This is a genomic window from Methanobrevibacter sp. (assembly GCF_045603845.1).
Lineage (GTDB): Archaea > Methanobacteriota > Methanobacteria > Methanobacteriales > Methanobacteriaceae > Methanocatella.
Map to the genome: position 1 here is coordinate 1 of NZ_JAZUMY010000108.1, position 44,277 is coordinate 44,277.

The 44,277-nt window shown below is 34.4% G+C and carries 41 protein-coding genes; 12 read left to right on the forward strand and 29 right to left on the reverse strand.

Going from position 1 to position 44,277, the window contains the following annotated elements:
* Positions 1 to 192: 192 nt before the first annotated feature.
* The 5 genes from truA to ACKI2W_RS10860 all read right to left on the reverse strand — a co-directional run bounded on the left by truA (position 193) and on the right by ACKI2W_RS10860 (position 5,173).
* Entirely contained in the window at positions 193 to 1,056 is an 864-nt protein-coding gene (gene truA / locus ACKI2W_RS10840) for a tRNA pseudouridine(38-40) synthase TruA (protein WP_407381976.1), read from the reverse strand.
* Positions 1,057 to 1,109: 53 nt separating this feature from the next.
* A complete protein-coding gene (locus ACKI2W_RS10845) occupies positions 1,110 to 1,613 on the reverse strand; it encodes a GNAT family N-acetyltransferase (RefSeq protein WP_407381977.1) in 504 nt (167 codons plus the stop codon).
* Positions 1,614 to 1,672: 59 nt separating this feature from the next.
* Positions 1,673 to 2,527: an ABC transporter permease gene (locus tag ACKI2W_RS10850; RefSeq protein ID WP_407381978.1), complete on the reverse strand. Its 855-nt coding sequence runs from the start codon at positions 2,525 to 2,527 to the stop codon at positions 1,673 to 1,675.
* Complete coding sequence (locus ACKI2W_RS10855; protein WP_407382013.1) at positions 2,520 to 3,449, reverse strand: ABC transporter permease; 930 nt, start codon at positions 3,447 to 3,449, stop codon at positions 2,520 to 2,522. The genes ACKI2W_RS10850 and ACKI2W_RS10855 overlap by 8 nt, the downstream gene beginning before the upstream one ends.
* 110 nt (positions 3,450 to 3,559) lie before the next feature.
* Entirely contained in the window at positions 3,560 to 5,173 is a 1,614-nt protein-coding gene (locus ACKI2W_RS10860; protein WP_407381979.1) for an ABC transporter substrate-binding protein, read from the reverse strand.
* A gap of 347 nt (positions 5,174 to 5,520) precedes the next feature.
* On the opposite strand from ACKI2W_RS10860, the gene ACKI2W_RS10865 reads away from it, so the two are divergent.
* Positions 5,521 to 6,213: a 4Fe-4S double cluster binding domain-containing protein gene (locus ACKI2W_RS10865; RefSeq protein WP_407381980.1), complete on the forward strand. Its 693-nt coding sequence runs from the start codon at positions 5,521 to 5,523 to the stop codon at positions 6,211 to 6,213.
* On the opposite strand, the gene ACKI2W_RS10870 is transcribed toward ACKI2W_RS10865, so the two are convergent.
* On the reverse strand, positions 6,208 to 6,771 hold the full coding sequence (locus ACKI2W_RS10870; protein WP_407381981.1) for a GNAT family N-acetyltransferase: 564 nt from the start codon (positions 6,769 to 6,771) through the stop codon (positions 6,208 to 6,210). The two genes, ACKI2W_RS10865 and ACKI2W_RS10870, sit on opposite strands and share 6 nt — an antisense overlap.
* Before the next feature lie 147 nt (positions 6,772 to 6,918).
* On the opposite strand from ACKI2W_RS10870, the gene ACKI2W_RS10875 reads away from it, so the two are divergent.
* Both ACKI2W_RS10875 and ACKI2W_RS10880 read left to right on the forward strand, forming a co-directional pair.
* Entirely contained in the window at positions 6,919 to 7,878 is a 960-nt protein-coding gene (locus ACKI2W_RS10875; protein ID WP_407381982.1) for an ABC transporter ATP-binding protein, read from the forward strand.
* A complete protein-coding gene (locus ACKI2W_RS10880; RefSeq protein ID WP_407381983.1) occupies positions 7,868 to 8,482 on the forward strand; it encodes an ABC transporter ATP-binding protein in 615 nt (204 codons plus the stop codon). Before ACKI2W_RS10875 ends, ACKI2W_RS10880 begins: the two co-directional genes overlap by 11 nt.
* A gap of 68 nt (positions 8,483 to 8,550) precedes the next feature.
* On the opposite strand, the gene ACKI2W_RS10885 is transcribed toward ACKI2W_RS10880, so the two are convergent.
* The 20 genes from ACKI2W_RS10885 to ACKI2W_RS10980 all read right to left on the reverse strand — a co-directional run bounded on the left by ACKI2W_RS10885 (position 8,551) and on the right by ACKI2W_RS10980 (position 33,689).
* On the reverse strand, positions 8,551 to 9,162 hold the full coding sequence (locus ACKI2W_RS10885) for an ABC transporter ATP-binding protein (RefSeq protein WP_407381984.1): 612 nt from the start codon (positions 9,160 to 9,162) through the stop codon (positions 8,551 to 8,553).
* Positions 9,152 to 10,099, reverse strand: a complete 948-nt coding sequence (locus tag ACKI2W_RS10890; protein ID WP_407381985.1) for an oligopeptide/dipeptide ABC transporter ATP-binding protein — start codon at positions 10,097 to 10,099, stop codon at positions 9,152 to 9,154. The genes ACKI2W_RS10885 and ACKI2W_RS10890 overlap by 11 nt, the downstream gene beginning before the upstream one ends.
* Positions 10,100 to 10,114: 15 nt before the next feature.
* Complete coding sequence (locus ACKI2W_RS10895; RefSeq protein ID WP_407381986.1) at positions 10,115 to 10,969, reverse strand: ABC transporter permease; 855 nt, start codon at positions 10,967 to 10,969, stop codon at positions 10,115 to 10,117.
* On the reverse strand, positions 10,959 to 11,954 hold the full coding sequence (locus tag ACKI2W_RS10900) for an ABC transporter permease (RefSeq protein ID WP_407381987.1): 996 nt from the start codon (positions 11,952 to 11,954) through the stop codon (positions 10,959 to 10,961). The genes ACKI2W_RS10895 and ACKI2W_RS10900 overlap by 11 nt, the downstream gene beginning before the upstream one ends.
* A 62-nt stretch (positions 11,955 to 12,016) precedes the next feature.
* Positions 12,017 to 13,627, reverse strand: a complete 1,611-nt coding sequence (locus tag ACKI2W_RS10905; RefSeq protein WP_407381988.1) for an ABC transporter substrate-binding protein — start codon at positions 13,625 to 13,627, stop codon at positions 12,017 to 12,019.
* Positions 13,628 to 13,841: 214 nt separating this feature from the next.
* The gene (locus ACKI2W_RS10910) at positions 13,842 to 15,191 is read right to left on the reverse strand and encodes an MATE family efflux transporter (RefSeq protein WP_407381989.1); all 1,350 of its coding nucleotides are present in this window, start codon (positions 15,189 to 15,191) and stop codon (positions 13,842 to 13,844) included.
* Between the two features lie 64 nt (positions 15,192 to 15,255).
* Positions 15,256 to 15,525 (reverse strand): DUF6110 family protein, encoded by a 270-nt coding sequence (locus ACKI2W_RS10915; protein WP_407381990.1) that lies wholly within the window; start codon positions 15,523 to 15,525, stop codon positions 15,256 to 15,258.
* A 203-nt stretch (positions 15,526 to 15,728) separates the two neighbouring features.
* Positions 15,729 to 18,404 carry a heavy metal translocating P-type ATPase gene (locus ACKI2W_RS10920; RefSeq protein ID WP_407381991.1) on the reverse strand — a complete coding sequence of 892 codons (2,676 nt, stop codon included), beginning with the start codon at positions 18,402 to 18,404 and terminating at the stop codon, positions 15,729 to 15,731.
* A gap of 17 nt (positions 18,405 to 18,421) precedes the next feature.
* On the reverse strand, positions 18,422 to 18,799 hold the full coding sequence (locus tag ACKI2W_RS10925) for a helix-turn-helix transcriptional regulator (RefSeq protein ID WP_292797554.1): 378 nt from the start codon (positions 18,797 to 18,799) through the stop codon (positions 18,422 to 18,424).
* Positions 18,800 to 18,903: 104 nt separating this feature from the next.
* A complete protein-coding gene (locus ACKI2W_RS10930; RefSeq protein ID WP_407381992.1) occupies positions 18,904 to 19,254 on the reverse strand; it encodes a hypothetical protein in 351 nt (116 codons plus the stop codon).
* A gap of 182 nt (positions 19,255 to 19,436) precedes the next feature.
* Entirely contained in the window at positions 19,437 to 21,695 is a 2,259-nt protein-coding gene (locus tag ACKI2W_RS10935; RefSeq protein WP_407381993.1) for an ABC transporter permease, read from the reverse strand.
* A 54-nt stretch (positions 21,696 to 21,749) separates the two neighbouring features.
* The gene (locus tag ACKI2W_RS10940) at positions 21,750 to 21,977 is read right to left on the reverse strand and encodes a hypothetical protein (RefSeq protein WP_407381994.1); all 228 of its coding nucleotides are present in this window, start codon (positions 21,975 to 21,977) and stop codon (positions 21,750 to 21,752) included.
* A gap of 2 nt (positions 21,978 to 21,979) precedes the next feature.
* A complete protein-coding gene (locus tag ACKI2W_RS10945) occupies positions 21,980 to 22,330 on the reverse strand; it encodes a hypothetical protein (protein ID WP_292797559.1) in 351 nt (116 codons plus the stop codon).
* Between the two features lie 413 nt (positions 22,331 to 22,743).
* Complete coding sequence (locus tag ACKI2W_RS10950) at positions 22,744 to 23,502, reverse strand: hypothetical protein (protein ID WP_407381995.1); 759 nt, start codon at positions 23,500 to 23,502, stop codon at positions 22,744 to 22,746.
* Positions 23,503 to 23,617: 115 nt separating this feature from the next.
* Positions 23,618 to 25,882: an ABC transporter permease gene (locus ACKI2W_RS10955; protein WP_407381996.1), complete on the reverse strand. Its 2,265-nt coding sequence runs from the start codon at positions 25,880 to 25,882 to the stop codon at positions 23,618 to 23,620.
* A gap of 1 nt (position 25,883) precedes the next feature.
* On the reverse strand, positions 25,884 to 28,088 hold the full coding sequence (locus tag ACKI2W_RS10960; protein ID WP_407381997.1) for an ABC transporter permease: 2,205 nt from the start codon (positions 28,086 to 28,088) through the stop codon (positions 25,884 to 25,886).
* A 70-nt stretch (positions 28,089 to 28,158) separates the two neighbouring features.
* Positions 28,159 to 28,863, reverse strand: coding sequence for an ABC transporter ATP-binding protein (locus ACKI2W_RS10965; protein ID WP_407381998.1), 705 nt, complete (start codon positions 28,861 to 28,863; stop codon positions 28,159 to 28,161).
* A gap of 128 nt (positions 28,864 to 28,991) precedes the next feature.
* Positions 28,992 to 30,737: an ABC transporter ATP-binding protein gene (locus tag ACKI2W_RS10970; RefSeq protein ID WP_407381999.1), complete on the reverse strand. Its 1,746-nt coding sequence runs from the start codon at positions 30,735 to 30,737 to the stop codon at positions 28,992 to 28,994.
* Complete coding sequence (locus ACKI2W_RS10975) at positions 30,737 to 32,527, reverse strand: ABC transporter ATP-binding protein (protein WP_407382000.1); 1,791 nt, start codon at positions 32,525 to 32,527, stop codon at positions 30,737 to 30,739. The genes ACKI2W_RS10970 and ACKI2W_RS10975 overlap by 1 nt, the downstream gene beginning before the upstream one ends.
* Positions 32,528 to 32,747: 220 nt before the next feature.
* The gene (locus tag ACKI2W_RS10980) at positions 32,748 to 33,689 is read right to left on the reverse strand and encodes a helix-turn-helix domain-containing protein (RefSeq protein WP_407382001.1); all 942 of its coding nucleotides are present in this window, start codon (positions 33,687 to 33,689) and stop codon (positions 32,748 to 32,750) included.
* Positions 33,690 to 33,772: 83 nt separating this feature from the next.
* On the opposite strand from ACKI2W_RS10980, the gene hisA reads away from it, so the two are divergent.
* Genes hisA through pyrI form a run of 5 tightly spaced genes read left to right on the forward strand, consistent with a single transcriptional unit; the run spans position 33,773 to position 36,983 of the window.
* On the forward strand, positions 33,773 to 34,510 hold the full coding sequence (hisA, locus tag ACKI2W_RS10985; protein ID WP_407382002.1) for a 1-(5-phosphoribosyl)-5-[(5-phosphoribosylamino)methylideneamino]imidazole-4-carboxamide isomerase: 738 nt from the start codon (positions 33,773 to 33,775) through the stop codon (positions 34,508 to 34,510).
* 6 nt (positions 34,511 to 34,516) lie between these two features.
* Positions 34,517 to 34,978: an FAD synthase gene (locus ACKI2W_RS10990; RefSeq protein ID WP_292796574.1), complete on the forward strand. Its 462-nt coding sequence runs from the start codon at positions 34,517 to 34,519 to the stop codon at positions 34,976 to 34,978.
* A 12-nt stretch (positions 34,979 to 34,990) separates the two neighbouring features.
* Positions 34,991 to 36,004 (forward strand): N-acetyl-gamma-glutamyl-phosphate reductase, encoded by a 1,014-nt coding sequence (gene argC, locus ACKI2W_RS10995; protein ID WP_407382003.1) that lies wholly within the window; start codon positions 34,991 to 34,993, stop codon positions 36,002 to 36,004.
* Between the two features lie 15 nt (positions 36,005 to 36,019).
* A complete protein-coding gene (locus ACKI2W_RS11000; RefSeq protein WP_407382004.1) occupies positions 36,020 to 36,514 on the forward strand; it encodes a flavodoxin family protein in 495 nt (164 codons plus the stop codon).
* 1 nt (position 36,515) lies between these two features.
* Positions 36,516 to 36,983, forward strand: coding sequence for an aspartate carbamoyltransferase regulatory subunit (gene pyrI, locus ACKI2W_RS11005; protein WP_407382005.1), 468 nt, complete (start codon positions 36,516 to 36,518; stop codon positions 36,981 to 36,983).
* 6 nt (positions 36,984 to 36,989) lie between these two features.
* On the opposite strand, the gene ACKI2W_RS11010 is transcribed toward pyrI, so the two are convergent.
* Positions 36,990 to 38,195 carry a GMC family oxidoreductase N-terminal domain-containing protein gene (locus ACKI2W_RS11010; RefSeq protein WP_407382006.1) on the reverse strand — a complete coding sequence of 402 codons (1,206 nt, stop codon included), beginning with the start codon at positions 38,193 to 38,195 and terminating at the stop codon, positions 36,990 to 36,992.
* A 107-nt stretch (positions 38,196 to 38,302) separates the two neighbouring features.
* Here ACKI2W_RS11010 and ACKI2W_RS11015 point away from each other — a divergent pair, with 107 nt between their 5' ends.
* Complete coding sequence (locus ACKI2W_RS11015; protein WP_407382007.1) at positions 38,303 to 39,673, forward strand: TldD/PmbA family protein; 1,371 nt, start codon at positions 38,303 to 38,305, stop codon at positions 39,671 to 39,673.
* 8 nt (positions 39,674 to 39,681) lie between these two features.
* Entirely contained in the window at positions 39,682 to 40,239 is a 558-nt protein-coding gene (locus tag ACKI2W_RS11020) for a TIGR00296 family protein (protein WP_407382008.1), read from the forward strand.
* A gap of 200 nt (positions 40,240 to 40,439) precedes the next feature.
* On the opposite strand, the gene ACKI2W_RS11025 is transcribed toward ACKI2W_RS11020, so the two are convergent.
* Together ACKI2W_RS11025 and ACKI2W_RS11030 are read right to left on the reverse strand one after the other, a co-directional pair.
* Positions 40,440 to 40,808: a HEPN domain-containing protein gene (locus ACKI2W_RS11025; RefSeq protein WP_407382009.1), complete on the reverse strand. Its 369-nt coding sequence runs from the start codon at positions 40,806 to 40,808 to the stop codon at positions 40,440 to 40,442.
* Positions 40,801 to 41,106, reverse strand: a complete 306-nt coding sequence (locus ACKI2W_RS11030) for a nucleotidyltransferase domain-containing protein (protein WP_407382010.1) — start codon at positions 41,104 to 41,106, stop codon at positions 40,801 to 40,803. The genes ACKI2W_RS11025 and ACKI2W_RS11030 overlap by 8 nt, the downstream gene beginning before the upstream one ends.
* Before the next feature lie 346 nt (positions 41,107 to 41,452).
* Between ACKI2W_RS11030 and ACKI2W_RS11035 the strand changes: the two genes are divergently transcribed.
* Both ACKI2W_RS11035 and ACKI2W_RS11040 read left to right on the forward strand, forming a co-directional pair.
* Positions 41,453 to 42,124 carry a hypothetical protein gene (locus tag ACKI2W_RS11035; protein ID WP_407382011.1) on the forward strand — a complete coding sequence of 224 codons (672 nt, stop codon included), beginning with the start codon at positions 41,453 to 41,455 and terminating at the stop codon, positions 42,122 to 42,124.
* Between the two features lie 270 nt (positions 42,125 to 42,394).
* Complete coding sequence (locus ACKI2W_RS11040; RefSeq protein ID WP_407382012.1) at positions 42,395 to 43,510, forward strand: tyrosine-type recombinase/integrase; 1,116 nt, start codon at positions 42,395 to 42,397, stop codon at positions 43,508 to 43,510.
* Positions 43,511 to 44,277 lie beyond the last annotated feature (767 nt).

A 44,277-nucleotide genomic window follows, 5' to 3' on the forward strand; every position in this document is an offset into this window, starting at 1 on the left:
ATTAAATCTTTAGCCATATTAACAACCCAAATTATAAAGTTTTTATTTTATTTTATACTATTAATATGATATAAATATTTCTAGTATACTATGATAAATTTAAAAAAAATAGAAAACTATCCTAGTATAATCTAAAAAAATAGAAAAATAAAAAAACTATCCTAGTATACTCGATAGTCTATAAAAAACAAGTTAATCCAATAAATCATTCAAACTGAATATCATCGATTCTCTAATAGCATATTTTTTCTGCAAATTATCCAAAGAATCAACCAAGTTTCTTTTAAACCTTTCACAGGCATATTCATCATATTTAAATTTGATACCGTCATACTGGATATCCATTAAAATCAGATAATCAGGTTCCATTACCTTAATGCTTGCTCTTAGTGAATTTTCAGGAGGATTCAATAGATTATGAACATCATCCAAAGTCATTTTATCATGTGCAACATCAACAAAAACGCGCATCATTTTTCTGACCATATTCCATAAAAAGGACTCGCCGTAAATATCAACGAATATTGGGGATAATGTATCATGCAAGTTAGGAAATTCCCTTTTGTGATAGTCATCCAATCCCACTTTAGATATTTTGATGTCATCTATTGTTCTTGTGGTGGTTTTCTGATATCTTTTTGTAAAATTAGTGAAGTTATGAGTTCCCTTAAAAACTTCAGCAACTTCATTTAGCTTATCTATGTCAAGATCCTGAAACAACAGATATCGGTATTGCCTCATCTGAGCATATCTTGGCTTAAATGCATAGCGAACAGGAGCTTTTGCAAGAATTTGGATATCATCAGGAAGACTGTTATTGATTTCATTTACCCGAACTTCCTTTTCGGACTGAAAACTGATAACATTGCCCAAACTATGGACACCAGCATCGGTTCTTCCGGCAATTCTGAATCTGGACTTTTTTAAATCATCAATATATCCCAATTTACGTAGATGATAAATCAGTTCCTCTTCAACAGTCCTTAAATCAGGTTGTCTTTGAAAACCATGAAAATTAGTTCCTATATATCCAATTTTTAGTGCTGTTCTTTTCATTAATAATAATTTTAACTTCAATATAAAAAAATATATCTATCAAAAGAAGGAGATTACAAATTTTTTACCATATGGCTTGTTTCATCATAGTCATCTTCTTCGACAGTTATTTCATATCCTAAAGATTTCCAAAATGGCAAAGCTGCATCAAGATATCTATGTGTATGAAGATACATTTTATCATATGATTGAGACCTTGCAAAATCTTCCATCCTGCTTACAATATTTCGTGCAAGGCCAAGCCTTCTATAATTTTCATCGACCATCAACCTCCATATGCTTGCAGTGTTTTCTTTTGAATAAACGTCTCTAAACATTTTATAATCTTTATCATAGGCTCTCACAGCACCAGTTGCAACTATCTTATTCCCATCCCAGGCTATAAAGAAGTTATTTCTTTCAGGTGAGATATAATACTCACCAATTCCATCGATATCATAATGAAACTTGGGAGTCGGACCGATTCCATATTCTTTCATAATCTGATCATATAAAAAGTCCTGAACAAGACGAATTTCATTATCATTATCATTAATTTCTCTAATTTCAATATTCATAGTATCCCATTATTTAAAAAAAGATTTAAAGAGAAATAAAAAATTTCTCTTAGATTTTTTTATTCCTGTGCAGTTTCAGGATTAAGTAATTTTTCAACATTTTCTCCAATTAAATCGAACAATAAAACCACTATCAGCAAGGACATACCAGGATAGAATGCTAACCACCAATATCCTGATGATAAATAATTCATTGATTCAGACAATATTACTCCAATTGCCGGTTCATGAGGAGGCAAACCAAATCCTAAGAAAGTAATTGCTGCTTCATGCATAATCGCATGCGGAAACATCAAAATTACACCAACAATGATTTGAGATACGATTAATGGGAAAATGTGTTTAAGAGCAATCCAAACTCTGCTCCTACCCAGATTTTCAGCTAAAGAAATATATTCCTTGGTTTTAATTTCCTTTACTTCAGATCTAAGAACTCTTGCAAGTGGTGTCCAGTGCGTTAAACCTACACCCATAATAACACCATATACACCCCCACCGAACATTATTGAAACAATAATGATTAAAAGAATATGGGGAATAGAACCGAATAAATCAATAATTCCGGCAACACATTCATCAGCAAATTTGTTGAAACTAGAAAATAATCCCAAAACAATGGAAATACATGTACTAACCGCAGATGCGATGAAACCTACCATCAGACTTAATCCAAGACCTGCAATGGTACGCTGAAACATGTCTCTTCCCATCCAGTCAGTCCCGAAAAGATGTTCTAAAGAGGGCATCTGATTAGCATTTACAAAACTGGTTGGGATATCCCTTATAAAATAACCGGAAACAAAAATGCTTATGATAACCAATGCAGAAATACCAATAATTACAAAGGTCTTTGTCCTAAGATTTGCAGAGTATAAGAACCATTGCCTTTTATCATCAGTCTTTTTCTTAATCATTGAACTCATTCTCCTTAATTCTTGGATCTATGAAATAATATGAAATATCTGCAAGCAGGTTTCCAACAAATACAAATATTGCACTAATTACTACAATTCCTAAAAACAATGGCACATCATTTTGAAGACCCGCAGCTACTGCCGTTTGACCTATACCAGGATATGAAAATACCTGTTCTACCATAACTGCACCACCAAACAATTCACTGAATGACAAGAATTGTAATGTAATTGCAGGCAATAATATATTTCTTATTCCATGATTTTTAATTAAATCCCAGCCTTTTTCTCCCCTAGATTTTGCAAATAGCACATAATCAGAAGATAAAACCTGAACTAATTCATTACGCGTATACATTGCAATTGGTGCCAAACCAACCAAACTCAAAGTCAATGTAGGAAGAACCAGCCTTGAAGCCCATTCCATAAATGTCGCATCAGTACTTTTTACACCTATCGGAACTCCAAACCCTATTGGGAACCAACCTAAATAGACTGAAAATACCATTAAAACAAGCATTCCAACCCAAAAAGATGGAGCTGATTGAATTGCATAACAATATACTTTTATAGCCTTATCAATCCATGAACCTTTATTTTTACCAGCAACTACCCCAAATACAAAACCAAGAATTCCGCTTAATATCCATGAGATAGCCATTAAAACTACAGAAGCAGAAAACTTATCTATAATAACGTCCATGACAGGGGCACGATATATCAATGAAGTACCGAGATTGCCTTGAATTAAATCCAAAAGCCAATGATATATTTTTGTAGGCAATGGAACATTAGTACCAAAATACTGCTCTAAAATTTGACGTTGCGCTTCTGATACTGCAGCACCTTTCAAATAAGCATTAACCGGATCAATAGGGGATAAATCTAATAATACAAAACTAAAAATTGCAACAGCAATCATCAATATTATAAAACGAATTAATTTATAACCAAAATATTTAGCTATTTTTTGTTTATTCAATGAAATAAACCCCCTTGAAAAATTTTAAAAAAAAATAAAAAAGGAAATGATTAAGCTGTGGAATTGGTTCTAGTCCATTCACAGATATTAATCAAAACATCATTTCCTAAACCAGTAGGCTGGTTTCCAATATCAATACCATTTTTAATGAAATAGTTGTAGTCATAGTTTACAAGCCATGCAAATGGAGCATCACCAGCAGGACCCCATCCTCCACCGTTGACAAGAGCGGATTGTGCCCATAAGGTGTTGGAACTGTTTAAATCAGTAGAATGCATTGCATCTTCCATCAATTTATCAGCATCTGAGTTATTGTATAAGTTTGGATTCATATAGAAATCATCTGCTTCTTTACTGTGATACTGTTGATAAATTGATTTGTATGGGTCTGGAGAAGTCTGTTGCATTACTGCAGCTGAACTGTACATATTTGCATAAATGGTATCCCAGTCAGCACCTACGAGGTTTACTTCTATACCCAATTCTTTAGCTTGTTCAGCAAATACTGTTGCGAGAGATTGTCTGTCAAGATAATCTGGTGGGTAGTATAAATCAAATGATGCTTTTGTACCGTTTTTCTCCACGATTCCATCACCATCAGTATCTTCCCATCCGCCATCTTTCAAGATTTGTTTTGCCTGATCGACATTAGCATCTTGGACTTTAGCATCAGGATTTGCATAGTCTCTTGTATCTACACTTGTGAATTCAGGAGTAGCATGGCCTGAAAATATTTCATCACACATTTTTTGACGGTCAATACCAACATTTAATGCTTCCCTAATTGCTTTATCAGCAGTTACATTGTTACCTATTTTGGAACCTGCCGGACTAACAGCACCTGTATCTTCAAGGTATGGGAAGGATATACCCTGTGCTCTTCCTGCAGATACCTCATAGAATTGATAACCATCTACACTTTGATTTAATGCTGAAGTTGCAACAGGTACAACATCAACTTGACCTGATTTAGCTAGTTCTAACCAAGTAGCTTCATCAGGGAACAATAATGTAACTTGAGTAAAGTATGGTTTATCTCCATAATAATTATCATTTATTTTGAAGATTGCTTGTTGACCTTTATCCCAGTGATCTAAGACATATGGTCCGGTACCAATAGGATTTTGACCGTAAGTGGAATTATCATATTCTTCAGGTACAATACCTAGATATCTTAAATCATAAATAAATGTTGATCTTGGTTCTACTAATTGGAATTCAACACATGTGGCATTTTTAGCAACTGCTTTATCAAGATTAGTTAAATCCAAGTCTGATTCAGTTTCTTTTGCTTTGTTAAATGTGAATGCAACATCATTTGCGTCAAATGTTGAATTGTCTGAGAATTTAACATCATCTCTTACATTTACAGTCCATGTTAAACCATCTTCACTGATTGAATAATCAGTAGCTAAATCTGGAACAATAGTTCCATTTGCATCTGTTTTAAATAAACAGCTTTGTACTAATGGATTGTAGTTCTGGTGTCCACATCCCCAACCAGTAAGTGGGTCGAAACCTGATTCCGGTTCTTTAATATTACTGTGTGCTGCAACAGTTAAATGGGTAGGATCAGAGTCAGATGAACCTCCCATAAATAAAAATGCAGCCGCAATAATTGCCACAAGAACCACAGCTCCACCAATTAATATTTTTTTGTCCATAAATATTCTCCATAATATAATTGAAAAAATATATTAAAATCAAAGTATTACTTTTTATCGAAAAATTCTCTAAATAGTAATACTTTTTTTTATTATTTTAATATGTTTATTAGTATATAATGAAACTATATAAAAATATATTTATTACTATTAAACAAAATTTGACAGATAAACATTTGTTTAATTAATTAGTCCATTAAATAAACAATTTAGAAATTTTAAAATAACTAAAATATAATAAATTGACATTTTTATACTATGAAAATTGTACGAATTAAACATGACCAATCCAATGAAAAGTAATACAAAAATTAAATTTAAATAATATCACTTTTAAATATTCGCCCATGGAACTATCCTTCAAACTAAAAAAATTTCTAATTAATAATGGTGCAAGCGAAGTAGGTTTTGCAGACATCACCAATTTTACGCCAAAAAAAGGACTGGATATAGGAGTAGTTTTTTATATCACATATCCGAAAGAAATCATCAAAAACATGCAAAACGCCCCAACACCAGAATATCTTGAGGAATTAATAAGTTTAAATGCAAGATTAGATGCGCTTGGAATGAAATGTGAAGAGTTTCTTATTAATGAAGGGTTTGACGCTTATGCCCAAACAAAAAAAAGATTAGGGACAGATTTTGGTGAAAATAACGGGTTTGAATTACCCCATAAAACCATTGCAACACGTGCAGGTTTAGGCTGGATTGGGAAATCCGCATTATTTACCACATTACAATACGGATCTGCATTAAGATTATCCTCCGTATTAACAAACGCACCACTAAACATTGGAATCCCCATACTTAAATCAAAATGTGGAAAATGTATGGAATGCAGGGATGCCTGTGCTGGAGGAGCCATAAGCGGAAAAGAGTGGAATTATAAACTCAAAAGAAATGACTTTTATGACGATAAAAAATGCGAAAAATATGCCCTTATAGTTTCTAAAGAAAATTTAGGAAAAGCAGATACAGTATGTGGAAAATGCATCTTTGCATGCCCGCACACTCAAAAATACATTAAAAAATTATAATGTTACAGCATGTCTAAAATCGGTTACTTGAGGATTAATTTCCAATTCATGAATTTGCTTATCCATATGAACAGTCTGAAGTTCATCCTCTGAATCCAGTGCAACAACAAATCCCATTTTGGTCCAGAATTCAATAGCTCCATCTAAATTTTTATGAGTATGCAAATAAATATCTTTAAAACCCACTTCATTTGCAAATCTTTCAGCAATACAAAACATTTTAGAGGCCAAACCACAGCGCCTACATCTTCTGTCTACAAATAATCTCCATATGCTTGACGTTGTATCTTTAGAGTATAAATGCCTAAATTCAGGAAAATCCTTATCATAAGCCCGTATTCCGATTGTTGCTATTATTTCACCAGTTTCCTCAACATATGCTACAAAGAAATTATTTTTTTTAGAATTGATGTAAAATTCATCCATATGTACAATATCCTGATGCCATTCAGGAACATAATCATATCCAAACTCAAGCTTAATCATTTTAAACAAGAATTCCTGAACATCATGAATCTGTTTTGGATTATTGCATAATTCTTTAATTACAACATTCATCGTAACACCCAATTAAAAAATTATTACTTTATAGTTGAAAATTATGTTATAAGTAATACTTTTTTATTGATTTTGAATAACTTTAATATTGATAAAGTACAAAATAGTATTTAAAAGTTATCATTTATTTATCAAAAAGGTGATTTAATGGAAAAATTATTAGATGTTGAAAATGTTTCAATTTCATTCATCCAATATACCAAAGGATTAAATCAACGTGATTTAAAAGTTATTACTGATTTGACCTTAGATATATCTGAAGGAGAAATTTTGGCAGTATTGGGTTCAAGCGGTTCTGGAAAAAGCCTACTTGCACATGCAATATTTGGAATACTTCCAGAAAATGCAAATTTAAATGGGAAAATTAAATTTAAAGGAAAAGAATTATCACAAGAAGATAAAGAAGAAATAAGAGGTAAAGACATAGTTTTAGTACCTCAATCAGTAAACTTTTTAGACCCATTAATGAAAATTTCAGACCAAGCAATTGGACATACCGAAAGTGATGCTGAAAAAGCTGAAAAGAAAGTGAAACAAAGAGAAATCTTTGAACATTATAATTTAGGTCCCGAAGTAGATGATATGTACCCATTCCAATTATCCGGAGGAATGGCCAGAAGAGTACTAGTTTCAACTGCATTGCTGTCAGACCCGAAACTCGTTGTAGCAGATGAACCAACACCAGGACTTGATGAAAAAACTGTGGAAGAAACATTAAATCATTTTAAACATATGAAGGAAGATGGTATTGGAGTGCTTCTAATCACACACGATATCCACGCAGCTTTGGAAGTAGCTGACAGAATCGGAATATTCTATTCAGGATATGTGATAGAAATAGCTGAAACAAAAGACTTTTCCGGAGACGGAGAAAACTTACTTCATCCTTACACAAAATTACTATACAAAGCATTGCCTGCCAATGGATTTGAACTGACAAAAGGACACCAGCCATTGCATGGAGAAATACAGGAAGGCTGTCCTTTCTATGACAGATGTGAAATGAAATTTGACAGATGCAAAAACGAAAAACCAAAATTACTTGATTTTGGAGATAAAAAAGTCAGGTGCTTTAAATATGAAGAAGGTGAAATAAATGAAGCTTAAAGCAGAAAATATCTCATTTAAATATCCATCTGCTAAAAACTATTTATTAAAAGATGTCAATCTTGAATTAGACAACAAAAAAATTATTGGATTGATTGGAGATAGTGGTAGCGGAAAATCAACATTATGTAAAATTTTATCTGGTTATGTTACAAAATACGAAGGCAATGTAATATTCGATGACAAACCTCTCCCCAAAAATGGATTTAAACCTGTTCAGTTAATTTACCAACATCCTGAAAAAGTAATGAATCCAAAATGGAAAATGAAACAAGTTTTAGAGGAATCCTGGGATGTGCCTGACGATGTACTATCTGAATTTGGTATTCAGAAATCCTGGCTAACACGTTTCCCACAGGAACTGTCCGGAGGAGAACTACAAAGATTCTCTGTAGTACGGTCACTAAATCCCGAAACCAAATTCCTAATTGCAGATGAAATGACAACAATGCTTGATGCAATTACTCAAGTGCAAATCATTGATTCTGTTTTAAAAATAGTTAAAAAAAGAAATATGGGTTTTTTACTTGTAAGTCACGATATGCCTTTAGTTGAAACTATATGTGACGAAAAAATATATTTAAAAGATATTAATGGTGCTTAATCATTAATATACCATTTTATTATAAAATTATCACAGTAATTAAAAAAATAAAAAAAGAAAAAGTATTTTTAAAGATTGTTAATCTCATTGAAATACAAAATATCATCACAGATGACTTCAAGCAATTCTGGATCATGGCTAACGGCCAATATACCAATATGGTTAGCTTTAGCATGATTTATGAGTGCTTCCCATATCTGTACCTGTGTTACAGCATCAAGCATGGTACTAATCTCATCCGCAATGATGAATTTTGTTTTTGGATTAAGAGCTCTGATTATGCTGAAACGCTGCAATTCCCCTCCGGAAAGCTCGCTAGGCCAACGTGTTAACCATGAGTCTTTAAGACCAAAAGTGTCCTTTAATTCCTGGGTAGGAGTCCATGCTTCATTCAATACTTTTTCCATCTTCCATTTAGGATTCATTGTCTTTTCTGGATGCTGAAAAATTAATTGTACCGGATAATAATCCCTATCTGGAATTTCCTTACCATCCAAAGTAACATTACCAGAATAATGAGAAATGTATCCTGCCATAATCTTACATAATGTGGATTTACCACTACCACTATCCCCGATTAAACCAATAATCTGATTACTGTTGACAGACAATGAAACATCCTTTAATATTTGTCTTTTCTTATTATATGAAAATGAAATATTTTCTGCTTTAAGCTCCATTATTAACCTCCTTGAAATTGAAACATCTAATCATTACATTATCATGCTCTTCAAGTTCAGGAATGTTATTTTCACACTTATCCGAACGTATTGGGCAGTTTTCATAATAAGGACATCCTGTAACCTCACCTAATGGCTGGACACCTTCAGTTAATTTGAAACCGTTTCTTGGCAATGCATTAATTAAAGCTTTAGTATATGGATGCAACACATTATCTGCATCTTTAAAGTTTTCTACATCATTGATTTCAATCACATAACCTGAATAAAAAATTGCAATTCTATCTGCAGTTTTTAGGGCAACATCGATTTCATGAGTAATTAACAAAACACCTTTTCCATGTTCTTTTAAGCTTCTAATATCCTGTATTGTTTCTTCAACACTTTTAGCATCAAGCCCCGGTGTCGGTTCATCAGCAATTAACAAATCAGGATCCCCAATCAATGCAGTAGACAAGAGTACCTTTCTTGCCATACCACCAGACAATTCAAAAGGATATAAATCATCCACACTTTCATCCAAACCGTACTTAGCAAAAATTTCCCTTTGCCTTACTTTTTTCTCATCATGTTCCTTTTCGTCCTGACATTCACCAATGGCCTGTTCAGATACTTTCATTAAAGGATCAAGGTAATTTACAGATTGAGGAATTAAACAAATTTCTTTTCCTCTTAATTTCTCTTTTAATTCCTGGTCTAAAACATTACCTTCATATTTGAGTTCTCCAGTTACATTAGCATTATATGGCAGAATACCCAATATTGAATGAGCTAAAAGACTTTTACCAGAACCACTTGACCCCAATACTGCAACAATCTCACTTTCATTAATATCAATTGTTAAATCAGATATAACTTTAGTGTTATGCCTATTTAATCCTTGAACATATTGTGTAAAAGATATTGATAAATTATTTACTTCCAATAAATTTCCCATAATATCACCAAAATCCTAGTTATTCGCCTGTGAAGGATCAAATAATCGTTTTAGATTTTCTCCAATAATATCAAACAGCAATACAACTATCAGCAATGCTAAACCTGGGAAGAATGCTAACCACCAAGCACCCATAGCAAGATAAGTCATAGATTCAGATAAGATAATACCAATTGCCGGTTCGTGTGGTGATAAACCAAATCCTAAAAAGGTTACGCTTGATTCGTGCATAATAGCATGAGGAAATACCAATAATGTTCCTACAAAAATCTGGGACAATACCAAAGGCAAAATATGTTCTTTTGCAATCCATAATTTACTTTTACCAAATTTTTTGGATAAAGCCACATATTCAGACGTGTTAATTTGAAGTACTTCTGCTCTTAAAACCCTTGTTAAGTTAACCCAATGTGAAAATGCTACAGCCATTATTACACCAAATGCTCCTTTACCTAATCCAATAGATATCATCATAATTAATAATATATGAGGTATTGAAGCAAATAAATCGATTAACCAGGATACTAACTCATCACAGAACTTGTTAAAACTTGCAACAAAAGCCAAAATTGTAGCAATAATACTGGAAATTATTGAAGCTGCCAATCCAATCATGATGCTTAAGCTTAAACCTTTCAATGTTCTGATGAACATGTCTCTACCCATCCAATCAGTACCAAAAATATGTTCAAATGAAGGAGGTTTCATCTTCATAGCAAAATCAGTAGGCAAATTAGCATCAATCATCATTCCACTAATGAAAATGATTAATAAAAGCAAACCTGTGAGAGCTATTGTTAAAAGCGTTTTTTGTCTTAAATTAAGGGAGCTGAACAATCCTCTATTATACCATGGTAAATCACTCATCATCCTCACTCCTAATTCTTGGATCAACATATTCATAAATTATATCCGCTATGAAATTTCCTGTAAACACGAATATGGCTGATATAATAACAATACCCAACAATAATGGAACATCTGACCTTAAACCTGCAGCTACTGTTGCCTGGCCGATACCAGGATATGCAAATACCTGTTCTACAAGGATTGTTCCACCAAATAATTCATTAAATGATAAAAACTGAATTGTAATTGCTGGGAGCAATATGTTCCTTATTCCGTGATTTTTAATTATTCCCCAGAAACTTTCACCTCTAGCTTGCGCAAACAAGAAATAATCACTTTTTTTAACACTGATAAGTTTATCTCTTGTATACATGGTTAAAGAAGCAATTCCTACAATACTTAAAGTTATTGCAGGTAATATCAACCTATATAACCACTGCCAAAACGTGACAGTGTCAGATAATTGCCCAATTGGAACTGAAAGTCCTATAGGGAACCAGCCTAAGTATACTGAGAAAACCATTAAAAGTACTAACCCTATCCAAAATGTAGGAGTAGATTGTAATATGTAACAATAAGTTTTAATTGCTTTATCGATTAAAGTTCCTTCTTTTGCACCGGCAATTACGCCCAAGCCAAAACCCACAATAGCAGAAATTACCCATGAAACCACCATAAGAGTTAATGATGCTGTGAATTTTTGGACAATCACTTCAGTTACAGGTACTCTATATATTAATGAAAAACCCATACTTCCAGATGCTAAAGTTTGAAGCCAACCCAATACTCTTTCAGTTAACGATAAATTAGTTCCCCAATATTCACCTATAATAGCCAATTGTTCTTGGCTAATAATTCTTTGTCCGAGATAAGCTTTAACTGGATCAATTGGAGACAGTTGTATCATTATAAAACTGATTGCTGCAATAACAATTAATAAAATTAGTAATCTAATGGCCTTATATCCTAAAAATTTAACTAATTTTTTACTGTTAATTTTAACCATCTCGTATAAATTTACTTAAAAAAAAGAAAAAATAAATGATTTATAAAAATAAATCATTTTACTTATTTGTCAGTTGATGTTGTGTTAATACGTTTCCAATCGTAGATATTACCCCATATATCTCCACCGTGAGGATAAATAAGGTGTGTACCATTAGAAATGTCTAAGGAATCGCTGACAAAGTATGTGTAATCAACAGTTCCAATCCATAAGAATGGATAATTTGAGTTAGCTTGTTGAGCTGCTTGGCTCCAGGTAGCATATGAACTGTTTACATCTTGAGACATTGCTGAGTCGATTGATGAATCTACTGAAGAGTCGTTGAGCGCTTCAGGATTGTCATAACCTACACAAGCTACTCTTGAATCATATTGATGTTCAATTTCAAATGGATCTGCTGAACCGAATCCCCAAACTACACCCTGAGAGTATTTGTTAGGGTCAATATCATCCCAACTTCCACCGACAGGTGTAATTTCGATACCAATTTCTTTAGCTTGTTCTGCAACAGCTACTGCAATTGCTTGTCTTTCAGTTGCTTTTGAATTATAGTAAACGGAAAATTCGGCTTTGGTACCATTTTTCTCTACGATTCCATCGCCATCAGTATCATTCCATCCTGCTTCAGCAAGAACTGCTTTTGCTTGGTCTACATTACCATCTTCAAATGTGGAATCAAATGCCCAAGGTAATTGGCTTGCTACACCAGTGAATGATATGTTACCATATCCATTGAATGCACCATCCAATAACTCTTGTCTATTAATACCAATGTTCAATGCTTCCCTTATTGCAGGATCACCAGTTACATTATTACCAATAGTTATATTATCTTCACTCATTTTTCCTGTATCATTTTGGGTTGGTAAAGATATACCACGTACATCTATTGAATCGAAGTATTCTAAGTGGTAACCGTCTACTGTTTCATTTGCATATGCAAGCTGTACTTCTGCAATGTCTACATCACCATTTTTAACAGCTGCAAATGCTGCATCAGGGTCTAAGAACAAGTTAGTTATTTTTTCAAAGTATGGTTCCGGACCATAGTAATCAGGATTTTTTTCTAAGATAAATTGTTGTCCTTTATCCCATTGAGCTAATTTATAAGGTCCTGAACCGATTGGGTTTTGACCGTATGAATCTTCATTATATCCTGCTTCTGGAACAATTCCGACATCAGTCAATTTGTTAATAAATGTTGAATCTGATTTGTTTAAAGTGAATACTACTTTATTACCATCTGCCTTAGCTTCAAGCATAGAACTTAAATCTGCTCCTTCTCCTAATTCTTTAGCTTTATTATATGAGAATGCTACATCATTAGCAGTTAACTGAGAACCATCTGTGAATTTTACATCATCACGTATTTCTACAGTGTATGTTTTATAATCATCAGAAATGTTATAACTTGTTGCCAAATCATTTACGAAATTATTGTCTTTATCTCTTTTAAGAATTGTACTTTGTATGAGCGGTTCTGTTCCTGAATCGTGGTATCCCCAACCATGCATTGGGTCGAAACCAAATTCTGGTTCTTCACCGTGAGCAGCAACACAAGCTACTAACTCATTAGGAGCATGTTCAGTGCTTCCCCCACCCAAAGCGAATGCTGCTATACCAACTACAGCTAAAACAGCAATAACTGCACCAATAATAATCTTTTTATCCATTTTTATTCCTCTTTAAATAAATAATAATTTATTAAAGTAATATCTAGATAGTATTACATAATTATAAAAATATATTAAATAAGTAATACTTATATAAAAAATGATATTACTAATAGATAATTTAAATTTGAAAGTATTTAAAAATTACTATAAAATATTGATCAAAACATGTAATTGATGAATTATATAATACTAAAAAAAAGATTAAAAAAAATTATTTTAATAGGTGTTTAATTGTCAAATCAGCCCATATTAAAGTGATATTATTTGAAACAACCTCACCCAATACAATGCCCATCCAGGCACCCCAGACACCCCAGTTAAATACCAAAGTGAACAGTAAGGCAAAAGCCAATGTAAAACCTGTTTCCCGCAATATTGTCTGAAACATTGCAGTTATTCCACGACCAATTCCCTGGAAAACATAAGTTGAAGCCACACCAACTGCCATAGTCGGATAGTAAAGCACAATCCACATAAAAAAGCTGGTTAACTCGCCAGATATCCTTGCACTGCTTCCTGAAGAGAATACTGACGCAATTTGCGGAGCAAATATGATTGTTAAAATCATCACGAGAACTGCAAAAATCATTGATATTTTCATTGAATATCTGTGAGCAATCCCAATATTTTCGTAATTGCGGGCACCATAATTAGCAGCGATAACTGATATCAGAGCAGTTCCAATAGCCAAAATAGGAGTTGTTCCTATTGTAACAACCCTCCAGCCGGTTGAATATACAGCAACGGAATCAGTTGAGGATATGAATGCAAGAAGTGCTGAGAATACTGCCGCAAAAAATGCGTTGTTGAGAAGCTGCAGGCTTGCCGGAAGACCTACTTTTACGATATCGAATGTTATTTCCTTTTTGAACTTGAAATTAGCTAAATTTGGCTTTAAATAAGTGTCTTTTTTAATATAAAACCAGTAACTTAAGACAAGTATCACAAACAATGATGAAATCAGAGTTGCAAGAGCTGCACCGGTTACTCCTAGACCCAATGTGTAAATAAATATCGGATCCAATACCATATTCAAAATGGCTGATGCAATCATTGCATACATTGGCCTTGATGAGTCTCCTTCGCCCCTGAAAATCCCATAGAGCGCATTGGACAATATTACAAATACTGAACCTGTGGCAATAACAACACCATAATCCATTGCAAAGTCAACAGTCTGGCCGGCACCCATTAAAATCAGAATATCCTTTAAGAATATTAACAGAATAACAGTTAAAATAATGGAAATAACAATTGTAATTAATATCGAATGTATTGAACCGTTGTCGGCTTTCTGTTTGTTTTTTTCACCGATATATTTTGATAATGCAAAAGCGGAACCTGCACCAAGCCCGTTACCGAATCCTATTAAAATCATGAATATTGGAGTTACAAATCCGACGCCTGCAAGTGCATCTGCACCGAGTGAAGACACCCACATCGCATCAATTAGATTATATAAACTTGATATCAATAGTGATATAATTAAGGGTATTGACATGCTTAACAGTGCCTTTTTAGGGTTTCCGAGCAATACATCAACATTATTTTCACTAAACATCAATAATAATATGTTCAAAAAGTAAATAAAATTTTTTGATAATGGTTAAAAAAATGAAGAAAGATTATTCTTCTTCATCTTCAGTTACATAGATTTCTTTTTTGACTTCAGAGTTTGCATCGACAACAATGTCTTCAGCGTTTTCTCTCATGTCCTGGAATGCTTCTTCAGCGTCCTTTTTAGCAGCCATAACTGCAGCCATTCCTTTAGTGGTTGCATCTTTAACTGCTTCAGATTCCAGTACTTTTTTACCTACAATAGCTGTTGCAACACCCGCTGCAAAAATTAATGCATGCTTGTGTTTTAAAGCTTCATCAACATATCTTCTTACCATATTTTTCATCTCCCAAATGTCAAATTTTCAAATATAAAAATTAAGTAATATTACTTAAATATAGATTAGTACATTTTAGTATATAAATTATTCGATTATTAGAGCTTTTTTAGGTTAAACAAACAATAATATTTAGTTATATCAAAATTAGGCTCATCTAAATTATTTAAATTTTTAGTAATACCAAAAAATAAAAAGTGGAATTAGAATAGTGGATCTTTCACCATTCCAATTCTGAATGAATTCAGGATAACCAAGAGGGTTAATCCCAAGTCCCCGAAACCGACAGACATCATCAATGTGATTATTCCCAGGATAGCCAATACTACACAGAGTAACTTGACTGCAATAGCTACTGTGATGTTCTGTTTGATGATGCTCATTGTCTTATGGCTTAAAGAGAACAAATAAGGCAATTTGGATATATCATCCTGCATCAATGCAACATCAGCCGTTTCAATAGCAACGTCAGATCCTGCAGCACCCATGGCAATACCGATATTTGCCCTGGCCAGTGCCGGTGCATCGTTAATACCGTCACCAACCATAGCCACATCACCGAATTTATTTCTGATTGTATCCAGTATGTTTAACTTATCTTCAGGCATCAGATTGGAATAAACATATTTTATTCCTATTTCATCTGCAACCTTGTGGGCCGCAATCTTGTTATCACCAGTCAACATTACAGTCTGTACGCCCTGTTTGTTTAAATCAGCAATGACCTCTGAAGCGTTATCCCTGATTTTATCGGATACTGTAATTAATGCCAAAACATTTTGGGAGTTTCCGACAAATACCACAGTTTTACCTTCTGCAGAGTATTTGTTGACATCCTCATGTGATATTTCAAAGCTGCTGCCTTCAATCAGCGATTCATTGGCCGCATAATACTGCTCACCATCAATGAAACCGACAATTCCTTTTCCAGGAACGTTTTTGAAATCGTTTATCTCTTCAAATTCTATGTCATTCATTGTAGCATAATTTACAATAGCCTGTGCAATAGGGTGTGAAGATTGGTTTTCCAGAGAAGCCGCAATTTTAACAGCATCCTCTTTTGAGATTGAATCATCCAAAACTTCAATTTCGCTTAGCTCCAATTTACCTTCAGTCAATGTGCCTGTTTTATCAAATATTACTGCTTTTATGCCTTTCATTTCCTCAACATAGGTACTTCCCTTAATCAAAACACCGTTTCTTGTTGCGGATGTGATGGCAGACACCATACCAACAGGTGTTGAAATCAGGAAAGCGCAAGGACATGAAATTACCAGAAGTGAAAGAGCCTTATAAACCCAGTCAACCAGGTTCTGACCGAATAACAATGGTGGAATGAATGCAACACAAGCTGCGGCAACCATCATTACAGGAGTATAGTATTTAGCAACCTTTTCAACCAAAGACTCTGTTTCAGACCTGTTAAGCTGTGATCTTTTAACCAATGTTACAATCTTGGAAATCACAGAATCTTTTGCCCTTTTGGTTACAACCATTTCAAAGTATCCGTCTTCGTTAACAGTTCCTGAAAATACTTCATCTCCAACTTCCTTAAGGACTGGAACGCTTTCACCAGTAATGGAAGCCTGATTGACAGAAGATGAACCTGAAATAACATTACCGTCCAATGGGACTTTATCTCCCGGTTTGACGATTACAATATCGCCGATGTTTACATCATCAACATTTTTCAGCTCTTCGGAATCTCCAACTTTAACCCTGGCGGTTTCAGGAGCGATTTCAACTAAAGATTTGATTGAACGTTTTGCCCTGTGCTCAGCATAGTCTTCAAGGAATTCTGCAATATAGTAAAGGAATGTTACAGCAGCACCTTCTTCAGGGTGTCCGATAATGAATGAAGCAACACAAGCAATACACATAAGCATTGCCGGACCGACAGTGTGTCTTTTAACCAGTGACCTGTAAGCCATTCCTGCAATCTCATAACCTGCAATCACAGCGGCAATCATGAAAATGATTGTGACAACAGTTGAATTGAATGATAAGAATTCTAAAATGTGGCCTGCTGCAAACATAATTCCGCTTGCAACAATGATTTGGATAGGTCTGTTAGCAATCAAAGGTTTTCCTTCAGCTAAGAGTTCCTCTTCCCCATGCCCGTGGTCATGTCCGTGATCGTGGTCATGGTCATCATCTGCACAGTCAGGACAGCCACAAATGCTTATTTCGATATCATCGTCATCGCGGTCATGGTCATGACAGCCACAGTCCGGGTCGGAACAGGTGTCCTTTTCTTCATGCTCGTGATCATGGTCGTGATCATGACAATCACAATCAGGATCGCTGCAAGAATCCTTTTCTTCATGTTCATGGTCGTGATCATGCTCATCAGAACAACAATCATCATCACAACAAGAATCCTCATGCTCATGATGATGCTCATGCTCATCAGAACAACAATCATCATCACAACAAGAATCCTCATGTTCATGTTCATGTTCATGTTCATGTTCATGTTCATGTTCATGTTCATGTTCATGTTCATGTTCATGTTCATGTTCATGTTCATGTTCATGTTCATGTTCATGTTCATGATTGTGATCATGACAATCACAATCAGGATCGCTACAAGAATCCTCATGCTCGTGGTCGTGATCATGCTCGTGGTCATCTGCACAATCAGGACAGCCGCAAATGTTTATATCCACGTCTTCATCATAATCTATTTCTTCTCTGTGGTCATGGACACTTAAATCAGTATTTGCCTGATAGTCTTTTAATAATTGCTTATCAAAGTGCTGTCTATTTTCACAATGAATTTCTTCACAATTAGGATCAAAACAAATGAAATTGAAATGTTCAGGATTGTGACAGTCTTTTTCATCACAATCCGGTTCATAACATCTATTTTCTGTCATTTAAAACACCATTAAATTTATTCTAAAATGTGTTCCAAACCAACTTTATATATCATTTCGATGTGTAAATCTGTAAGTGAATATCTTGCCATTTTACCTTCTTTCTGATATTTTACAATATTATTTGCTCTTAATATTCTTAATTGATTTGAAACAGTAGTTTGATTTAAATTTAATGTTTCAGAAATATCACAAACACATAAATCTTCGATAGCCAGTAATGAAAGTATTTTTAATCTTGTAGGATTACCAAATATTTTAAAAAACTCAGCTAATTCAGAATATTGGTCTTCTTCAATCATACGATCCTTTACACGATCAACAACATCCTGATGCGTACATACTACTTCACATACATCATCATTGTTATTTTCAAGATTTTTATTGTCTGCCATTTTTAATCACATTAAATTATATCTACTTCATATTTTATAATGTTAATATATATAAATATTTTCATATCACAATATTATGATATGTTAATGTAAAAAAAATAAAATTAAAATAATCCCTCCAAACTACATTTATCTTCAATAATAGCTTCCAAATACCTGCTTTGTGAAATTTTAGTGACATCAAGCTCCAAAATATCTTCAGGATATAGCATTTGCTTAGTATTGTTAGCTAATTCAAATGTTATGCAGTCATCACTTGTATCCAAAATTATCGTGTCCACATAGAATTCGTCTTCAACTGCATAATCATCGCCTTGCAAAATAAAACGAATATCACACTTAACTGGAACCACACCAAACTCATTGAATGTTAAATATTCCCCATTTCCTTTTTCAAGGACATTAATAGTTGTGGATACAGCTTCAAATTTGTCTAAAATTGTTTGAGTTTTCATGACACATCCCCAAAATAAGTGTTATTATATTGTGTGCAAAAATATTTAAAGTTTTGCCCAATTTCAAAAAGCAATGTTTAATACTTCAAAAAACATAAGCAAAAAATATTAATTCTATTGATTTTAGGCAAAACAGCTTTGTAAGGAAATTAATCAGCATCAACGGACAGCCAGTTTAAAGATTATTCAACATCTTTGAGGGCTTCAACCATATTCAAATTTTTGATTTTACCTGAAAATAGCAGATTAACAACAATAGACACAGTAAATGTTATAACTGCGCTTAAAGCAATGTTTCCAAGAGTCAGAGAAGGAATATAATAGAGAGACTCTCCGGCAGCATCCATCATGAGCGTCATCAGATAGAATCCCAAAGGAATTCCCAATATGAATCCTATTGCTGTAACTACAAGGTTCTGCGTTAATAAAAGCTTTCTTAAATCACCAGTTTTAAAGCCCAACACTTTTAATGTAGCTATTTCACGTTCAATTTCAGTAAATGACAGTATACCCAAATTATAAAGCACCACAATAGCCAGAAGCACTGCAAAGAAAATTAGAATTGAAACCATCATCATTACAGAAGATGTCATCGTATCCCATGCATCAACCATTTCGTCAATTGAGCTGACGCTTTTTATTGAATCATAATCGCTATCCACTTTTTCGGAAGTTATGATGCTAGTCGGAGCAAAATCCAAATCCAAGTCATCCAATTCATCCATGGATAAAATGATTCCCTGACTTAACGGCTCGCCATGAATATTGGTTACTTTACAGGTTATCCAATCGTCAGAGCCTATGATGTGCCATTTTATAGTATCGCCGACACCAACATCAAGACTTTCTGCCATTTTTTGTGAAAGTGATATATCTGTAGCAGACAAATTAATAGGATTTTCATTCTTATCTGTCTGAGATATCAAATCCGTGTCATTTAATACAAGTAACATTGCAGTCTCCTCATTTCCTTGAGCCTTTATTTCAATAGCTTGCTCCATAATTTGACTGCCGTTGACTTCATCGGTTACGCTGTCAATATCTGCAAGTGAAGCGCCGCTGTCAATAATCAATTTGGATTCAAAATGTGAAATGTCATCATATTCCCATGTCTTTAAGTTATCCATCGAATCGCCCATACCGAATGCAGATACTAGAAGAGCTACACAGCCCATTACACCGACAATTGCCATCAATGCCCTGAACTTGTTTCTTTTTGCATCACGGTAATTCCAGCGAAGATTGAATGAAAGTTTTTTCCAGACCCCTGATTTTTCAAGAAATCCCGAAGAGGAAATGTTCGGAGCTTTAGGCCTCATGGTATTTGCAGGATTTTCCTTTGAAATGTTGCGGGCGGCAAAATAGGAAACCGCAAGTGAAGATATCACCATCAACGCAGCCACAATAACAAAACTGATGTCAAAGCCCGGATTCCATTCAGGAAGTGAATATCTGGCAGTCATGGTAGGATAAAACAGATCCGGAATAATCATAGGCCCCAAAATCAGACCTAAAACCGCACCGGCAAGCACCAGCCAGAATCCATAGGACATATAATGGAAAATGATTGTTCTGTTCTTATACCCAACAGCCTTTAAAACACCGATTTGAGTTCTTTGATGAGCAATTATACGAGTCATTGTTGTTAAAAGAGTAAGAAATGTGACAAGAATAAATACAATTGGAAAAACGTTACCTATCATTTTGTGCTGAGCCATTTCCTCATTGAACTGGGCAACGCTGACATGGTCATCACGCTTTGTAAATGAGAGATAATCCACAGAATCATCCAGAGATTGCTTGAAATCATCCGGTGTATCATTGAATTTAACCAGCAAAACATTATACTGAATATCAGTTGGAAATGCCTTATGAGACATGTAAGCAAAACCCATATCCTTAAAATCAGGAATTATTGAAGTTGGGGATGCTTCATAAACATATTCCGGAGAATAACCGATTCCTTTAATCTCTTTTTCTATTGAAATTCCATTAAAATCAAATGAAATGTTATCTCCAACAGTCAGATTCTGTGCATCGGCAAATCTTTTATCAAGCCATACACCAGAATTATCAGACAGATTAAAGTCCTCACCTTCAGACACATAAAATTTAGATATTTCATTATCCTCTACAAAATGCAGAGTGATGTCGGGATCATTTGAAAAGTTTCCCACAGACTGAACGACAAGCTGCTTTTCACTATCTGTTGTGAAATTGTTTATTTCATCCAAGGCATCATCTGTAATGGTAGTATTATAAATCCATCCATCAGCAAGATTAGTTTCACTGTAAAAATCTGAACTGGTCTGTTCAAGACCATAATACTCCCCACAAACCCCACAGAATGCAAAAATGCCCAGAAAAGCCATTAAAAATATTGAAATGAATTGTGTTTTATTGATTTTAATGTCTCTAAGCATCTTTTTAGATAATGACATAATATACTATAAGAAAAAAATAAGATTTAAATTTTAGTGAAAAAATTAGGGTTTTTAAAAGAATAATAATGATAAAAACCCTATGAAAATGAAAAAGAAATTCAATCCATATAAGGACAAAGCTCCTTTTAAAAATTTATCCTCTTTTGATTTTGTATAGAAATAATAAGTGACAATACAACCTATTATCAAAATAGGAAGCGTTATGAGAATACTTATATATCTTCTAAACATGAATATTGCTATTGGAATAATTATTGCTATAATTTGTTTTGCATCCATATTTAATCCCTCCAACTTTGCATCAATCCAGTAAAAGTAACTGTATCAAATTGATTAATTAACAATGAAAATACAACCAATATAAAACCAAGATAGATTATGAGTCCAATGAGTTCCCTATTGTCAAATGGCAGATATTTGTTAACCTTATCAGGAAATATAATCCACAAATAACTTAATGTTGTAATGATGAAAATAATGACTCCGCCAGCTATAGAAGAACAGTGAAATGCAGAATAATAACCCTGCAAAACAACAAACATTGCACACCAAAGAAAATATAAAGGTCTGTAGCCTATTACTTCTTTATCACCAATCCATCTGCTTTCATCACCAAATGCATTGAATCTCAAACTAACACCTAAAAAAGGCAACAGATAGATTAATGCATATAAAACTGATTTAAATATTCCAATATCATATAAAAAAAACAAAAATAAAAAAACAGCAATTGACGAACCATAAAATGAAATATAACCAAATGCCTCAGTCGTATAACTCTTAAAATATTCTCTTTTAAAATGAAATTTCTCATTTAATTCATTGTGAAAAAATGTATAGATAAAGCCGCCTAAAAATGTGAAAATCACAGATATTTCAAAAACAATTGAAAATAAATTTATTTTAAAAGAATAAAATATAACAACAGCAAAAAAGCTACACATGCCCACAAATATCAAAAGAGCATTTTTTTAGATATTGGTTCATTAAAATTAAACATAATTACTCGTCCTATCGGTTTTTGATATTTAGTTCACATCCTCATTCAATCTACAAATCCCATTAGTTTTACAAATGGAACAGTAGTGAATTGACTGAATAATATGAAAAATATAATCAATGCTATTGCTAAATATATTGCTTCTCCTTTTTTATTTCTATTTTCAAATGGTATATATTTATTGATTTTATCGGGAAATACCAGCCAAATGAAGCAGAATGATGATGAAATTATTAAAGCAATTATATTTGTTGATGAAGTTTCAAAAAATCCTTGAACATAACCCAAATAACAACAGATAGCTAAAACTGGACAATAATAATTAGGTTCATATCCTGCATCATATACTATTTTACCGTTTTCTTCCAGGCTAGCATCATTAAATGTTTTAAATCTCAAACCTATTGCCAAAAATGGCAATGAAAAGATGATAGATAGTAAAATTGATGTGTATACGTTAATATCCGCACATAAACATATTAAGAGCAAAGCTAATGCTGTTGTTGAAAAACCCAAAAGAGTAAATGCGCCAATTTGTCGTGAATATCCTCTAAAATTATTGAAATTATACAATCCATATTTTTTGTCCAATTCGTCACTATAATACTCTACAAGAAATATTCCACCTAAGGAAAATAAGAGCAGAAAGAAAAATAAAAAGCCCAATAAAGTAAAACTTGACATGGCTATTGCAATAATGAAAAATATTCCAAATATTTTCAGCGCACGTTTTTTCACAGTTTCCTTATCTGAAAAATATTTATCATTTCCATTAAAATCGAATAAACCAAATATATTCATCATTTCACCATTTAGCAAAGGAAAACTCCAAAATTAGAAAAATTTCCCAAAGCATCGATAATAATTATCAATATATTTATAAATATATATTATATATATAATTTTCTCTAAAAGATAATTATTCATTATCCTTTAGAGATTCAACCATGTTTAATTTTTTAATTTTACCTGAAAACATCAAATTAACAAGAATAGAAATTACATACGTAATCAAGAATGTTATTATCAATGTTTTAAGTGAAATGTGGGCATTCAGATAGAATGAGTCTCCCATTGTTCCCCAAAGGTACTGTAGGACTTCACGGCCCAACGGAACACCAATTACAAATCCTATTGTTGTAAACCACAGGTTCTGAGTCAGCAATAGCTTTCTCAATTGAGAGGATTTGAAACCTAAAACTTTTAATGTTGCAAATTCCCGTTTAATTTCAGTAAATGACAGCAATCCCAGGTTGTACAATACAATAACAGACAGCAATGATGCAAAACCTGCAAGCAGATATATGACTGTCATTGATGATTCCATCATATCATCCCAACTGTCAGTTAGAGAATCCATTGAAAATATTGTTTTTACTCCAGTGTAGTTTTCATGGACATCTTTTGAAGAGATTACGCTTGTTGTAGTGTAATTTAATCCCAAATCATCCAGTTTCTCTTTTGATATGATGATACCCTGTGAAGTCGGATCTGAATGAATCTTATCAACAGTGGTGTTAACCCATTTATCGGAGCCCATTATATGCCATTTTACAGTATCTCCCTCTTTGACATCCAATAGCTGTGCCATCTTTTTAGAGAGTGACACTTCACTGTCTGAAATTTCTATAGGATTTTTTTCATCATCTGTTGGAGTGTATAAATCGTTATCGTCAAGCACTGTGACAACACCCGATTTTTTAACGTCACCCGATTTGATTTCTATTGCGCTTTCCATCAGCTTCTCGCCACCGACATCATCGACAATGTAGTCAATCTGTGATGAGGTAGCATTATCTTCCAGAACCAGTTTTGAAGAATAGTGATTTATTTCTTCATATGACCATTCCTTCATCTCATCAAAGCCGTCCATACATCCAAATGATGCTACAATGATTAATGTGCATGCCAATACACCGAAAATACTCATCAGTGCTCTGAATTTATTTCTTTTTGCATCACGATAATTCCAGCGCACATTGAATGAAAACTTCTTCCACAATCCCAGTTTTTCCAGAAATCCCGAAGTGGATACCTTTGGAACCTTTGGCCTTATTGCACTTGATGGAGATTCGTTTACAATGTTTCTGCATGCGAAGTATGAAATCAATGCTGCCAGGACAACCATCAGAACAGTTACAATAATAAAACTGATATTGAATCCCGTAAGCCAATATGGAATTGAATACAGGTCCGCCATTTCATCAAACATTATCGGGGGCAATGTTAAAGGCCCTAAAATCAGCCCTAAAATGCTTCCAGCCAATACCATCCAGAATCCATAGGAAATATAATGAAACATTATTGTGCGATTTTTAAAACCTAAAGCCTTTAAAATACCAATTTGAGTTCTCTGATTGTTGATTATCCTAGTCATTGTTGTCAGTAATGTCAGCATAGCTATGACTATGAATATTACCGGAATGACATCAGTCATCATCTGATGCTGTTCAGTTTCATCCTGGAACTCTGCGTAACTTGGATGCTGAGCTCTAGGCATGAATGTGGAGTAATCCAGGTCATCATCCAGCTGTTTTTCATAAGCTGATGAGTTTCCATCATACTTAACAAGCAATACATTATATGGAACATCACTTAAAGGAAATGCCTTATATGACAAGTAAGCAAAGCCCATTTTAGTATAATCAGGTATCATTGATGAATCTGATGTCTGATACAGGTGTTCCGGCGAATAACCTAAACCTTTAATTTCCTTTTCCATTGTCACTCCTTCAAAGGTAAATGAAATATTATCGCCAACGCTTAAATTCTTTGCTTCAGCGAAACGGGTGTCAAGCCATACTCCATCACCGTCAGAAAGATTAAACTCTTCACCTTTAACCAGATAAAACTGGGATATGTCATCATCCTCCAGAAAATGCAGCGTGATGTCGGGGTCGTTGTCAAAATCGGCTATCGAATTTACAATAAGCTGGCGTTCTGAGTCTTTTGTGAGTGACAGATTATTTACCTTATCCACAAAATCATTATCCCGGTTAGAGGTGTAAATCCAGCCGTCAGCAAGATTTGTTTCACCATAATACTGATTGGCGGTTTCTTCAAAACCGAATGATTCGGCTCCAAAACCAACAAATACATAAACACCCAAAAAGGCCATTAGAAATATGGAGATAAATTGAATCTTATGATTCCTTATATCTCTTATCATTTTTTTGAATAACATTTTATTCAACACCTTTAAGTGATTCTACCATGTCTAACTTTTTGATTTTTCTTGAAAACATCAGGTTAACAAGTATTGATAATGCAAATGTTATCACGGCAGTTAGTATGAAATTTGAAAGTGATATTGAAGGCAATATGTAGAAAGAATCTCCTGAGGACTGCCACATTATATCTAAAATGTAATAACCAACTGGAAGACCTAAAATAAATCCAATAGCTGTAAACCATAGGTTTTGTGTTAATAGCAATCTTCTAAGAGCGCTTGTCTTAAAGCCCAATACTTTCAATGTTGCAATTTCACGCTCGATTTCTGTAAATGACAGCAATCCCAAATTATAAAGCACCACAATTGCCAAAAGACATGCGAAGAATATCAAAATATAAACCAGAAGCATCATTGATTCAGTCATTTCATCCCAGCTTGACGTCATGTCATCCATTGAATTGACAGCTTTGATATCTGAATAGTTCTTATCAACATGTTCGGATGTAACTATGCTTGTTGGAGTGTAGTTCAAGTCCAAATCTTCAAGTTTATCTGCAGACATTATAAATCCTTGTGAAATCGGATCTGCATGAATCTTATCTATTTTTGTGGATACCCATTTATCGGAACCCATGATATGCCATTTGACTGTATCGCCAACACCAACATCCAATAAGTCAGCCATCTTTTGTGAAATGGATACTTCATCATCGCCAATTTCAATCCTATTCCAGTCATAGTCTGTTGGAGTTACAAGGCTTGTGTCATTCAATACAAGTAGCGATCCGGACTTTTTGGCCGTGTCCGATTCGATTTCAATTGCGCCTTCCATCAGCTTGTCACCATTGACCTCATCTGCAATATCGTCAACACTTGATATGCTTGCTTCTTCATCAATGATTAATTTGGAGTCATAATGATTGATCTGTGAGTATTCCCATTCCTTCAAGTCATGCATTCCATCATACATTCCGAATGCGGATACTAGAAGTGCAGTACATCCTATTACGCCAATTATTGTCATTAATGCTCGAAACTTGTTTCTTTTGGCATCACGATAATTCCAGCGAATATTGAAACCCAGCTTATTCCAGAAGCCCAGTTTTTCCACAAATCCTGATGATGAAATCTTAGGGGCTTTTGGCCTTATGGTATCTGCAGGATTTTCCTTTGAAATGCTTCTTACAGCTAAAAATGAAACAGCTAAAGATGACAATACCATCAATACTGCAACATAAACAAAGTTCATGCTCCATGCCGGTTTCCATTCAGGCAAAATATATGTAGCACTCATTGACGGATAGAATAGATTTGGTAGTGTCAATGGTCCAATAATCAGTCCTAAAACAGCACCGGCCAAAACAAGCCAGAAACCATATGAAACATAATGGAAAATAATGCTTCTGTTAGTGTAACCGACTGATTTTAAAATTCCTATTTGTGTTCTTTGATGTGCGATGATACGAGTCATTGTTGTTAATAGAATCAATAAAGCAATTAAAATAAATACTACTGGGAAAATGTCTCCCATCATCTTGTGCTGATCAATTTCTTCTGAAAACTGTGAAACACTAGGATGTTCTGATTGCTCAACGAATGAATTGTAATCACCATCCAGCTTATCTGAAAGCAAATCATTATAATCGGCAGGATTCCCATCAAAGTCGACCAGTAAAACATTATATGGAACATCACTTAACGGAAATGCCTTATATGAAAGATAGGCAAAACCCATTTTATTGAAATCAGGAATGATTGATGAATCGGATGCGTGATATACATATTCCGGAGAATAGCCTAAACCCTTAATCTCCTTTTCAATTGTTACGCCATTGAAAGTAAAGGAAATATTGTCTCCAACTTTTAAATCCTTGGCATCTGCAAATTCCTTATCAAGCCAAACGCCATCTTCATCACTGACATTTACATCTTCGCCTTCAAGCAAGTAGAATTTGGAAATTGTATTGTTTTCTATAAAATGCAGCGTTATTTCAGGATCATTTGAAAAATCCCCTACCGAATCTAAAACCAGCTGTCTTTCACTATCTGTTGTGGGTGACAGATCATTTACATCATCAACAAAGTCATCATTCAAGTTTGCTGAATAAATCCAACCGTCTGCCAGGTTTGTTGCATCATAATAGTCATTGACACTAACTTCTAAACCGACGGATTCTCCTCCAACACCTGCGAATACAAAAACTCCTAAAAAAGCCATTAGAAAAATAGATAGGAATTGTGTTTTATGCTTCGCGATGTCTCTCAACATCTTTTTAAAAAGCATACGCTCACCATTCAAGTTCGTCTACTTTTTTAGGATTTTCATTTATTGTAATATCTTCAATTTGGCCATTTTTGATTCTGATTACCTTATCGGCAGCTTCAGCCAAAATCGCATTGTGAGTAACTATGATAACTGTGGTGTTTTTATTGTTACTCATATCCTGAAGCAAGTTTAAAATCAAAACCCCTGTTTTTGAATCAAGTGCACCTGTCGGCTCGTCACATAAAAGCATTGTAGGTTGTTTTGCAACAGCTCTTGCAATTGATACTCTTTGTTGTTCACCTCCGGACAATTGTGCAGGGAACTGATTGGCATGACCTGTTAAACCAACGGAATCCAGAACTGCATTTCCATCGATATTAACATCAACGATATCCTTCATTAACTCCACATTTTCAATTGCGGTCAAGTTAGGAATCAGATTATAAAACTGAAAAATAAAACCAACATTTTTAGCACGATATTTGGTTAATTCATTGTCATTAAAGTTTTCTACATGTTCACCATTTACAATAATCTGGCCGCTTGTTGTTGAATCTAGCCCTCCTAAAAGATTTAGAAGAGTTGATTTTCCTGCTCCTGACGGTCCGAGAATTACAACAAATTCTCCTTCATCTATTGTAAAGTTAACATTATCCATTGCTCGTAAGACATGGTCTCCGGATTTATATTCCTTCACCACATCTTTAAATTCTATTAATGTGCTCATTAAATTTTCTCCCGTATTAATCTATTTATTAATTTATAATATATAAAAAGTAATATATAATTTTTAGGTAAACCTAAATAAATATGAAATTGGATAAAAAATGGGAAAAAAACATTAATTATCCAAAGTTAAATTTGCCACTCTCCACTTAAATTTTGTAAATCGACCATCTTTTTAAACAGACCCTCATTAGCCATCAGCTCTTCAGGTGAACCCTGCTCTGCAATCCTACCATCATCCAAAACAACAATCTTATCTGCATTTGCTATTGTACGCATCCTATGGGCAATGATAATCACTGTCTTGTTTCTGATTAGTTCAGACAATGCCTTTTGGATTTTGGATTCGTTTTCAACATCCAAAAATGATGTGGCCTCATCCAGCAGAATCACATTTGCATCCTTAAGAAGAGCTCTTGCAATTGAAATTCTCTGCCTTTGACCGCCAGAGAGAAGTTCTCCGTTTTCACCGATTACAGTATCATATCCGTCAGGAAGCTTGGATACGAACTCTTCACATTCAGCAAGTCTGGCAGCTTCAATTACTTCCTCATCTGCTGCATCCTTTCGGCCAACACGGATATTTTCCAGAATTGAATTGTTGAATAGGATAACGTCCTGGAATACAATTGAGAAGTTTTCGAGAAGCTTTTCAGAATCCAATTTTGATAAGTCCTGACCCCCAAGTGAAACTTCACCTGAAACTGGATCCCAGAATCTTGCAGCAAGCTTTGATACAGTGGATTTTCCTCCACCTGACGGACCTACAAGAGCTGTAACCTCACCCTGCTTTGCAGTGAATGTGATGTCAGATAAGACATCTTTTAAATCATCATAATTGAAATTGACATTTTTGAATTCAACATCATAGCCATCCAAGGAATAGTCTGTCATTCCGCTTTCAACAACAAGACTTTCGATTTCTGTTGTTCTGTCAATCTTGTTGTCCATCATGAAGATTTCCGCTAAAAACATCAGTCCGTTTTCCAGCGGAGCATAAACTGTTGCAGAAGCAATCAAGAATATTAAAAGGGTGAAAATGGATATCTGTGAATTCATAATCAGATATGAACCTAAAAGAATTACAGAAACTATTCCAAGGTTCAATACAACCTTGCCGGTGATTACCCCTGCTGCTGACATTAATTCGGATTTGAGTCTTGATTTTTCCACATTGGCAGTTAAATTATTAATTTTTGAATAATATTCCTCTTCATGGTTGTATGATTTCAAATCCCTTATTGATTCAATGCATTCCTGCATTGCATCTCCGCAATTAAGCAAATCAGCCATAACCATGTCTCCGCCTTTATAGATTAGTCTTTTTGAAATTAACAATATTATGAATGCCACCGGAACAACCCATAAAAGCGCAATAGCTAATCTCCAGTCGAAAATAAACATTCCAATGGAAACAAGACATAATGAACAGATTGATCCCAGAAGTTGTGGAACTGCATGGGAGAATACATGTTCCAGGTCAGTGCAGTCATTCATTATCGTTGCAGTTAAATCAGCCAGATCTCTGTTTTCAAAAAAGGACAATGGGAGTTTTCTTAAGTTTTCACCAAGATTGATTCTTCTGTTTTCACTTTCAACATATGTCGTGTTGAATACGAAATGATACTGTTTCCATGCAAACGCAAATATTATTCCCAAAACAATTAGAATTAAGACAATAAACATACCAAGATTCGGATCCATAATCTCGCCGCCGGTTAACGGCTCCAGCCACATGTAAATAAGCAATGCATACAAACCTACCGGAAACATAAATGAAATGTCCAATAACGCCGTGTAAATGATTCCCTTAACAAGATTGTCTGAACCCGCTTTTGTAAGTCCGAATCTTTTAGTGAAAAATTCTGAAATCATTATATCACCTCGCTTTTTACTTTCCATTTTATGGACTGGTTGAATTCATCCCACATTCTGGAGTAGATTCCCTTATTTTCAACAAGGAAATCATGATTTCCTTTCTCAACAATTCTTCCATTATCAACCACGTAGATTCTGTCCACATTCTTGACTGTGGAAAGCCTATGAGCAATCATGATAACCGTTTTATCTTTTGTAATTTCAGATATTGCCTTTTGAATCATGTACTCGTTTTCCGGATCGGCCAGGGCTGTTGCCTCATCCAAAATAATGATTGGTGCGTCCTTAAGTATTGCTCTTGCAAGAGCTATTCTTTGCTGCTGACCTCCTGAAAGGTATGTTCCTTCACTTCCGATAACCGTATCGATTCCTTGCGGAAGCTCATCGATGATATCATCACATTGGGCTAGACTAAGAGCCTTTTTAACGTCTTCACGTGAAGCACCCTTACGGCCAATGGCAACATTGTTGTAAATGGAATCCTTGAATAATGTAGTATTCTGAAATACGAAGGATATGTTTTCCATCAGCTCTTTGGTTGAAATGTCTCTTACATCAACATCCCCCACTTTAATTGAACCCTGATTTACATCCCAAAATCTTGGAATCAGTGATGCTATGGTAGTTTTGCCTCCACCGGATGGTCCGACCAATGCAACGGACTCGTTTTCATTAATCTTTAAACTTATGTCATTCAATATGTGCTCATCACCATCATTTTGCCCATAGTCAAAATAAACGCCTTCAAATTCGATTGAATGATTTTTAGGCTTTTGAGGATTTGCCGCTTCAGCTAAAGGCTCTTCATTCAATATGGCTTCAATTCCATCCAATGCATAACTTGCAAGCATCCAATCCTGTGAAACTGTCATAATCTTGTTCATCATAACCGCACATATTGGCGTGAATATTATGTAGAACATGAAATTAGCGAAAAACTTCACATCCACAAGAGATCCTGCAAGCAGAATCCCTGCAGGAATAAGCAATGCGAAAAATCCGTTGATTGATACTGTAAATGCTGTCATCGGAAGCTGGGTTGACAGTGAGTACTCTGCGGAGAATTTTCCATAGTTTCTGATTGCATTAATGAAATTCTTAAATGAGTATACACTTTGCTGGAAGGCCTTGGTGACCGGAATTCCCCTGACATATTCTACAGCTTCAGCATTCATCTCTTCCAAATATCTCTGATATTCCGCCATGATGTTTTGGGATTCCTTTGAAAACATAGGATACATGAATACGAAACATAAAATTATTGGAATCAGACATATCAATCCCAAAAGCCAGTCAAAACTGAACAACAGTATTAGAAATACTATTGGAGTGACAATTGCTCCGGTCAAGTCAAACAGCTGATGGGCCAAAAATGTTTCGGTTTTTGCTGTGCTGTAATCAATTACTTTTCTCAGACCGCCACTGGTATGGTTTGAAAAGTAACCTAACGGCAGCTTGAGCAAATGATTCATAGCTGCATCCTTCATGTTTTTCTCGTTTTTAAATGCAGATAAATGGGTGCCCATCAAACCGAAAAAGTTCAGGACTATTCCCAATACCGCAAAGGTAAATGCCTTGATTGCATAAACATCCAGGTTTTGCGCCTGTGTAAAGTCAGGTGCAACCATCAAAAGAGCATTTACAACGTCCCAAATATAAATAAATGGAACCAGTAAGCAAATTGCACTTAAAGCAGATAGAAACATGCCTAAAAATGATAAATATTTATAGTTACCTGAATAACTGAGTAATCTGAAAAATTTATTTTTATTTTTACTTTCTGACATTAATATCGCCTTAAAATATTATTTAGGTTTACCTAAAAATTTAAAATTAACCTGAAAAGGCAAAACAATAAAAATATTCTAAAAAACAAGTAAAGAACAAATTTAAATTATTTTTGCAAAAAATGATTAAATAAACCTATTTTCAATATAAACTATAATTTAAATTAATATATAAATATTTTTGAACTGAAAAGTCAATAAATATACCAAAAAGACAATATTATTTTTTATACTCAGATGGGGTGCAACCGACATAATCCTTGAATGCCTGGGTAAACTTTGACGGTGAAGAGTAACCGACCATTCTTGACACTTCTGAGATAGAATGAGACCCCTCATCGATTAATTTACATGCATAATCCAGTCTGTACTCTTTTCTCCACTTATAGATTGGCTTGTCGTAAACCTCTTTAAAGCAATTTTTAAGAGTTGTTTTGCTGATACCATATTTATCTGAAAGCTCATCAATAGTGATTTTGCTTGCCAAATTAAGCATCAAATCATTTTTCACATTTTCAACTATCCTAACCTGATTTTTTGAAAGGGAAATATTGTCGCTAGAAGTGAAATTGGTGATTGAAAAGAACAGCAATAACTCAAGGCACTTAAGTTTATAATATGGCAATCTAATCCTATTTTCCACATTATAGAGCTCACCGATAACATGGTCAATTTTATCATTGGACCGAATCAATACGTAGCCTTTTGATTTTTCCAAACCTTCATAAAAGCCAATTAAATCAAAATCAGGAATATAATTATTTATATAGTCATTGGCAACATCAACATCAATGAAAATCTCCAAACCTTTATAAAAACCTAAAGGAAAATCAGACAGGGTCTTTGTCAACTCATAGACACTTATGCATAAATCCCCTTTCCCAAAATAAATTATTTTATCGTCATCAACACTATAAGAATACCTGCCGCTTAAACAATGATTGATTTCAAGCAGTCTGGAAGGAAGCTTCTCCTCAACGTAAATGTCATCATAATGTTCCAGATTTATGTCAATGAATGCTATAATAATGCCCGGGAACAGCGAATATGTTTCAAGCTTTCCGTATTTGCCCAAATCAATAATCTTTTTATCGTCATCACCAATTAAAGCATAATCAGTCACAAAGACATTCTCAAATAATCCATAGAGATTTTCATTCATATGAATAGTTATATCAACAATACATATAAAACATTTCAAAACAAATAATTATATTATAATAAAAGTTTTAGGAAAAATCCAAAATGTCATTTAAAAAAGATGAAATGTTAGTAATGCCTGCGGTAGACATTAAGAATGGAAAGTGCGTACAGCTGGTTCAGGGCCAGCCGGGCAGTGAAATGGTTGAAATAGAAAATCCTGAAAAGGTAGCGCTTCATTGGGAAAATGAGGGAGCCAAAAACATCCATGTCATTGACCTCGACGGCACAATTGACGGAAAAACCAGTTTACCCGTTATTAAAAAGATCTTAAATGAAGTTTCAGTACCCATACAGCTGGGCGGAGGAATCAGAGATGTCGAATATGCAAAAGAGCTTCTTGATTTGGATATTGAAAGGCTAATAATCGGAACGATGGGAATTCAAAATCCCGAAACGATAACTGCACTATCTGACGAATACGGATCTGAGAGAATCATGATTTCCCTTGACAGCAAAGACAATAAGGTCGTTATCAAAGGATGGCAGGAAAAAATTGACAAAAGCCCCGCTGAGATTTCAAATGAGTTTAAGGAGCATGGTGCTGGAAGCATACTATTTACCAACGTTGATGTTGAAGGCCTTTTGGGCGGATTTTACACAGACCCTGTAATTGAGCTTAAAAATTCTGTGGATTTGCCTATAGTCTATTCCGGTGGAATTACAACAATAGATGACATTAAAAAGCTAAATGAAAGTGGTGTGGAAGGAGTAGTAATCGGTTCTGCACTTTATAAAAATAAGATTGACTTGAAAGAGGCATTGAAATACCAAAAGAGGTAGAATATAATGAAAAAAGTAATGGCAAGCGGAACATTTGACTTACTGCACCCGGGACATGGCGTTTACCTCCAGGAAGCCAAAAACCTTGGAGGATACAATTCCAAGCTTTATGTTGTAGTTGCAAGAGACTCTACAGTAGAGAAAAGAAAAAGAGTCCCCATTGTTGGTGAAAATCAGCGTTTGGAATTGATTAAAATGTTAAAGCCTGTTGATGAAGCTTATTTAGGTAACGAAGAAGGAGACATCTTTAAGATTGTAAAAGAGATTGATCCGGACATTATAGCTATAGGACCCGATCAGACCCATAATGTTGAAAAACTCCAGAAAGCGATTGATGAGAGAGGTCTGAAGGCCCGTGTCCAAAGAGTCAAGGTTTATCACAAGGATGAACTTGACAGCAGCTGTAAGATTATTAAAAAGATTAAGAATACCGATTTTGAGGGAAAAATTTTAGATAACTGTGAATAGAGAGGGATAATGATGTTTAAAGTAGCAATAATTGGAGCAAGCGGATATACTGGCGGAGAACTTTTAAGAATGCTTTTGAACCATCCTGAAGTGGAAGTTACAGACATCACTTCAAGACAATACGATGGCACACCTGCACATAAGATTCATCCTCACATAAGAGATTCAGGACTTGAATTCAAAAATAAAAGTCCGTCTGATTTGGATGCTGATGTCGTGTTTACTGCAACTCCACACGGCGCATCAATGAAAATCGTACCTGAACTGCTGGATGCAGGCATGAAAGTCATTGATTTAAGTGGAGACTACAGATACCGTGATACTGAAGTTTATGAAAAATGGTATGGAATGGAACATACCGACAAGGAAAATAAAGGTGCATTTGGGCTTCCTGAACTGTACAGGGACGAAATCAAAAAGTCAAAGCTTGTTGCAAACCCAGGATGCTTCCCGACAGGCGCGATTCTATCCTCATATCCGTTAGTCAAAAACAATCTTGTTGACAGAATAGTAATCGATTCAAAAACAGGTGTCAGCGGTGCCGGTGTTAATCCTAGTTCCACCACACATTATCCGAATATTGCTGATAACGTTAATCCATATAAGATTTCATCACACAGACACATGTCAGAGATACAGCAGGAATTGCATGGCTTTGATGATGTTAAAGTATCATTCACACCACATCTTGTTCCGGTCATTCGCGGAATACAGACAACAAGCCACAGTTTCCTGATTGAAGACATAACTCCCGAAGAATTAAGAAAATTCTATGAAAAAGAATATAAAGATGAATATTTCATAAAATTAATGGATGAAGGAGAAATTCCTCATTTAAGTTCTGTAAGAGGATCCAACTTCGTGCATATCGGAGGATTTGAAATAGATGAAACCGGAAGGGTAGTGATGTTATCCGTAATAGATAACCTCGTAAAAGGTGCTTCAGGACAGGCCATTCAAAATATGAACATATTGCTTGGTCTTGATGAAAGCACTGGCCTTACACACTTCGGACTTCATCCTTAAAAAAAGAGGGGTAAAATGAAAACATTAATAGTATACTTTTCAAGCGGAGGAAGTACAAAAATAGTATCCAGAACCCTTTCAATGAACTTGAAAGCAGATATTATTGAAATTAAAGATTTGAAAGACAGAAAAGGTTTTGGAAAAAGATTATTATCATCAATTGAAGCGTTCAGAGAATCAAAAACTAAAATTTCTCCCGAAAAAATTGATTTCACAGCTTACGACCTGATTTATCTCGGTACTCCAACATGGGCAAACAATCCCGCTCCTGCAATCATAACCCTTGTTGACAACTGCGACTGGAAAGGAAAAGATGTCATATTATTTGCAACATTGACAAACAGCGGCGGAGATTCTGCTCTTGAAAGATTAGAGGAAAAAGTATCACTGCGCGGCGGAAGAGTGATTAAAAGCTTTTCAATAATTACAAAGGACAAAACCCCAGAAGATTTGATTAATGATACTGAAGCAGCAATTAATGCTTCAGATTTAAAGATGTACGGTGTATAAAATGAAATCCGAATTGAAAATTAAAGCTATTGAAAACGGAACTGTGATTGACCACATTACAGCAAACAAATCACTGCATATCCTTAAGATATTGGGTCTTCCGGATGACGATATCATCAATGTTACTGTAGCAATGAACGTTTCCTCAAAGGAAACCGGAAGAAAGGATATTGTAAAAATCGAAAACAGGGAAATCGACCATCAGGAACTGAACCAGATTGCATTAATCGCCCCGAAAGCTACAATTAACATCATCAAAGATTATAAAGTTGTAAAAAAAGACCAAATTATACTTCCGGAAGTAATTACTGCCTTAATCAAATGTACAAATGAAAAGTGCATTACTAATTATGAAAATGAGCCTATTACTTCAAGGTTTAATGTGATTGAATCCCAGCCACCGGTTTTGAGATGCCATTACTGTGAAAAATTAATAAAAAATGAAGATATCGAAAAACAATTCGAATAATCTTCTTTACTTATTTTTTAGATAATCTGCCAAACGTTTGGACAGGGCAAGTATTGTCAATATAGGAGGTTTTCCCGGAGATATCGGCAAGACGCTTGCATCGCTTACAAATAATCCTTCAATTTCAGTTTCCTGATTTGAATCAACTATTTTTCCGATAGGTGCGGTTCCGCCAGGATGTGCTCCCCTGTAAACTGTGGAACCGATGGTGTTCGGATCAACTCCTGCCTTTTCAAGAATAAATCCTGCAGTTGCAACCCCTTCTGCCAGATATCTTATGTCATTGATAGTGTTGATTTTGACAACATCCCCATCGTCGTCGACATAACCTTTAGCGTCGTCTGCAGTCTTGACCATAATACTTAGAATATCCTTGTCATCAACTTTCTTATCATCGATATTTCCTTTGATGAATGATGAAAAGTGAGGAGACAATACGAAGTTTTTGCCGATGACCAATCCTGCCATTTGAACTTCAGTGTTGAAGTTAATGTCTTTTAGATATCCCCCAACAGATACGAAGGGGTCAAAGAATAAATCACGGCCGGCATCAATGTCTGCGGTTCTCAAAATCAGTGTGGAGCCTATTGCACCGGCTGAGAGAACAACAGTATCTGATAAAAGAGACTCTTCAGCACCATCTTTTATATATTTTATTCCTTTAATTTTGGAATCCTCAGTGATTAGCTCTGTCACTTCAGCTTCCATTATCAGCTCAGCGCCGTTTTCAACCGCCATTTCAACAAAGTCCTTTCCGGACCATTTCGCATCGGCAGGACATCCGAATGCACATTTTCCGCATTGGATACAGTCCTTTTCCCTGATTGCTTTTGGCATTTTGAGAGTATTCAGTCCGAGTTCACGTCCGGCATCCAAAAATAGCTGTGTTCCTCTGCCGATATGTGAGTCATCGAGCTGATGTACACCGATTAATTCTTCAACATATTCATATTCTTCAGTTATGTCTATTCCATAGTCATGGAGCTCTTCATCCAATGCATGAACCATATTTGACATTGAAACGATTGTCGCACCGCCGATACACGTGGTTGTCAGCAGGTCAACATCCTCACTGTATTTGTCATAATAGTTAAAAGCGTCCTTTGAATCAATGTACGGACCTTTTTCAACAATGGTAACCGGAATGTTTTCTTTAGACAATTCATATGCTATGATTGCTCCTCCGGCACCAGTACCAACAACAATAACCATAAAAAATCACCAACATTAAATTTATATCAATTGTTATATTTTGTAGTTTCTACTATAAATATTATGAAATTCAAAATATTTAATGATTGAACTTTTGGAGCGATAGAATGGAAGAATACATTAACTTATTTGAAAAAGTTATAGAAAAGACAATTCCTAAAGTTGACTATATAGATATAAGAGCAGGAAAAGGCAACAGCACATCAATATTAATGAAAGATGGAGAAATTGATGAAATTAACACCGGAATGAGCATTTCCGCAAGAATAAGAGTATTGAATAATGGAGCTTGGGGATTTGCATACACAACAGACATCTCAAAATTTGATGAAATTACCGAAACTGCACTTAAACTTTCAAACTCCCTTAAAGGAGACGTTGAATTAGCTGAAAGTGACATTATCAAAGACAAGATAGCAACTGACGTTAAAATACCATTTGAAGATATCTCAATTGAAGAAAAACAGGAAATCATGAAAGCTGCAAGCGACAGCGCCACATTTGATAATGTAAACAGTACAACTGTCGGATATGGAGACATTGAATCTGATGAACTGTTCATGAACAGCGAAGGCAGTGAAGTTCAGGTAAAAACAAGCCGTGTGAGAATGGCGCTTAACGCAACCGCAACAGACGGACAGATAATCCAATTCGGACACGGAAGCATCGGAGGAGTCAAAGGATTCGAAGTGATTGCCGATAAGGATATTGAAGAGTTCGGAAGAACTATAGGGGACAAAGCAAACAGACTGCTTAAAGCCGAACCTGCACCTTCAGGCAAATTTAAAATTATTGCTGATCCGGAACTGACCGGAGTAATGATACATGAAGCGCTAGGCCATGCAACTGAAGCCGATTTAATATTGCAAAACGATTCCATTCTCAAAAACAGATTAAACACAAAAATAGCTTCAGACATAGTCAATATCTTCGATGACGCAACAATAAAAGACGGATTCGGATATTACCCATATGACGTAGAAGGAATAAAAACAAAGCCTAATCAGCTTGTTAAAGACGGTAAACTGGTATCATTATTATCCTCAAGAGAAACAGCTTCAAAATTAAACATGAAATCATCCGGAAATGCAAGGTCAATAATTGCCGATGCACCAATCGTAAGAATGAGTAACACTTACCTGCAGCCGGGAGACATGACCTTTGAAGAACTGATAGAAGACATTCCAGACGGAATCTACTTAAAAGGCTCAAGAGGCGGACAGGTAGATACCGGTAAAGGAATATTCCAGTTCAATGCCGCTGAAGGATTTAAAATTGAAAACGGAGAACTTACAACGCCGCTTCGTGATGTATCTTTATCCGGAAATATTTTAGAAACTTTAAACAATGTTGACGCTTTGGGAAATGATTTCAAATTAAGTGTAGGTTTCTGCGGAAAAGACGGACAGACCGCACCTGTCGGAGACGGCGGTCCACACACAAGAATTATTGATGCAATGGTTGGAGGAAGCAACTAGGTGATAACATGATAAGCGAAGAAAACGGACAATATTTACTGGAAATTGCAAAACAGACAGTTGCAACATACTTGGAAACAAACAGAAGAATAGTAATTCCCCCGGATTGTCCTGAAGAACTGAAACAGGAACTGGGAGTATTTGTAACAATCAACAAAAGAAAAAGACTAAGAGGATGCATCGGATATCCGGAACCTGTTAAAAGCCTAATTGAGTCAACAATCGATGTGGCAATAGCAGCAGCATTCGAAGATCCAAGATTTCCTGAACTTAAAGAAGAGGAATTCGGAGATATCGAATTTGAGGTGACCGTGCTTACCCAACCGGAACTGATTGAAGTTGCCCATCCTAATCAATACTTTGACGAAATAGAAATAGGAAGAGATGGATTAATTATCCAAAAAGGATATGCGAGAGGTCTTTTATTACCACAGGTGGCTCCGGAAAACGGATTTACAAAAGAAGAGTTTTTAGACCACACATGCATGAAAGCAGGAATCAGTGCTGACAGCTGGATGGATGAAAGCTGTGACGTCTATAAATTCCAAGGACAGATTTTTAAATAGTAATAAAAATTCAATCCAAAAATTGAATTAATGGACAAACATTAACCGTCATCTATTTTGATTATAAATTAAAAATTAAATAACCACAAATTTATAGTGTAAAATACCACAAAAATAGTATGAAAAACCACAAATTTATAGTTTAATGGTATAAACCTTCAAGAGTTACTTGAAGATGCGAAAAAATCATTGTAATAATATCATAATAATGCTTCAGCTTCATCAATAAATCTCTCTGCTTTACAAATGTATTTTTCAGCAGTTTCTTCAGTGAAAACTACGGAATAATCATAACTGGATTTATTGCGGTCAGCCATTCCTCCATTAAGAAACTCAAAAGTTTCTTTAGACAATAATCCGGGTTTAACATATTCCTTTGCCAGTTGCCTCATAGTTCCACCATGTGTTCTTGGAGAAATGTCTTTTTTAAGGAGTAATGCCAATCCTGCTGAATACATTGCATAATAAGACATTGTAACGGAATCTCTGTATTGGCCAATTTCAAATAGTGCTTTAGCAGATATTAAATTACTTTTACCTACATTAAAAGCATCCATGACCTTATTCAATTACAACACCTTCTTTAAGCACATTAGTTAAAAATGGATAATCAATAGTTTTGTTGAAATGCTCTTCACTCATGACATGAGGAGATATGAATTCATCCTTTTCAAGAATAATATCAACTGCCACACTATTAATCTCATCAGATAACTCATCGGAATTAGTTGTGATAATTAAAATATCAATATCTGATTCTTCCGTGTCATCGCCACGAGCTACAGAACCAAATAATATAATTTTGACAATATCATCAGAACGTATAGCATCGGCAAACTCACGAGCAATTTCATACCGATTATTCATACATAATCACCTTTTATTGATTAGCAGTTTTTATAATAAATAATATCCAATTCATTAATAATAAATATTTGCTAACTGTGATTTCATGAAAAAATTTCAATCAACAAAGTTTTTGAAAGAGTCATCATTTCATATTTTTATTATATTATTTATTATATTTTCCATATAAAATATGTAATAAATCATGTGGTGATAAAATAAAAAAGTATATTGAGTATCAAAATTAGTTAAAATAAATAGTATGGTGCAAAATTTACATCGATAGAAATTTTTAAATGCTTCTTTGTACTTGAAATAAAGTGAACATCTAAAACAATTAAATATTATCCTTTCCATATCTAAAAATATGGTTTATGAAAGATGTTTTATTTGTAATAAAAAATCATATCAAACAACACATTATGAATCAGATGTGGATTTCAGAACTTTTCCTAGAGGTTCGGATGTGGATTTGGATGGGCGTATACATAGACGTGGACGTGAATCTGGTGATTTTCTTAATCCTTTTTCATCTGTTCATGAATGCCCATATTGTGGATATGTTTCTAATAATTTATCAGATAAAACTATTTTAAGTACAAATTTTTTTGATTCTGAGAGTTATAGGAATTGCAATAATATAATTTTCAAATCTGACCTTGCTAAGAAATGTTATAAATCATATTTAATTTATAAAGAGTCTAATAAATTAATTCAATCCTTTTTCTATATCCAATATTGTGCATGGGCATGTGATGATGAGAATGATGATGAAAATGGAATTATTGTTAGAAAAATAGGCATAACCATTATTAATGAGTTTCTCTCTTTAAAAGGATTTAATTTTAAGACACACGATGAATGGTTATTAATAAAATTTGATTGGATGCGAAGAATGGGTGATTTTGAAAATTTAATTAATGAATATGAAAATATTTCTTTAGAAAAAATTGCCCATAGTGAAGTTTTCCGATTCCAGTTAGAAAAAGCTAAAAACAGAGACAGTTCTTGCTATTCAATAAGTGATGTATATAAATAGTATTTTATCAATCATTCTAGAGTTATATTTACTATCTTATTCATTATATTTTTTATATAAAACAAGTAATATACCAACTGAAATATCACAACTATTATCCACAAATTTAATTAACCCGCCAAATCTAAAATATAGTATAGAAATGTTGAGAGAAAAATAATTAATTGATATTAAAGTGATTATAATGATGATACCATCTGAAATATCAATTACTTTTCAAATGCTCTCTAACTCTACCTTTTATAATATCAAATTATAAAAGTGTTAAGTATGGATAACGAGCTACTTGAAAATATATTTATAACAAACAACTATTCGCACGAAACACGAAAAGTGAATAGGTCAGTAATGAAGAAGTATTGTGAATTCTATGGTATGAACCTTCAGGAACTGCTTGATGAAGCGGAAAAAGATGAAGCAGACAATGTCAAATGGAAACACCGCCGTGTTAAACATAAACTGCTTAAATACAGACAATTCCTTTTAGACAAATATTCTATAAACACAGTTAGAATACATATGTCTGTCGTCTCAAAATTTTACAGATTTTATGACATCGAAATCAATCCTCTACCAAGATTGAACATGAAAGCTGTGAAAAAACCAACACCCATCTATTATAAAGATTTGCCTGATAAGGAAATCATAAGGGAAGCTTTAGCAATTTCCCCACCCGTAATGAAAGCCATAATATTGTTTTCCTGCTCAAGCGGTTGTGCCAGAGCCGAAACATTGAGCCTGACCATTCAGGACTATATCGATGCCTTATCTGAATATCTGCCGAACAAAAGAATGAACATCTATCAGATAATTGATTATCTGAATGACAATGACAATGTGATACCTACCTTTAACCTCAGGAGAATTAAAACAAACAAGTATTACACTACCTACTGCAGTCCTGAAGCGGTTAAAGCCATCAATGCATATATTCTGACAAGGACAGACAATGTAACTCCGGAAAGCCAACTGTTCAGGATGTATGAAACATACTTTATTGGATATTTCCAGAGAATCAATGATGAACTTGGTCTCGGCAGAGTCGGACATTACAGCAGATTCAGAAGTCATATGCTTAGGAAATTCCATGCTTCAGCATTGTACAATGATGGCATGAGTTTGGATAACGTGAACGATTTGCAGGGCAAGGCCAAAAACAAGACCGACCAGGCTTACTTCATGATCAATCCTGAAGATTTGAAATATGAATATATCAAGCATCTGCCAGCCATTACAATAAATACCGATGTCGAAAAACTGTCCATCAAATCTCCGGAATATATGCAGATGGAAAGGGAAAATAATGAATATAAACAAAAAGTTGAAAAAATGGAAGCTAATATAGCTAACATCATGGAACGTCTGGGCCAGGAGGAAGCAAAATAGCTTTGTTGAATTTGGTGGAAATTATACTTTCCACTATCTTTTCTTATTTTTTTCTAAACACCATTAAAACATTATTATGCTATTTTTATTATTAACTGAAGAGTGAAAAACTTTTTTTGATTATATAAAGCACATTATCAATAGCTTATGATATAAAAGTGATTGTGAGAAATAATTTTAAATCTGTGCATTTGGATGAAACCATCATCAAATTTCAATGACAAATTGCACTTATGATATTATACATTTGATATTTTCTGACTTCAAATTTTGATTCAATGTTTAGAGAATTTTGGAAAAATACATGCCTTATCTTCAAGTATAACATTGTAATAAATGAACGATTAAGCCAAAAATAGAAAGCAAAATGTTTATATACACAAAATAACAGACTATGATTAGCCATTACGAAGTGAGGACAATTTTTATGAGTGAGAACAATTTTTCACACTCGTACAACTTTTCTTTTGTGAGGGCTGAAAATCAATATCTGGAGGTAAAATATCAAGAAAATAACAGGAAAAAAAGATTATTAAAAAAGGATTATAAAAAAATAATTTTATTTGAATAACGAGCTAATAAATATTATTTTTCATTATAATCCTAAGGGGTCAGGTAAGAAAAATAAAAATAATTAGACACGTCGCGAAACAATGTTAAAAATTAATACTTTTCAAAACTTAACCCAGTTTCTAGTTTATTTTAAGGAATATATAAACATTTGTAAATTAAAAAAAGCAGTGTTTATCTTGTACTAAATATTCGGT

What these genes read in the sequence shown, in the direction of transcription:
- ACKI2W_RS10965 (WP_407381998.1), bottom strand. Translation starts at nt 28,863, where the DNA reads ATGAGCACATTAATAGAATTTAAAGATGTGGTGAAGGAATATAAATCC.
- ACKI2W_RS10980 (WP_407382001.1), bottom strand. Translation starts at nt 33,689, where the DNA reads ATGAATGAAAATCTCTATGGATTATTTGAGAATGTCTTTGTGACTGAT.
- ACKI2W_RS10900 (WP_407381987.1), bottom strand. Translation starts at nt 11,954, where the DNA reads ATGGTTAAAATTAACAGTAAAAAATTAGTTAAATTTTTAGGATATAAG.
- ACKI2W_RS10870 (WP_407381981.1), bottom strand. Translation starts at nt 6,771, where the DNA reads ATGAATGTTGTAATTAAAGAATTATGCAATAATCCAAAACAGATTCAT.
- ACKI2W_RS10920 (WP_407381991.1), bottom strand. Translation starts at nt 18,404, where the DNA reads ATGACAGAAAATAGATGTTATGAACCGGATTGTGATGAAAAAGACTGT.
- ACKI2W_RS11015 (WP_407382007.1), top strand. Translation starts at nt 38,303, where the DNA reads ATGGAAGAATACATTAACTTATTTGAAAAAGTTATAGAAAAGACAATT.
- ACKI2W_RS10935 (WP_407381993.1), bottom strand. Translation starts at nt 21,695, where the DNA reads ATGTCATTATCTAAAAAGATGCTTAGAGACATTAAAATCAATAAAACA.
- ACKI2W_RS10895 (WP_407381986.1), bottom strand. Translation starts at nt 10,969, where the DNA reads ATGATGAGTGATTTACCATGGTATAATAGAGGATTGTTCAGCTCCCTT.
- ACKI2W_RS10890 (WP_407381985.1), bottom strand. Translation starts at nt 10,099, where the DNA reads ATGGGAAATTTATTGGAAGTAAATAATTTATCAATATCTTTTACACAA.
- ACKI2W_RS10875 (WP_407381982.1), top strand. Translation starts at nt 6,919, where the DNA reads ATGGAAAAATTATTAGATGTTGAAAATGTTTCAATTTCATTCATCCAA.
- ACKI2W_RS10905 (WP_407381988.1), bottom strand. Translation starts at nt 13,627, where the DNA reads ATGGATAAAAAGATTATTATTGGTGCAGTTATTGCTGTTTTAGCTGTA.
- ACKI2W_RS10960 (WP_407381997.1), bottom strand. Translation starts at nt 28,088, where the DNA reads ATGGCTTTTTTAGGAGTTTTTGTATTCGCAGGTGTTGGAGGAGAATCC.
- ACKI2W_RS10955 (WP_407381996.1), bottom strand. Translation starts at nt 25,882, where the DNA reads ATGTTATTCAAAAAAATGATAAGAGATATAAGGAATCATAAGATTCAA.
- ACKI2W_RS11030 (WP_407382010.1), bottom strand. Translation starts at nt 41,106, where the DNA reads ATGAATAATCGGTATGAAATTGCTCGTGAGTTTGCCGATGCTATACGT.
- ACKI2W_RS10855 (WP_407382013.1), bottom strand. Translation starts at nt 3,449, where the DNA reads ATGATTGCTGTTGCAATTTTTAGTTTTGTATTATTAGATTTATCCCCT.
- ACKI2W_RS10910 (WP_407381989.1), bottom strand. Translation starts at nt 15,191, where the DNA reads ATGTTTAGTGAAAATAATGTTGATGTATTGCTCGGAAACCCTAAAAAG.
- hisA (WP_407382002.1), top strand. Translation starts at nt 33,773, where the DNA reads ATGTCATTTAAAAAAGATGAAATGTTAGTAATGCCTGCGGTAGACATT.
- ACKI2W_RS10930 (WP_407381992.1), bottom strand. Translation starts at nt 19,254, where the DNA reads ATGAAAACTCAAACAATTTTAGACAAATTTGAAGCTGTATCCACAACT.
- ACKI2W_RS10865 (WP_407381980.1), top strand. Translation starts at nt 5,521, where the DNA reads ATGGAACTATCCTTCAAACTAAAAAAATTTCTAATTAATAATGGTGCA.
- ACKI2W_RS10845 (WP_407381977.1), bottom strand. Translation starts at nt 1,613, where the DNA reads ATGAATATTGAAATTAGAGAAATTAATGATAATGATAATGAAATTCGT.
- ACKI2W_RS11035 (WP_407382011.1), top strand. Translation starts at nt 41,453, where the DNA reads ATGGTTTATGAAAGATGTTTTATTTGTAATAAAAAATCATATCAAACA.
- ACKI2W_RS11040 (WP_407382012.1), top strand. Translation starts at nt 42,395, where the DNA reads ATGGATAACGAGCTACTTGAAAATATATTTATAACAAACAACTATTCG.
- ACKI2W_RS10990 (WP_292796574.1), top strand. Translation starts at nt 34,517, where the DNA reads ATGAAAAAAGTAATGGCAAGCGGAACATTTGACTTACTGCACCCGGGA.
- ACKI2W_RS10860 (WP_407381979.1), bottom strand. Translation starts at nt 5,173, where the DNA reads ATGGACAAAAAAATATTAATTGGTGGAGCTGTGGTTCTTGTGGCAATT.
- ACKI2W_RS10975 (WP_407382000.1), bottom strand. Translation starts at nt 32,527, where the DNA reads ATGTCAGAAAGTAAAAATAAAAATAAATTTTTCAGATTACTCAGTTAT.
- ACKI2W_RS10940 (WP_407381994.1), bottom strand. Translation starts at nt 21,977, where the DNA reads ATGGATGCAAAACAAATTATAGCAATAATTATTCCAATAGCAATATTC.
- ACKI2W_RS10915 (WP_407381990.1), bottom strand. Translation starts at nt 15,525, where the DNA reads ATGGTAAGAAGATATGTTGATGAAGCTTTAAAACACAAGCATGCATTA.
- ACKI2W_RS10925 (WP_292797554.1), bottom strand. Translation starts at nt 18,799, where the DNA reads ATGGCAGACAATAAAAATCTTGAAAATAACAATGATGATGTATGTGAA.
- ACKI2W_RS11020 (WP_407382008.1), top strand. Translation starts at nt 39,682, where the DNA reads ATGATAAGCGAAGAAAACGGACAATATTTACTGGAAATTGCAAAACAG.
- ACKI2W_RS11000 (WP_407382004.1), top strand. Translation starts at nt 36,020, where the DNA reads ATGAAAACATTAATAGTATACTTTTCAAGCGGAGGAAGTACAAAAATA.
- ACKI2W_RS10885 (WP_407381984.1), bottom strand. Translation starts at nt 9,162, where the DNA reads ATGGAGCTTAAAGCAGAAAATATTTCATTTTCATATAATAAGAAAAGA.
- truA (WP_407381976.1), bottom strand. Translation starts at nt 1,056, where the DNA reads ATGAAAAGAACAGCACTAAAAATTGGATATATAGGAACTAATTTTCAT.
- ACKI2W_RS11010 (WP_407382006.1), bottom strand. Translation starts at nt 38,195, where the DNA reads ATGGTTATTGTTGTTGGTACTGGTGCCGGAGGAGCAATCATAGCATAT.
- ACKI2W_RS10880 (WP_407381983.1), top strand. Translation starts at nt 7,868, where the DNA reads ATGAAGCTTAAAGCAGAAAATATCTCATTTAAATATCCATCTGCTAAA.
- pyrI (WP_407382005.1), top strand. Translation starts at nt 36,516, where the DNA reads ATGAAATCCGAATTGAAAATTAAAGCTATTGAAAACGGAACTGTGATT.
- argC (WP_407382003.1), top strand. Translation starts at nt 34,991, where the DNA reads ATGTTTAAAGTAGCAATAATTGGAGCAAGCGGATATACTGGCGGAGAA.
- ACKI2W_RS10950 (WP_407381995.1), bottom strand. Translation starts at nt 23,502, where the DNA reads ATGATGAATATATTTGGTTTATTCGATTTTAATGGAAATGATAAATAT.
- ACKI2W_RS10970 (WP_407381999.1), bottom strand. Translation starts at nt 30,737, where the DNA reads ATGATTTCAGAATTTTTCACTAAAAGATTCGGACTTACAAAAGCGGGT.
- ACKI2W_RS10850 (WP_407381978.1), bottom strand. Translation starts at nt 2,527, where the DNA reads ATGATTAAGAAAAAGACTGATGATAAAAGGCAATGGTTCTTATACTCT.